Source organism: Carboxylicivirga agarovorans (assembly GCF_050589845.1).
GTDB lineage: Bacteria > Bacteroidota > Bacteroidia > Bacteroidales > Marinilabiliaceae > Carboxylicivirga > Carboxylicivirga agarovorans.
Genome location: NZ_JBNGPA010000012.1, coordinates 1 through 57,671, shown reverse-complemented (window position 1 = coordinate 57,671; position 57,671 = coordinate 1). Strand labels below are relative to the sequence as shown.

Annotated in this window: 47 protein-coding genes and 1 pseudogene (1 of these 48 running past the window's edge); 20 read left to right on the top strand and 28 right to left on the bottom strand. The window is 38.6% G+C overall.

The annotated features are described in order from the left end of the window. Window positions 1-337 carry the 3' portion of a hypothetical protein gene (locus ACRD69_RS13630; RefSeq protein ID WP_430815651.1) on the top strand. Its footprint begins 122 nt before the window's first position, so 337 of the gene's 459 nt are visible here — the last part of the coding sequence; its start codon lies beyond the left edge, outside the window; it ends in the stop codon at window positions 335-337. 282 nt (window positions 338-619) lie between these two features. On the opposite strand, the gene ACRD69_RS13625 is transcribed toward ACRD69_RS13630, so the two are convergent. Both ACRD69_RS13625 and ACRD69_RS13620 read right to left on the bottom strand, forming a co-directional pair. Further along, complete coding sequence (locus ACRD69_RS13625) at window positions 620-1,051, bottom strand: hypothetical protein (protein WP_430815650.1); 432 nt, start codon at window positions 1,049-1,051, stop codon at window positions 620-622. A gap of 566 nt (window positions 1,052-1,617) precedes the next feature. Continuing rightward, window positions 1,618-2,322, bottom strand: a complete 705-nt coding sequence (locus tag ACRD69_RS13620) for a Crp/Fnr family transcriptional regulator (RefSeq protein ID WP_430815649.1) — start codon at window positions 2,320-2,322, stop codon at window positions 1,618-1,620. A 631-nt stretch (window positions 2,323-2,953) separates the two neighbouring features. On the opposite strand from ACRD69_RS13620, the gene ACRD69_RS13615 reads away from it, so the two are divergent. Beyond that, entirely contained in the window at window positions 2,954-4,126 is a 1,173-nt protein-coding gene (locus tag ACRD69_RS13615; RefSeq protein ID WP_430815648.1) for a carbohydrate porin, read from the top strand. A gap of 18 nt (window positions 4,127-4,144) precedes the next feature. Further along, window positions 4,145-5,812: a methyl-accepting chemotaxis protein gene (locus tag ACRD69_RS13610; protein ID WP_430815647.1), complete on the top strand. Its 1,668-nt coding sequence runs from the start codon at window positions 4,145-4,147 to the stop codon at window positions 5,810-5,812. A gap of 192 nt (window positions 5,813-6,004) precedes the next feature. Here ACRD69_RS13610 and ACRD69_RS13605 read toward each other — a convergent pair. Both ACRD69_RS13605 and ACRD69_RS13600 read right to left on the bottom strand, forming a co-directional pair. After that, a pseudogene (locus ACRD69_RS13605) lies at window positions 6,005-6,613 on the bottom strand (DUF6371 domain-containing protein). Beyond that, entirely contained in the window at window positions 6,568-6,873 is a 306-nt protein-coding gene (locus tag ACRD69_RS13600) for a PG0870-related protein (RefSeq protein ID WP_430815720.1), read from the bottom strand. Before ACRD69_RS13600 ends, ACRD69_RS13605 begins: the two are co-directional and overlap by 46 nt. Between ACRD69_RS13600 and ACRD69_RS13595 the strand changes: the two genes are divergently transcribed. Beyond that, on the top strand, window positions 6,820-7,743 hold the full coding sequence (locus ACRD69_RS13595) for a sensor histidine kinase (protein WP_430815646.1): 924 nt from the start codon (window positions 6,820-6,822) through the stop codon (window positions 7,741-7,743). The two genes, ACRD69_RS13600 and ACRD69_RS13595, sit on opposite strands and share 54 nt — an antisense overlap. 145 nt (window positions 7,744-7,888) lie before the next feature. Here the strand turns inward: ACRD69_RS13595 and ACRD69_RS13590 are convergent, their stop codons facing one another. The 9 genes from ACRD69_RS13590 to ACRD69_RS13550 all read right to left on the bottom strand — a co-directional run bounded on the left by ACRD69_RS13590 (window position 7,889) and on the right by ACRD69_RS13550 (window position 20,052). Continuing rightward, window positions 7,889-8,596: a DUF4397 domain-containing protein gene (locus ACRD69_RS13590; protein WP_430815645.1), complete on the bottom strand. Its 708-nt coding sequence runs from the start codon at window positions 8,594-8,596 to the stop codon at window positions 7,889-7,891. Between the two features lie 191 nt (window positions 8,597-8,787). Continuing rightward, on the bottom strand, window positions 8,788-10,179 hold the full coding sequence (locus ACRD69_RS13585) for a TlpA family protein disulfide reductase (RefSeq protein WP_430815644.1): 1,392 nt from the start codon (window positions 10,177-10,179) through the stop codon (window positions 8,788-8,790). A gap of 12 nt (window positions 10,180-10,191) precedes the next feature. Next, window positions 10,192-11,349: a TlpA family protein disulfide reductase gene (locus ACRD69_RS13580; protein ID WP_430815643.1), complete on the bottom strand. Its 1,158-nt coding sequence runs from the start codon at window positions 11,347-11,349 to the stop codon at window positions 10,192-10,194. Between the two features lie 141 nt (window positions 11,350-11,490). After that, a complete protein-coding gene (locus ACRD69_RS13575; RefSeq protein WP_430815642.1) occupies window positions 11,491-12,447 on the bottom strand; it encodes a hypothetical protein in 957 nt (318 codons plus the stop codon). Window positions 12,448-12,560: 113 nt separating this feature from the next. After that, window positions 12,561-14,012, bottom strand: coding sequence for a RagB/SusD family nutrient uptake outer membrane protein (locus tag ACRD69_RS13570; protein ID WP_430815641.1), 1,452 nt, complete (start codon window positions 14,010-14,012; stop codon window positions 12,561-12,563). A gap of 12 nt (window positions 14,013-14,024) precedes the next feature. Next, window positions 14,025-17,612 carry a SusC/RagA family TonB-linked outer membrane protein gene (locus ACRD69_RS13565; RefSeq protein WP_430815640.1) on the bottom strand — a complete coding sequence of 1,196 codons (3,588 nt, stop codon included), beginning with the start codon at window positions 17,610-17,612 and terminating at the stop codon, window positions 14,025-14,027. A gap of 97 nt (window positions 17,613-17,709) precedes the next feature. Next, a complete protein-coding gene (locus ACRD69_RS13560; protein ID WP_430815639.1) occupies window positions 17,710-18,858 on the bottom strand; it encodes a FecR domain-containing protein in 1,149 nt (382 codons plus the stop codon). A 71-nt stretch (window positions 18,859-18,929) separates the two neighbouring features. Further along, window positions 18,930-19,460 (bottom strand): RNA polymerase sigma-70 factor, encoded by a 531-nt coding sequence (locus ACRD69_RS13555; RefSeq protein ID WP_430815638.1) that lies wholly within the window; start codon window positions 19,458-19,460, stop codon window positions 18,930-18,932. Between the two features lie 298 nt (window positions 19,461-19,758). Continuing rightward, a complete protein-coding gene (locus ACRD69_RS13550) occupies window positions 19,759-20,052 on the bottom strand; it encodes a hypothetical protein (protein ID WP_430815637.1) in 294 nt (97 codons plus the stop codon). Between the two features lie 2,556 nt (window positions 20,053-22,608). Here ACRD69_RS13550 and ACRD69_RS13545 point away from each other — a divergent pair. After that, entirely contained in the window at window positions 22,609-23,415 is an 807-nt protein-coding gene (locus ACRD69_RS13545) for a hypothetical protein (protein WP_430815636.1), read from the top strand. Between the two features lie 186 nt (window positions 23,416-23,601). Here ACRD69_RS13545 and ACRD69_RS13540 read toward each other — a convergent pair whose 3' ends face one another. Continuing rightward, a complete protein-coding gene (locus tag ACRD69_RS13540) occupies window positions 23,602-24,177 on the bottom strand; it encodes a DUF4136 domain-containing protein (RefSeq protein ID WP_430815635.1) in 576 nt (191 codons plus the stop codon). A 299-nt stretch (window positions 24,178-24,476) separates the two neighbouring features. On the opposite strand from ACRD69_RS13540, the gene asnA reads away from it, so the two are divergent. Continuing rightward, entirely contained in the window at window positions 24,477-25,514 is a 1,038-nt protein-coding gene (asnA, locus tag ACRD69_RS13535; RefSeq protein ID WP_430815634.1) for an aspartate--ammonia ligase, read from the top strand. Between the two features lie 276 nt (window positions 25,515-25,790). After that, window positions 25,791-26,600, top strand: a complete 810-nt coding sequence (locus ACRD69_RS13530; RefSeq protein WP_430815633.1) for a YybH family protein — start codon at window positions 25,791-25,793, stop codon at window positions 26,598-26,600. Between the two features lie 61 nt (window positions 26,601-26,661). Here the strand turns inward: ACRD69_RS13530 and ACRD69_RS13525 are convergent, their stop codons facing one another. The 9 genes from ACRD69_RS13525 to ACRD69_RS13485 all read right to left on the bottom strand — a co-directional run bounded on the left by ACRD69_RS13525 (window position 26,662) and on the right by ACRD69_RS13485 (window position 39,751). Continuing rightward, window positions 26,662-27,876 carry a thioredoxin fold domain-containing protein gene (locus tag ACRD69_RS13525; RefSeq protein ID WP_430815632.1) on the bottom strand — a complete coding sequence of 405 codons (1,215 nt, stop codon included), beginning with the start codon at window positions 27,874-27,876 and terminating at the stop codon, window positions 26,662-26,664. Window positions 27,877-28,017: 141 nt separating this feature from the next. Next, the gene (locus tag ACRD69_RS13520; protein WP_430815631.1) at window positions 28,018-29,214 is read right to left on the bottom strand and encodes a redoxin domain-containing protein; all 1,197 of its coding nucleotides are present in this window, start codon (window positions 29,212-29,214) and stop codon (window positions 28,018-28,020) included. 98 nt (window positions 29,215-29,312) lie between these two features. Then, window positions 29,313-30,458, bottom strand: coding sequence for a redoxin domain-containing protein (locus tag ACRD69_RS13515; protein ID WP_430815630.1), 1,146 nt, complete (start codon window positions 30,456-30,458; stop codon window positions 29,313-29,315). A gap of 67 nt (window positions 30,459-30,525) precedes the next feature. Then, window positions 30,526-31,920, bottom strand: a complete 1,395-nt coding sequence (locus ACRD69_RS13510; protein WP_430815629.1) for a RagB/SusD family nutrient uptake outer membrane protein — start codon at window positions 31,918-31,920, stop codon at window positions 30,526-30,528. Window positions 31,921-31,953: 33 nt separating this feature from the next. Further along, window positions 31,954-35,481: a SusC/RagA family TonB-linked outer membrane protein gene (locus ACRD69_RS13505; protein WP_430815628.1), complete on the bottom strand. Its 3,528-nt coding sequence runs from the start codon at window positions 35,479-35,481 to the stop codon at window positions 31,954-31,956. Window positions 35,482-35,632: 151 nt separating this feature from the next. Continuing rightward, on the bottom strand, window positions 35,633-36,787 hold the full coding sequence (locus ACRD69_RS13500; protein WP_430815627.1) for a FecR family protein: 1,155 nt from the start codon (window positions 36,785-36,787) through the stop codon (window positions 35,633-35,635). 159 nt (window positions 36,788-36,946) lie between these two features. After that, window positions 36,947-37,498, bottom strand: coding sequence for an RNA polymerase sigma-70 factor (locus tag ACRD69_RS13495; RefSeq protein ID WP_430815626.1), 552 nt, complete (start codon window positions 37,496-37,498; stop codon window positions 36,947-36,949). A gap of 240 nt (window positions 37,499-37,738) precedes the next feature. Then, window positions 37,739-38,593, bottom strand: coding sequence for a hypothetical protein (locus ACRD69_RS13490; protein WP_430815625.1), 855 nt, complete (start codon window positions 38,591-38,593; stop codon window positions 37,739-37,741). A 96-nt stretch (window positions 38,594-38,689) separates the two neighbouring features. After that, the gene (locus ACRD69_RS13485; protein WP_430815624.1) at window positions 38,690-39,751 is read right to left on the bottom strand and encodes a helix-turn-helix domain-containing protein; all 1,062 of its coding nucleotides are present in this window, start codon (window positions 39,749-39,751) and stop codon (window positions 38,690-38,692) included. 463 nt (window positions 39,752-40,214) lie between these two features. Here ACRD69_RS13485 and ACRD69_RS13480 point away from each other — a divergent pair, with 463 nt between their 5' ends. Next, window positions 40,215-40,925 (top strand): coiled-coil domain-containing protein, encoded by a 711-nt coding sequence (locus ACRD69_RS13480; protein ID WP_430815623.1) that lies wholly within the window; start codon window positions 40,215-40,217, stop codon window positions 40,923-40,925. 168 nt (window positions 40,926-41,093) lie between these two features. Continuing rightward, a complete protein-coding gene (locus ACRD69_RS13475; RefSeq protein WP_430815622.1) occupies window positions 41,094-41,930 on the top strand; it encodes a hypothetical protein in 837 nt (278 codons plus the stop codon). A 9-nt stretch (window positions 41,931-41,939) separates the two neighbouring features. On the opposite strand, the gene ACRD69_RS13470 is transcribed toward ACRD69_RS13475, so the two are convergent. Further along, window positions 41,940-43,892, bottom strand: a complete 1,953-nt coding sequence (locus ACRD69_RS13470) for a hypothetical protein (RefSeq protein WP_430815621.1) — start codon at window positions 43,890-43,892, stop codon at window positions 41,940-41,942. A 246-nt stretch (window positions 43,893-44,138) separates the two neighbouring features. Here ACRD69_RS13470 and ACRD69_RS13465 point away from each other — a divergent pair, with 246 nt between their 5' ends. The 4 genes from ACRD69_RS13465 (at window position 44,139) to ACRD69_RS13450 (ending at window position 47,141) form a co-directional block, all read left to right on the top strand. Then, window positions 44,139-44,528, top strand: coding sequence for a DUF4890 domain-containing protein (locus ACRD69_RS13465; RefSeq protein ID WP_430815620.1), 390 nt, complete (start codon window positions 44,139-44,141; stop codon window positions 44,526-44,528). A 196-nt stretch (window positions 44,529-44,724) separates the two neighbouring features. Then, the gene (rbfA, locus tag ACRD69_RS13460) at window positions 44,725-45,063 is read left to right on the top strand and encodes a 30S ribosome-binding factor RbfA (protein ID WP_430815619.1); all 339 of its coding nucleotides are present in this window, start codon (window positions 44,725-44,727) and stop codon (window positions 45,061-45,063) included. A 2-nt stretch (window positions 45,064-45,065) separates the two neighbouring features. Then, on the top strand, window positions 45,066-45,887 hold the full coding sequence (locus ACRD69_RS13455; RefSeq protein ID WP_430815618.1) for a class I SAM-dependent methyltransferase: 822 nt from the start codon (window positions 45,066-45,068) through the stop codon (window positions 45,885-45,887). Between the two features lie 15 nt (window positions 45,888-45,902). Next, on the top strand, window positions 45,903-47,141 hold the full coding sequence (locus ACRD69_RS13450; protein ID WP_430815617.1) for an FtsX-like permease family protein: 1,239 nt from the start codon (window positions 45,903-45,905) through the stop codon (window positions 47,139-47,141). Here ACRD69_RS13450 and dusB read toward each other — a convergent pair. Beyond that, window positions 47,117-48,115 carry a tRNA dihydrouridine synthase DusB gene (gene dusB / locus ACRD69_RS13445; protein ID WP_430815616.1) on the bottom strand — a complete coding sequence of 333 codons (999 nt, stop codon included), beginning with the start codon at window positions 48,113-48,115 and terminating at the stop codon, window positions 47,117-47,119. The genes ACRD69_RS13450 and dusB overlap by 25 nt on opposite strands. Before the next feature lie 181 nt (window positions 48,116-48,296). Here dusB and ACRD69_RS13440 point away from each other — a divergent pair, with 181 nt between their 5' ends. The 3 genes from ACRD69_RS13440 (at window position 48,297) to ACRD69_RS13430 (ending at window position 52,245) form a co-directional block, all read left to right on the top strand. Beyond that, window positions 48,297-50,240 (top strand): tetratricopeptide repeat-containing sensor histidine kinase, encoded by a 1,944-nt coding sequence (locus ACRD69_RS13440; protein ID WP_430815615.1) that lies wholly within the window; start codon window positions 48,297-48,299, stop codon window positions 50,238-50,240. Beyond that, complete coding sequence (locus ACRD69_RS13435) at window positions 50,237-50,992, top strand: LytR/AlgR family response regulator transcription factor (RefSeq protein ID WP_430815614.1); 756 nt, start codon at window positions 50,237-50,239, stop codon at window positions 50,990-50,992. The genes ACRD69_RS13440 and ACRD69_RS13435 overlap by 4 nt, the downstream gene beginning before the upstream one ends. A 122-nt stretch (window positions 50,993-51,114) precedes the next feature. Beyond that, window positions 51,115-52,245 (top strand): hypothetical protein, encoded by a 1,131-nt coding sequence (locus ACRD69_RS13430; RefSeq protein WP_430815613.1) that lies wholly within the window; start codon window positions 51,115-51,117, stop codon window positions 52,243-52,245. 354 nt (window positions 52,246-52,599) lie between these two features. Here ACRD69_RS13430 and ACRD69_RS13425 read toward each other — a convergent pair whose 3' ends face one another. Both ACRD69_RS13425 and ACRD69_RS13420 read right to left on the bottom strand, forming a co-directional pair. Further along, window positions 52,600-53,133 (bottom strand): DNA-3-methyladenine glycosylase, encoded by a 534-nt coding sequence (locus ACRD69_RS13425; RefSeq protein ID WP_430815612.1) that lies wholly within the window; start codon window positions 53,131-53,133, stop codon window positions 52,600-52,602. Then, on the bottom strand, window positions 53,111-53,590 hold the full coding sequence (locus tag ACRD69_RS13420) for a nucleoside deaminase (RefSeq protein ID WP_430815611.1): 480 nt from the start codon (window positions 53,588-53,590) through the stop codon (window positions 53,111-53,113). Before ACRD69_RS13420 ends, ACRD69_RS13425 begins: the two co-directional genes overlap by 23 nt. Before the next feature lie 244 nt (window positions 53,591-53,834). Between ACRD69_RS13420 and rplM the strand changes: the two genes are divergently transcribed. The 4 genes from rplM to tsf all read left to right on the top strand — a co-directional run bounded on the left by rplM (window position 53,835) and on the right by tsf (window position 56,571). Continuing rightward, complete coding sequence (rplM, locus tag ACRD69_RS13415; RefSeq protein ID WP_262327341.1) at window positions 53,835-54,290, top strand: 50S ribosomal protein L13; 456 nt, start codon at window positions 53,835-53,837, stop codon at window positions 54,288-54,290. Between the two features lie 5 nt (window positions 54,291-54,295). Continuing rightward, on the top strand, window positions 54,296-54,682 hold the full coding sequence (gene rpsI, locus ACRD69_RS13410; RefSeq protein WP_430815610.1) for a 30S ribosomal protein S9: 387 nt from the start codon (window positions 54,296-54,298) through the stop codon (window positions 54,680-54,682). 191 nt (window positions 54,683-54,873) lie between these two features. Continuing rightward, window positions 54,874-55,707 (top strand): 30S ribosomal protein S2, encoded by an 834-nt coding sequence (gene rpsB, locus ACRD69_RS13405; RefSeq protein ID WP_430815609.1) that lies wholly within the window; start codon window positions 54,874-54,876, stop codon window positions 55,705-55,707. A gap of 39 nt (window positions 55,708-55,746) precedes the next feature. Further along, a complete protein-coding gene (gene tsf, locus ACRD69_RS13400) occupies window positions 55,747-56,571 on the top strand; it encodes a translation elongation factor Ts (RefSeq protein WP_430815608.1) in 825 nt (274 codons plus the stop codon). A 920-nt stretch (window positions 56,572-57,491) separates the two neighbouring features. Here tsf and ACRD69_RS13395 read toward each other — a convergent pair. Next, window positions 57,492-57,671 (bottom strand): DUF559 domain-containing protein (locus ACRD69_RS13395; protein WP_430815607.1); only part of this gene is annotated, 180 nt, incomplete at its 5' end.

The window sequence follows — 57,671 nt, the reverse complement described above, 5'->3', positions numbered from 1 at the left end:
CCAGTTTAACGCACAAATCTATAAAGCTTTTCAGATTATGAATTCCGAACCGGAAGCTATCGCGATTAAGAAAGTTTCCGAAATAAAAGCTGAACTGATTAAAACATCCGAAAAACTTTTTCCGAAACTCAATGCATTGCCTGAGCTAACAGAAAAGCAGGAAAATGATTTTATGCAAAAGACAATGAGCAAGCCCTTGTATCAGGATATGATGAAGCTGATGGCCGATCCTGTTTTTATTAAGAAGATTTCAAATAGCCCTAAATTAATGGCAGAATTTTCAGAATTGGAATCTCTTCTTGATATGGGTGATAACGAAGAAGAGGAAGAGGAATAATAAGCTGATTTCAATAGATTCTTCAAATCGATGCAAACTCTGGTTGATACCATTACAAATATAGCTTTTACCTATAGCTTCCAATTCTGCAATGAGACACATTAACAAACTGTGAAGTAACAGACTTTTTTAATCGTTTGACGAAGTTACGAACTTTGCGTTTTGGGAGACTTCATCAAAGACTTTAGTTTTCAGACTATTTTATAATAACAATATTGCAAGCAATTGACCTGACACCCAGCGATGATTAACGTGGTGAGACCAATCTATGATCAATGTAACTTACAATAAAACCTCAGGGCTGATACTAAACGAACCATCTCCATTAAAGTTTGTCAAAGTAATTGTAACGGTCCATTCACCTCTTGACCCTAATCTGGATAACCCTGATTTAGAGTCATCACCCCGCCCTGCTTCCAGCGTTTGGTTCATTACTACTTTTCCTTCAGAATCTTCAATTAAAAGGTTAAAACTGCCGCCTTCTGATGCAGTCATATCCATATTCCAATCTACTGTTTTAAAGGGATTGAATAATGTATAGCTCTTTTGTGTACCTCCCCCATTACCAACAACATCACCGTCTAAATCAGAACCCACAGCTGTTATTATGACATTAGCGAATTTATCATCATCATCATCACAAGAAGTAAAGAGCAAAAGTGATACAAGTAATAAAGTTCCAATATTTAACAACCTAAATTTCAACTTATTCATACCTTTTATTTTTAATTACGGCCATAGACAAAACAAAAGGTATACCAAAAAATAATCAGAAGCATAACTAAGCATCAGCAATAGGTAAGAATGTTGATTTGCAAGGCGTTAGTCATGATTTACGTTTTGAATTCAACTCAGGAGAAACCTTTGAGACTGAAAGGGGATTATTACTTTTGCAACGGATGTAAGTGCTCTTGCACAAATCACATACGACCCAACATTATGGTTTGCTGATGTTGAAAATGGGCAGTCAGCAGCAGCTAAAAAGACAGATGTTGTAATTGTGATTATTGCGACTCGATCTAGTAAATAGGTACGATGGGTTTTGTGAGACTATTTTCGATTTATATAAAGGTTTGGTAAGACTATTATCTCCCTAACACTTATACCTACAAATTATATTCGTAATTATACAAATCCTTTCTTCTCCAATTAACTAAACACCCTAAAAGCCTGTGGTCAAGGAAGATCTAAAAACTAAAGAATCATACATTATCAACAAATGTTTATATCCTAAGTAATACTTAGCCATGCCAAAAATAAATAGCTATTAAGGCATTTCATTACCCATAATTACTAATGTTACGCAATTTATCTGACGATACTATTTCAATATGATTACCATTGATTTTAATGATACCATCTTGTTTAAAATCCTTTAAAATACGAAGTAAACTCTCCTTTGAAACACTTGATAAATCGGCAAGTTCTTGCCTGCTTAAATGAATTTTGAAAAAATGAGATTCATATATTGAATTGGAAAGATACAGTAATGCATTAGCAACTCGCCCGCTCATTTTTTTATGAGACAAGTCTATCACCTGGTTGAATAAATTTGTAATTAAATTATTATTCAGATTTAAGACGTAAGTTGCAAATGCTTTGTTGTTATAAAATACCTCGTGAAAGGCATCTAAATCCATTAAGCAAGCACTAATGTTGCTTAGAGCACTAACAGTAAACTGAGAAATATTATTGGTGCTGGTAAAAACTCCTGGATTGATGATAAAATCCCCTTTCTTGAGGATTTTTATTATTATATTTTTATTGTCAAGTCCTTGTATATGCAACTTAGCATAGCCTTCTTTAATACAAATAACATTGTTACATTGTGTACCTTCTTTAACAATTGTTTCTCCATTCGTATAATTTACCTGACAATGTCCTTCTTTAAATATCTGTATTTCTGATTTGTTTAACGACTCAAAACCGGTAATATCCGCATAACAGTCATTACAAGTATTTGGGGGAGTAAGAATATAAGACATATAGGTAACTTAAATTGATGTGTTAAGATAGAATAATCCGTCATCTTAAGAAAACCCTCAATTGTTTTTAACAACAACATAACGAGTCTTTGGTAATTTTTAATTATGTAAGAAGTTGGGCTGCAGTTCTTTTACTATTAAAAGAAAAATAGGATTAAGTATATACTTCGCTTAATAGTTAATCAATTTACTTTTCTTCCATGATTTTAATTTAAAATTGCTTATTGACAAAAGTTTGATACTTAAAGATCAACAATTGATACCTGGATTAAACGTTCAGCAGATATCTATGAAATGCTGCAATTTTCTATTGATCTGGCAGCACAGAAGAAGCAGTTTTACTCATCCTAATCAAAGGAATACATAGTTTGGATTAAGAACCTGAGGTGTTACAAAATAGTAATATCCAAGTGCATCTAATGGGGGTATCACTGATTATTCGGTACTAAATACCTATTTGTAAACCACACTTTAGGGGGGGGGGGGAGATGGATGGTAATTTGTTTGCTTATTGCGGTTATTAAGATGGCTATAACAGTCATTTAGGGTCTGTTTCTTTAGGAATCAGTGCTTTATGTTTGTATCGTGATTTTTAGTGTAGCGATTACTTAATTAGCGTAAACCATAAATTATGAAGCAATTAGCCAGATGCCTAACAAAACACCTGCTTGCAGCTGTCTTTTTATTCTTTCTTGTACATAAAGTGCGCAGCCAGCAGGAAAATCCCCTAACACTTGAAGCTTCTTATGTATTCGATGCCCTTAACAGCCCCAATGCTGCTTTGGCAACCGGTAATGCCTACATGGGTATGATTGATTTAATTGCCGGGTTCAATACCGCCGATGCGGGCTGGTGGCAGGGTGGCGAAATGGCCATGCAGGTAGGAACCACTCATGGCGCTACATCGTCGGCCGATATGGTGGGCGATTTACAGGTATTTTCTAACATCGATAATGGCAATTATACTTACCTACTGGAACTTTGGTACAAACAAAGCTTTAATAAATTTTCATTGACTTTTGGGGTGCACGATATGAACTCTGAGTTTTTAGTGAGTGAATATGCTATTGATTACATCAACAGTTCTTTTGGTTTTATGCCAACTGTTTCTATGAATGTGGGTGTTTCCTCTTTTCCCAAAACATGTATGGCTGTTGTTATGGCCTATGATGTGGATGATAACACTAGCTTGAGAGCCGGTGTTTATCAAGGCGATCCGCTCGATTTGGATGTGGAGCCCTATAATACGCAGTTTGACCTTAGTAAAGCGGGAGGCTACCTTACCATTGCAGAAGTGAGCCGCAATATGAGCCTGTTGAATGGTTTAGAGGGCAGTTACCGGGCAGGCGGCTATTACCACAGTGGCGTATTTGACGATTTATCGGGAGGGGAGGCTTCCATAAAAGGTAATTATGGTGCCTATGCCATTGCCGAGCAGTTCTTGTATAGCAGCCATGCAGGGCGTCAGTTGGCATCCTTTTTTCATATTGGTTATGCACCCGAAGACCGCAACGCTGTTCCGTTTTTTTTGGCAGCAGGACTCAATATACATGCGCCGTTTGCAAAGCGGCAGGATGATATGCTGGGCCTGGCATTAGCCTCTATGACGATTAATAAAAACCTGCTGGGAGAAACAGGTATATTCAATTTGGAGAATGAGCAAATAATCGAGTGCTTTTACAAGGCTCAAATCTCAGAGAAAGTAGCCTTGCAGCCCGAACTTCAATACATTATTAACCCTGGTGCAGTTAGTGGCAATAATAACACCCTACTGGGGCTAATCAGAACCTCTATTATATTTTAACACCCAAACAAGATGAATATGAATTTTAAAAATTTAAAATTAGTACAGCAGCTATTATTAAGCTTTGGGCTTGTGTTAGCTGTATTTATTATTTCAAATGTTATTCAAATTAACCGTTTAAATACGCTTGGAGAATTACAGCACCAAGGAGCAGGTCGAGCCGATGATGCCATAACCATAACAGAAGCTTCGGCATTACCATTCCAATACTATCAGGTAATTGGTGATGCGATAATTAACCTTGATTTAAATGCATCAAAAAATGAATGGCACAAAATAGTTTCCGAAGCAGATGATGATTATAACGTTATTAAAGGAATCTTAGACACCGATATTGAAAGGCGTCAATATGAGCAATCGAAGCAAGCAAAAAATCAATTTGAAGAGATTGTTGATAAACAATTGTTTCCGTTGTTGGATGCTAAATTATTGAATAGTGATGAAGCAAAGCTCCAGCAGATGGAAGCACAACTTAAACAAATAGATGAGGAAATTGATCGTTTGATAACTCAAATGGGAGAACCTCTGTTGCAGTTACGACAAGAGTTGATTGATGAAAATGAGGAAGCCGATGAAGTGTACGATGCCAGTCAGAATAACCTATTTGTATTGTCTATAGCATTTTTAGTCGGAGCAATCGTATTAGCCATTATTATTAGCCTGGCTATTACCCGTTTTATTACAAGTACCCTAGGGGGTGAGCCAAAAGAGCTGGAAGAAATAGCCAATCGCATGGGTAACGGTGATTTAACCATTGATACCAGCAATGCAGGTAACAGGCAGGGTGTAATTAAAATTATGCTAGAGATGGTGGAGCGTCTAAAAGGTGTAATGGTCAGCATATCAACAGGTGCCGATAATATTAACAGTGCCAGTCAGCAGCTGAGTGGTGGGGCACAGCAAATATCATCGGGTGTCAGCGAGCAGGCGGCATCGGCCGAAGAGGTGAGTTCGTCGATGGAAGAAATGGCGGCTAATATTCAGCAAAACACAAGCAATGCCTTAAAAACAAGAGATTTGTCAGCTAAAGCATCTAGCGATGTGGAAGAGGTAGCCGCGGCGTCAGAAGAAAGTATGCAAGCTGTGAACGACATTAACGATAAGATAAATGTGGTTGTTCAAATAGCCGAAAAAACAGATTTGTTGGCAATTAATGCGGCGGTAGAGGCTGCTCGGGCAGGTGATCAGGGACGAGGGTTTGCAGTGGTAGCTGCCGAAGTACGTAAATTGGCTGAGCGCAGCCAGGCTGCCGCCAGTTCAATCGTTGAATTGGCTGAACGTGGTGCACAGTTAAGCGAAAAAAGTACAGCTATGTTAAAAGCATTGGTGCCTAATATTGTTGAAACATCACAATTGGTTGACGAAATTGCAACGGGTAGCCAGGAGCAGGAAACGGGTGTTAACCAGGTGAATAGTGCAGTTCAGCAATTGAGTCATGTAACGCAGCAAAACGCTTCTAACTCAGAGGAAATGGCCAGTAGTTCCGAGGAATTATCATCCCAGGCTAATGAATTGGAAGAGATAACCAGTTTCTTTAATTTAGGGCAGAGGAGTATTAAGCGGAGCAAGAATATGCCAAAACGCTCGATCTTTCAACAGTCTGAAATGAATCAATCTGCTCAGCAAGGTCTTGTGTTTGATATGGGAAAATTTGACAGCTCTTTGAAAGAATATCAGGATATGTAAGGTATCCACCCCTTTAATATATACAGTAATAGGCTCATAATCACATGGTGGTTATGAGCCTTATTTTTATGCTTATTTGCTATTTGAATCACTATTATGGAACTCTTATTTGAATGAGCTACAAATTTAGTATTATATCTGTATAGAAAAGCAGAAACCGTAATGACACAACTTACGAAAAGCCAAAAAATATTACAGTCCAAATTTATCTTTACTTACGCTGCTAATAGCAACATCTGTCAGGTCATATCCTTTGGGATAGCTTTCCAGGCCATCTGAAACAATAATGTTAATTAATTCCTTCACCTTCTCTTTCCACTTTTCAGCGCATCCACTATCAGGAAATAATACAATTTTCCTAAAACCTAAGCCGGTAACTTTATCCTTTGATAAATTTGACAATCCCCCGGTAGCAAACCAAATGTAATCAGGTTGTATAATCGCCATTATCAAAGCAGTTTTCTCACTCTCAACTATACCAATAGGTTTATCTTCTGATAGCTTAACTAAATGCTCACCAAATAAGCATTATTTCACATGGAAGTTACTTGCATTGCTATGAACCCATGCAATACGGTTATAGGGTGATTTAACACGCTTTCCTGTATTAGCATCATATTGCATTATTTTACCTGTACGACACCGGTTATACTTATCAAATTGATAAAATACGGTTGACTTATACCATTTGTTAGAACTTCCAATTTTATACATTTCCATAACATTATTGACAGTATTCTTATCAAAATATTTAATTAGAAATGTATAAAGATGGGTATTTTGGTAGTCAGTGTTATAAATTCCAAAGGAAGGAATGACGGCTGAAGTTCGGGTTTTCTATCCACTACAAGGGTTTGTTTGATGACCGGCAATCCCTGATCTTCAAAATATTGTTTTGGCGTATAATGGTAACCACATTTATCCTCCCTGTTACACCTTCCCACATTATCATGCAGGTAATTCCCTGTTTCAACATCAATGTATTTTGAAAATGTTCTTGACTGTTCATGACCACAATTAGGGCAATTATAACGACTATTACTACCATTATATTTTTCTATACCACTAAAAACAAGCTTTTACTGGAGCAGGAACATAATCAAAAAGTAAATGTCTTAATTCAACTAAGGACAGAATTCTTCATCAATATTTCGCACGACCTCCGAACACCTCTAACATTGATAAAAGGACCACTTGAAAGCATACTTCAAAAAAAAAATCTTAGTAGTGAAATAAAGGAACCTTTATTGTTAATAAAACGCAATGTCAAACGATTAAATTATCTTATTGAACAGCTTTTAGATGTTAGAAAAGCAGAAAGTGGAAAGTTAGTGGCTCGGCTGCAAAATCTGAATATTGTCACATTTACAAAAGAAGAAATTGCACATTTTACCTATGCTATCAGAAACAAAGGTTTGAAATATAATGTTACCAGTTCTTCTTCGGAAATACTGCTCAATTTTGACCCTTCCATGATAGCAAAGGTTTTCTTTAACCTTATTTCCAACTCATTGAAATACACTAAACATGGCGAGATAAACGTTACTATTGAAAAAGTGCAACAGCAGGAATACAAAATACTAAATAGTTCATCCAATGAGTCGTTTGTGAAAATTGAGGTAAGCGATACAGGCAAGGGCATATCGTCCAATAAATTAAATAAAGTATTCGAACGTTTCTATCAGGACAATACGATGAATGAAAAAGGGTATGGTATTGGTCTTTCACATACACGGGAACTCGTAGAGGCACATCGTGGTTACATTGAAGCTGAGAGCGAAGAGAACAATGGTACTACAATACGCTTCTTCTTGCCTGACAATAGCTATTCATCAGCAGAAGAGACCAACACGAAATCAAATGAAGATGATCTCTTCAGAGGTACGTTTTGTGAGATTATTCTAACATGCCACTTCACTAATATGGGCTGAATTTTCATTAGAAACGGTTTTATAGAGGGTCAAAACATAAAAAAGGAGTAAATAATACAAACCTACTCCTTTAGATATTATGTTCTTTCAACAGCTTATTTAAAGTACTCCCATGTTGGTAAGCCAGTCAATTTTATTCAAACATCTAATGATTAACAATAAACACCCCAGCTTTACTAAAGTCATCAATTTTAGGTGCCAAAATATGGGTATATATTTTATTCGGCTCACTACTTTGACTATCTGAATAACGCAGAATATCAGTTTGTTCATTAGGCAATACACCTGTTGGAGTATAAACGACTTGCCCGGATACTTTATCTGAATCAACATCCATATAATCACTGTCATCTTCATACTCCAAATTACTCACTAATTTAAAATCAGCTGTTTCACCCCCCATGTATATATCTACAGCACCAACATCATCTAAGGCATGAAAAAAACGTAGGCGAACTTTACCAGAAGCAGCAGGTGTTAAATCTTTTTCAAGAACTTCTAAATCGGGTTCTGCCAATGAACCAAAAGCTATAGCAATGTATTCCTCATTATTATCAAATGATTCAAGATCTGCTACAACTAGTGTTTTGTCAATAGCATTTAGAACTTCTAATTTTATATTATTGTTCCCCTTTTCCCACATAACTGTTGAACCACTCCCAAAAGCATAAGCCTGATTTGTCTGATATTCTTCACCATTAGCATGCCAATCGATTGAGAAATTTACTGGCAGGTAATTAAAGGTCGTTAGTTTTGCTTGTTCCATTTCTGGCTCTGGAGCTGGCTCGGAGTTATCAGTACTACAAGACATCATAAAAACCCCAATCAATAATAAAAACACCCATCTATTCATGATTTTTACATTTAAAGAATTAATATAATTATTTCAATGCCAATTGCTCTCAATCCCTCTTAATCAAACAAATGAATTCTTTAAATGTTCCAAAATAACGATCCTGAATACTCCAATTGACTAGAAGTAAAACACCTCTCTTGCTTTTTACTAATTACTGAGAGGTGCTTACTAAACTAATCCCGGTTTAATTATTTTTCAGCTACTAAGGCCTTTAAGGTTGCCAATAGATTAGGATTTGAAGGACGTGCCGCTTGCACATCAACAATATTACCATCTGCATCGATTAATACAAATTGTGGAATACCACTAATGTTGTATTGCTTAGCCAAGGCTGAGTTAAACGCGTCCTTAACAATAAACTGTTTCCATTCTGGTTGATCATCTTCAATCATCTCTACCCATGCTTTATGACTGGAGTCAACTGATATACTAATTATTTCTAGTCGTTCTTCATTTTTAAACTCTTCAACTAGTTTAGCTAGATAAGGTATTTCAGCTTTACATGGCCCACACCATGTTGCCCACACATCAAAATACACAAACTTACCTTTAAAGTCGCTCAACATTACCTTTTCACCATCCTTTGTGTACATTTCAAAATCAGGAGCCGGCTGACCGGGCATAAGTTTGACCGCATTAGTATACAAGCCTTCTACTCGCTCTTTCATAGCCATATCGGTACACGATTGCATGTAATACGAAAAGGTTGGTTCCAACAAATTATTTATCCCCCATGATAGATATGCACTGATAGCATTTGACAATAACCTGTTTTTAAGCGTACTGCTTTTGATATTATCATTAATCAATTCCATGTGGACTAAATATGTGGAATCACCCAAATTTCTTTTAGCTTTCTCCAGCGCCAGTTTCCAACTAATCTTCTGGTCAAATATTTGATAATACATCTCTACAGATTCGTCAGCCTCATGTTCGCTTAAACTTGACACAAAAGCATTATATTCTATATCAGAATCAAGAGCATTACCTGTTTGACGACTCATATACCAGGGGTATACAGCTTTTATATATTTAAAATAATAATCAAGGTAATTCTCCTCACTTACAACAAACAGTTTATCTTCTTTACTTAGTTTATCTAATTTTGTTGTCCAGATCTTATGTAGTTCATCGATTTCCTGAGAAAGCTCTAAAAATGGTTTTTTAGCATGTTGATCGCCATATAACTGACGTGCTAAGCCATAATTTAATTCTTTTTCGCGCTGAAATTTATATTTATTAACTATGGCTTTATCACCACTAAAGCTTACACTAAGCTTTTCAGTGCCATTTTCCAGTGATATTCTAACTTGATCACCTTTTTTAAGGTAAGGTCGAATGGTTGTTTTGTCATACCTAAAACTTAGCTTTTCCAATTGATTCTCATTTAATTCGATCATAACTTGATCTTTTTCATCAAACCGAAGCGTATCAATCAGGTATCTTTCTTCAACAAATGTTGTCATAAATAATGGTATTTCTGCTCCATTTTTTACTTCAAAATTTATTGTTGTTTTGCTGTTTTTGCATTGTGTAAATAGCAACAATGCAAAAATGGATATTATTAATGTAACTCTCATCGTTAAATTATTTTATTGTAACAGTTCGTCAATTTTATGATATAATCCTTCTCCTTCTTCACCTTCACCTACCCATCGGCCAATTATTTTACCATTCGGATCAATTAATAGTTTTGTTGGGAATCCACTCACATTGTATTTTAGAACCCAATCATTATTATTTTTATCATTATTGATAATATTATGCCAATCCATTTTTTCTTTTTCAATGGCGGCCTTCCACTTTTCAATATCCCTATCCTGCGCAATACCTAATACTGCAAGTTTATCTTTATATTTAAGATAGTATTCTCTTAGATGCGGCATACCATCCATGCATGGACCACACCAAGTACCCCAAAAATCAATCACCACATATTTCCCCCGCAACTGTTCCAAATTAAACTCACTTCCATCAGGTGTTTGCTTACTGATGATATTAGTGGCTATTTCACCGGTTTTAGTAGCTTTAAAACCTACTAATCGTTCAGCAATTTCTTTGAAATAAATGGTTTCCTTGTATTTTGAAGTAAAGGCAGTAAATAATTCATCAATGCGTGACATCGGCAATTGGTTGCGAAGTGCCATATCTGATAACATCCATACTGATGCCAGTTCATCTGGGTTATCCGCAATAAACTGCGCCTTCATATCAATTGATTTTCCGGAAATTTTATTCCCTTTTTTCTGTACAAGTGTTTTCGCTTCACCATTTAAACTATCTGCTTCAACGGAGTAATTAACAGCTTCGTTCATCACTGGGTAAATAGCTCTATTTAATTGAGCAAGTCCATTATTCATGGCATCCCCTTCTGGGTAAGCATTGATAAAATCAGTAATCTCACCACTCACTTTAATGTCAGCTCCCGGATATACGAAACAAGCCAATAAAGAAGACTTTGCGGGGAAATAACCTCGCTTTGTTTTTTTTACAACGCGGTCAACTCCTGTAGAAATAGTGATGTGCGTAATTTCATTTATTTCTGATGTAAATTCAAAAGATTCATTTTCAACAACAATCTCTTCACGTCGATAACCATTAGGTTCGTTGACATCGTTTATAATAGCCCACATTTTCTCTGAGTCTAGTCCTTTAATGCTACCATGTATCTTAAAGGTATTTGATTGGGCTGTAATGGTAGGTGTAATTATTGCAAACACCCCCAAGAAGGCAATTATTAATTTAGTCATGATATTATTTTAAAATTATGGTTCTCAATAATAATGTCTGTCGTATAGGAAGATGGAGAACCGAATGTAAAATATGCAGTGTACACTGCGCTGCAGAAGAAAAAAATTCGATGCCGGGTAAACCGGCATCGAAAACAATTATTAATATGGACCTTCTCCTCGAAGGTCTTCCGGCCAATCTTTTCCATCAGCACGGGTTACCCTTACTGTCGCCCATTCGTCGTAACCAGCTGTATAATAATACGTCCAAGTAATATCACATGTAGGACCATTGATATTAGTTATCTCCCACTCAGTTCCATCAGGTTCATCCAAAATAATTAAGTTAGAACAGTCCTGATCAAATAATTTAGCTGCATATTTATTTCCATTCCACGAAGTACCAAACTGGCAATCGTCTATGGTATATTCACCACTTAATGATACACGTGTTATTTGAACTGTACCTGTTTTGCCAACAAACCCTGTTGCACCAGCTCCCTTATCCAGGACTTCATAATTTAAAACACCAGATAAGTCGTTAGGACAGGCAAAGCCCTCATCCACACCAAATAGGTACTGACACTGAGAACCTGAACAGTTTGTACGCGTATCTGTAACATTACCATTGATATCGGTTATTACCCATTTAAGTTCAATAAGGTCGGTTGATATCAATTTATTAGGTCTGTCTTTAATTATTAATTCATTAGCAAATAGTTCATAAACTTCATCAATAGTAATACTCATCTGAAATAAATTGAAATCTTCAACATCATCAAATGTTTTGAATAGTTTGCCATTTTCTCCACCATGCATTACTTGCTCATCTCCAGTTGTTTCCTGGAAATAAGCATAAACCTCAAGTTTTTCAATAGTATTAGCATCATCATCTGAAGCCGCTAATACCGAAACAGAAAAATCTAGTTCTGTTACGATAAAAGCTTCCGCATTACTGGCATAAAAGAAGTTTTTATACTCTCCAGGCATCACGATAGTCATTGCTTCCGTTTTCCACTCAAAGTCATCCTTTGAAAAGGATTCTTCATCACAGGAAGCCATTCCCGAAAGAAGAAGAATGAGAGCCACCAATAAGTTTATATATCTTGTATATTTCATTTTATTAATTTTTTGTTGGTAAAGTAAAGGAGCTCCCTCAGCCTTAAAGTTTACATTTTAAGCACAATGCATCAGCTAAGGAAGACTCTTTTATCATATTAAATCACATACAATTAATATTCGTTTTGCTTAGTTTGTCCACTGCTTAGGTTAATAACAGCCTCATTTAACGGACGAGCATATAGTCGTGAGTCAGGCTCTATTATGTAGTCAATAGGTTCTGCCTCCATATTGACTTGGTTCCCATCAAGTGGATAAAATTTACGACGGATGGTGATATTATCCACTTCAGGATCTACATTAATGCGTCGAATATCATACCAGCGAATAGTAAATGGCATTTCACGACGGCGCTCATCGATAACTGTCTGAATTGCTTCTTTTTTGTTGGCCGGCAATGCCATTGGAACATAATCAGCAGCTGCAAAACGATTAATACGTACCGCTTCAATATCATTCATTGCACCAGCGATATCTCCATTACGAGCCTTTGTCTCAGCACTAATTAGATACATTTCAGATGTTGATGCTCCAGCAATGCATTCGCCAAAGTTACCTCCCTGAATATAACCAACATGTGGATTATCAACAAATCCGAATCGCTTTAGATAATCTTCAACCATAAACATTTCGTAGCGTTTGTCCATTGGATCGTAAAGATCCATTAACTCCTGACTTGGTAAAGATTTCCAATGTGGATTAGACAAGGAACGATTCATGTACTGTCCTTTCCAGAAGTTTAACCACTCGGGGCGAAAAGTATTATACGTATTGGTCATTGGATAGGCTATCCCACTAGCATCTTCTACTGTGTAGAACTCCGCATCGTAATCAATCATATCAGAATGCACGCCTAAAGCACCTGCAGCATACTGCGCTGCTTTATCAAATTGCCCAATATAAAGATAATAGCGGGCAGCAAATGCTTCTACAGCAGCTTTGCTTGCACGCCAATTGCGTTCAAAGTCAACATCAAGTTTTAAAGCTTCCTGCAAATCGGCTTCAATAAAACTATAGGTATCGGCAACTGAGCTCCGTGCCAGACTCTCTTCAAAATCAGTACCCGTGCGTAATGGTAAGCCTGGCTCACCCGCATTAGCTTCGCTTGGGTGTAAGCAGTAATTTAAGGCCAAAGCAAAATACTCCGTTGCTCTAATAAAATGTGCTTCTGCTTTTAGTTGCTGCTTCTGCTCATCAGAACCACTAATGCTATTTTCATCAATAACCTGTATACCATAATTACATAACCAAATTGTCCGATACCTTTGATTCCAACATTGATCATTTGCATTTTCAATCTTTGTATTAAAAAGGTATTGCTCAATTATATTGAATGAGAATGTATTAGGTAATTCATCATACACTTCCAATGGTATCTCAAAATTATCAGTACAAAAGAAGTCAGGATCTGAGTAATATGAATATGACATACCATTAAATAATATATCTAACTCCTCAGTTGTTTCAAGTGTTTTAGCACTCGATTTTTTAGGTTCCTCATCAAGGAAACTATCGCAGGCAACAAATGCCACACCGATCAATAATAAAAATAATATCTTTTTCATATTTAAGTCCTTTTAAAATCCTAGATTAAAGCCGATGGTATATGAAGCACCTGGATTAAAACGGCTTCCCTTGATAAACTCAGGATCGATTCCTTTATCATTAGCAGTCCAGATGGTTCCCAAATCACGTGCATGTGCAAATACTGTTAACTTATCTAAACCAATTGAACTGGCAATACGTTCAGGTAACTTATACCCCAGATACAATTCACGTAACCTTATATGACTGGCATCTTCCACTAATGTATTTAGGTTTGGTGCATACCAGCCCCAGCGATAACTGTAAAACTCATAGCCATTGGGTAAAGCAGGGATGCCCATTTCATCAGCCTTTCCTTCCATCAATCCATTTAAATCTTCATGGTAAAATGATTTAGTTCGAGATATCATTCCGTAACTAAATGTTGGGCGACGGAAAACATGACCAAATTTACCTGTAATTAAAGCTCTAAACGTGAAATTCTTATAATCGAATGTATTACTAAAGCCAATAACAGTAGGGGCGATAAAGGTTCCCATATTCCTTAATACATCTTCACCCTTTTCACCATTTGAACCAATATTTTCGTTCATGGTATAGGTTATGCCATTCTCCCCCTCAATTGTTGGTATATTATCCTCATTCATACCACCGTATACCCATGAATAAGCTGGGGCTACAGGTTGCCCTTCAACAAATCGATTATAGCTAATACTTCTTGGGTAAATATGAGCAATTTGTAAAGAAAGTACCTCACTTGTATTGTAAGAATAGTTTAATCCTGAGTTCCACCTTAGTTCTCCAAATTTAAGGTTGGCGTTTAAGCTTAGTTCCACTCCTTTGTTTGACACTTCAGCTACATTAAATGTCTGTCCTGTTGAACCATAGGTTGGAGCAATTGAAACATACGCCAATAAGTCTTCGCTGTGTTTATCATATACTTCAAAGGAGCCTGATAATAAGCGATTAAATAAAGAGAAGTCAACAGCCACATTTAGTTGATTAATTCGTTCCCAGCGTAAGGTCGGATTTCCATAATCACTAACATAACCTGAACGCTCACCTGTACGATTACTTGGGGATGACGATAAACTAATAACAGGCACTGTTGATGCTGTTGTAATGGTGTTACCCGAAATACCATAGGTTGTTCGTAAAGTTAGCTGGTCCAAAATTTCTACATCACTTAAGAATGATTCCTTCTTGGCATTCCAACTACCTCCAATCGACCAAAATGGTGAATACCTGAACTTTGGATCTTCTACAATCATATTAGACGCATCGGTTCGGTAACTTCCAGTTAGTGTATACTTCTGACGGAAAGTATAAGCACCATTTGCAAAAAACGAGAACAAACGTGTATTATCGTACCCGAGAGAGTGACCTGTTGACAGACCACCTCCATAATAACTCGGAATCATTGTATTCCAGTTAAAAGCACTTGATCCATAGCCGTAAACAGGATTCGCATGTGTATTACTTTCAGGATCATAACCATATAAGGTGTTGCCTGTTGACTCATTTATTTTCCAGATGTGTTCAGTGGCCACTACTACGTTTACCTCATGATCCTCGCCAAATTTTCTGTCAAAATTTATTTGATTCCTTAAATCATACGAAAGCGTTTCACTAAACTGTTGATTAAACATTCCACCCATAGGCATGTATGTTTCTGTAACAGTATTAGTTGTCTCATCATACTTGACATTATCATTGGCCATATTACGTACAACATATGTATCTTCTCCATCGTACCTTTCACTCTGTGTTGAGAATCGTTCAAACTGAAAACTTGGTGAAAAGTGTAGACCATCAAGAATTTTAAAGTCCAATGCAGTTTGAATTCGTGAGTTGTTAGATTTAGAAATATAATCACGGTTTAACATTTCTTCTACCGGGTTGTATCCCCAATTTTCATATGGTAATCCGTCAGCTGTTCTTGCTATTGGATTCATATAGGCGTAGTTTAGACCATAATCTACCTGTGCATAAGTACCATCGTCATTGATCAACCTTTCGTACGGTGATATGTTCCTGATTGTACCAAGGTCACTTCCACTATTATCATTTTTTGTTATCTCAGATGTAATACCAAAGCGAAAGCCTAACCAGTCTTTTAACTGGTAAGTGTTTCTGAAATTAATCAATACCTTTTGGTCCCCTGATTCCTGAAAGTGGCCTTTTACATTATTATATAATACAGACAAATAATATGAGGCTTTGTCTGTACTACCGCTAATGGAAACATTGTGCTGATGCGTTACCGGCTTGCGTAGCAAATACTTTTTAACATCATCTTCATAGCTGGTTGCTTTAAGACGTGCAATGGTCGCATTTAGATCAGCCGTACTGATGGCTCCGCGTTTATGATCAAAATAAGCTTGTACACCCTTTGAGTATACGTCGCGTGCATCATTTAAATTATCAGGTACACCCCAATAGATACCATAATCATTGTCTACAAGATACTTTTCATAGTTTAGCTGATTATCAACTGAGGCACGTGCTACATTGTAGTCCATATCGAGCTCTTCTCCCATTTTAAGGTAGGAGCCTAATTCTACATTAAATTTACCAGAGTTTTTACCTTTACGCGTGGTGATCACAATTACACCGTTACCAGCACGAGCACCCCAGATAGATGCAGCAGCAGCATCTTTCAGAACTGTTACGTTATCAATGTCATTGGGGTTAATAGTTGAGAAGTCTCCTTCAACCGGGAAACCATCGACAACAATTAATGGAGCCTTTTCACTATTAATGGTTCCTACACCCCGGATTGTAATCTCTGTTTCTCCAGTCGCAGGGTTGTAATTTTCTTGTAATCCAGTTACATTACCTTCCAATGAGCGAGCTATCTCCTCGTTAGGGCTCGATTCAATATCTGCACGTGTCATCACACTATAAGAACCTGTTGCACGTTCTTTGGATATCTTGGTTAAACCGGTAGCATATACAATTACTTCATCAACCGAACTGACTGCCGGCACCATCTTTATTACATACGATTCTGAATCAGAAAAAGGGCGCTCTTGATCTTCATAACCTATATAGGAAAAGGCAATTGTTCCTGTTTCATCCTCTACTTCCAAAGTAAAAGCACCTTTTTCATCCGTTATCGTACCATTGGCTGTACCTTTAATTGCAACGTTGACTCCAATAAGCGGCTCATTGGTTTCCACATCAACAATGAGGCCTTGTAGTATGTTTTTTACAGCTTGTTGTTGAACTTGCTTAATCGCTAGTACTTCTTCAGGCTTTAAAGGTCGAACAACTATGTAGTTATCAATTAATTCATAGGTAAGGCCTGTTCCTTCGGTTACTTCAAGTAATAAATGCTCAAGTTCAATTATTTGATTGGTTATTTCAACCTTTTCGCTTAAGTCGATTTCATCATTACTTAAAAGAGTAACAATTCCTGTTTGCTCTTTAATTTCTTTAAATACTTGACGATAGGTCGTTGATTTTTTGCTTAATGTCACTTTTTGAGCAAGACCTGCAGCGGAAACTTGCAAAAGCAAGACAAACATAAAAACAAAACTAATTCTCATGATTAGTAACAGTTTTCGTGGCATAGCAAACATAGTCAGAAGTGCATACCACTTTCGATTTTTTTTCATATTTTTGTAGTTTACATTGTACATAGGGTAATGATTTAGAACTGATTACCCCTATTGTTATTTATTAGACCAGAATGTGCTGGTAACACATTCTGGTTTATTTTAATTCCTTCACTAAAACGGTTCTTCCTTCAACAATTATTTTAACGTTGGTTGTTTTTTCCAATAGCGCCATAAAATGCTCAAAATCAATATTTTTATTTATTGAGCCTGCAAATCTTTTTTGAGCTACTCTCTGATTGGCAAAAAAGAAATCTACATCATACCACCTTGCTATTTTCTTTGCAAATTCATCCATTGGCATGTTATCAAATATGAGCTCTCCTTTTGTCCACGCAGTGTATATTTCTGTATCCACCTCTCGTATAGCTACATTTGATGAGGCTTTATTGAATACCGCTTGTTGACCTGGCTCCAATAATGATAGTTTATTATTAACAGCAAGTCCCACTTTTCCTTCTACCAAAGTAACCTCTTGGCGTTTATCTTCTTCGTAACTCATAACATTAAATGCCGTTCCGAAAACTTTCACAGCAGAAAGGGGAGTATTGACTAAAAATGGTTTGGCATCATTGTGTGCGACATCAAAATAACCTTCACCTTTAAGAAAAACTTCTCGTCTATCTCCAACAAAGTTAACTGGATATCGTAGTTCGGATCCTGCATTAAGCCAAATATTAGTGCCATCACTTAGTTTAAGGCTGTACTCACCCCCAATTGGCACTTTAATGGTATTATAAATTAATACATTGGATTTTACATCAATATACTCCAATACATTCGCAGAATCTTTACCAATGACTAACTCGTTTTCTCTGAAAACAATGCTTGTGCTATTATCCTCTAGAGACAAAGAACTACCGTCACTAAGAAAAAGGGTTGCTTTTTTAACCCCAGGTAAAATCTCTTCCCTTTCTGTCATTTGTGTTTGAGAGTTTTCTGAAAAGTATAAGATTCCTAAACCCAACATTAGAGGGATAGTAATTGCTGCTGCGTATTTGAAAACGGAATAGAATCTTTTTTTAACAGCGATTGAATAATAAACTTGCTTCCAGGAATTTTCTATCTCCACTTCGGTTAATTGCGTTCTTTCAGCTTCAATTTTATTACAGAACTGCTCAAAGAATGCTTTGTTTTTGGAGCTTGCATACCTCCACGTATTAAATAACGCTTGTTCTTCAGGACTAGCTATTTCTTTATGAACTCTCCAAAGTATTTTTGATTCTATTTTGTGTTTTTCAGGCATATTTCATCTCGTTATGCCTTTTTGACCTTTAAGTATTTAGATGGGGTGACAAAAAAATGAGTTTTTTTCAATTATTGATTAAATAATCGATTCCTTAAAGCTGCCCTAGCTCTTTTTAATTGTGTTTTTACAGTATTGACAGATACATCTAAATCTTCTGCTATTTCTGGAATAGTCAAATCATAAATATACTTAGCTCTAAACACCTTTTTCATTTCCTTCGGTAGAGAATCTAATGCAATTTTAACTTGCTTTATTACATCAGGATCATATTCGATACTGTCATCATTTAATTCCAGATAGTTGTTGATTAGAAAAACCTTGTGCTTATCTCTTACATTTAGATGATTAATATGGTGCAGGCATTTATTCTTAACCGCGGTGTATAGATAGGTTTTGAAATACTTGACCTTAACTGTTTCACGATTTTCCCATAGATAAATAAATACCTCTTGAACAACATCCTTAGCTACTTCAATATCGAAAACATACCCCTCTGCATACTGGACTAAGTCATTGAAATACTCCTTGAATAACGATTTATAAACCTTTAAATCACCTTCTTGAATTTTTGTTAATATTTCGATATTGGTATAGTTCACGTACACCTGATGTTAATGTAGCTTAATAAAAAAATAAAACCAAAAGTAAAGATTATACAAAGACTACAAAAACTATGTGACAGCGTTGATATTATAATTGGTTCTTTTACTGTTAGATTTTGTAGACAAAAAATGTGAATAATTGAAAATACTAGTTTTGGGTTCGTTACCTTCACACAAAACGTCAAACTGTGAAACACATTAATAAAACCACTTTATGAGACTCTCAATGATAGCGTAGATTATTTATCGATGGAGAAAACATTTCATCAAAAGGTAGTTTTATAATATTATTAAATCACAAACATGGGTTAAAAAAGATGAGTATGGGAATAGTGCATTTATATACTTGCTCCAAGTTTGTAACTCCAATATTTGTATTTATTCTGATACAACACTCATGATAAGCTTTTAGTGAATTCAATTCATCAACACTAAACTGATTGATTAATTCAACTTTCTTGTCGATTAACTTTTCACCCCAAAACCTTTTAAACGGACAGTTGGTGTTTGGAACTCCAATTGCACAAAATGACATTGGAACAATAAGAGATGCATATTTTTTTACTCTTCCTGCGTTATATTTACTCATGGCTAGTGTTTTTGATTGAGTCTTTGAATAATTACAAAAAGAACGTGGGAGCATTATTCGAAATCGAGGTACCGCTAAATACCCACACTCACAAACAAATACATCCCACGCCATAGCATGAGCGTATCTGCCATTAATTCTGTGAGTGTTATTTTGAAAATTAGCGGTTTTCGATTTTCACAAATAATAGCTAACGCAATTTTATCTAATAAGTCTTGATACCCCTTTGGATACTAATATTTATCTCAAAGATAGTCCAAATTTACATTTACACTAGATTGAAATCTGTAATTATGCAATAATTAATTGATAGTTTCGTGTGCCTTAAAGTAAATTCAGACTTTTACCTCGTAGAGCAACTCATCGTTTTTTAGGTACACAAAAACACATCTTGCATCCACTTCGTAAGAGATATTTCTAACATTGTTTTCTCTATCCGATTTTTACATACAATGGGTCTTTTTTACATGCGTAAGCCACCCTTTTTTTAGGGGCATGGTTTGACAAAAGGAAGCGGAATAAAAAGCCCGAACGATGGAAAGAATAATCAGTTCAAACAGATTTTGAGCAGACAGAGCAAAGGGCTTGTATTTTGCACCAAGCAATGATAACAAGCTTTTTGCTGTCGGGACAGTGCGATGGGAAAGAAAATGTGTTGGAATGATTCTGGCGCGTTTATGCCGAACACTTTTGCATCAAGCCATGGCCGTTCACACCTTTGCTGAAGCATGTATAAAAAAGCATAGCTTTCAAAAATTTCTTTGATTTTCATGTTAGTGGTTTTAAAGTGTATTTCTTCCTCATTAAATTACCAACACCCTTATTACCAATCAATAAGTAAAACAATGCAAATCAATCCTAATTATACGATTTTCTGATTTGGGACGTCATTTTTTACAAAGTAGACGAAAAGAAATAAATATTATTTTTCAGAAAATGAAAGGGAAAACATCAAACTTCTACCGTATCTTTTCTCCCTCCTCCTTCAAAAAATAATAGCCCTTTCTTCTCCTGCAAGGGTAGATAAACGACAACCAAACATGTCGCCCTTGCCTTGAGCGAAAGTTCTATTTCTCATTCTTACGGAGGAGCGATACACTATACGGCAGAAAGATTTAGAGAGGCGAACCAAACATGGTATACGCCATGTATTTTCTCTTTTGGGAGGGAGCTCTGACTATTGGCAGAAGAATGAAAATAATTAGGCATCTTAAATCGCATTTCTTTAATGTCACTCGAACTAATAAATACAATTACCAAATACCCATAATATTATTTACCTTTGTTTGTAGTCAATTATATCAAAAGTGACCAACGGGTGACCACTAACTTTTGACAGTTATAACTAATTGAAAATATAAGCGTTGTGGAGACGACATAAGTCCCGCCTCGGGTACCACGTCAAAGCCTGATAGTTTAACTATCAGGCTTTTTTTGTGATTAATTTTCCCATTAATCTACCCTATTGGAATGAAGCGATTAATTGGACTAACTCTTATATTTCTTCTTAATTACATAATTATTCAATCGTATTATTGTCAATATTTCTTCGATATATATCGAAGGAACATCGAACGAACATCGAACAAACATCGAACAAACATCGAAGGAAGATTGTCCAATCCTGTCCAATCCTAGAATTACGGATCAGAACCAAATTCTGGGTCCAGGCATAAATTTTACAAAGTCTGTAAAGAAAAAACTTCACATCTGACACACCTCTAAATTGGCTTCTGTTTTTATTATTTTAGGTTTAGGGTGATTAACTGAAATTTCAGTTTCTCCGTTAATGAAAAATCTAATAATATTATAGCTGCGTGTCAGGCTGAAAGCCTGATACATCAAAACTTGGGGCAACGCCCCAAGCACATATATACAATGACAATCCAGGCTGTAGGTCTGGAACATTTATAATACGCTTATCCATAAACTATGGGATAATCATTATCATAATCAACCCAAAAGAACATCATAAGCATTTATCCTATCAAGAGGAGCTTGAGATGTTTTTTAAGGAGTATAACTTGGAATATAAGCCTGAATATTATTGGCGATAGTTTCAGACTTACAGCCTGACAGTTAATCGATTAATCTTGCAAGGGGCGTTGCCCCTTGTTGTGATGTTTTAGGCTTTCAGCCTAAGAAATATCTTAGATACAAGCTGGTGTATTATGCTTATAGAAAAAAGCTGATAACTTCCTTAATAAGCTCTTTAGTTTAATTCTAATTTACCACAAAATTAAACATTTTCAGATTAGACCCAACTTTTGCATATGATCCAGAATTACTATACAGATTATTAATAGTGTACTGGAATAACTTTACACCATACAAATTTCGTCCTTAATTAATTAAACGTTTATGCTTGATACGTATCGGAGTTAACGGATTACTCAAGTAAAACTTCCTCTAAAACTTTCATTAGTAATAAACTGTTAATAAAAAATGAAACCTACCTAAAAACAGAAAAAGTTATATCTGTCAATTAGTCTCTCCTACTTCCCTATTATTAAAGGCTATTGGCAGATAGCTTAACCATAAAAATCTGAAAACGTGATGAAAAACCGTATTCTGTTTGTCATACTTCTAATAGGCCTGGCGCCTATCCTGCTTGTTGCACAGAACACTGATTCGAATTTCCAGGAAGTGAGCAAAAGTAAAGACTGGCAATTTGTTATTTCGCCTTATGCATGGTTAGCAGGAAATGCCACTGATGTTGGTGGTGAATCCTTGCGTCAATCGTTTAATGACCTTTCTTCATTGACCAACTTTGGTTTTCAAATGACATCATCGGTACGATACAAGCGTTACATCATCAGCCTTGACTGGACCTACGCGCACCTGGCAACCGGTATGGGAGGTGACCTGCTGACAGTTGATGCCAACGTACACCAATGGATCGTAGATCCCAAGATCGGTTATTTCATTTATAACAAAGTGGATTACAAAGAGGAGGCAGTGATCGCAGGCTGGAGTCTAGAAGCCAATATCGGTGCCAAATACTGGTCTAATAACATTGAGGTTGATTATGCACTCCATTCTGATATCCTGCCCATTGAAGGCTCCATTAACGAAAAACAAGACTGGTGGGACATAATGTTGGGGGCGAAAGCCCGCTTCATCCTGAGTAAATCGGTACTCTTGTCTGTTGCCGGTGATATAGGCGGCTTTGGTTTGGGTAACTCCTCAGATCTCTCATATGACTTTACCTACGCCAACTCGTTTAAGGTTTCAAGGCTTATACTGGTTACAGCCGGTTACAGATCATTTAAATACAAACGCACCGATGGTAGTGGAGAAAACAAACTGAAAACCAAGGTAAATGCTTACGGACCTTTTCTTGGGGTATCGTTTGTGCTTTAAGTTCATCTCGGTTTATAATACTGATACAGGTTGCCTGTTATGATACACCCTGATATTGAACGACTGCAACCTCTATTCAAAATCAGAACCAGTACGAAGATACCTAAGGTTTATTCTCGTAACATCAGGAAAAAGTTAATCAAAAAAGGCAGCTCATTTGAGCTGCCTCTTTTTTATAAGAAGATCTTACTTTGTCTTTTTAATAGGGAACTTACTCATCAATGCCCCAATGTTTCGTGGTATGTTTTTCTCACGCTTTTGCGGATTTTCGGTGATTGTTGATTTGACAACCCCTTGCCAGACCTGATCTTTCTCCCCCGCGTCAAACACATCCATTATTAGGGTTCCTTCGAGGTAATCGGTTTCCGAATAGGTTGTTTCTGCGTAGCCATAGCCCCAGCCACCTCTGTAACGACGGTATCCACGATAGCCTGTTGAATAGTAATCGGTATAGGCAGTGGTACTTGTCTTTTGGTCAACAACAATAAATAAACTAATGTCCATATCGCCACCTTCCTCTACGAATTTAAGTCCCCTGGCTTTAAATTCATTGGCAAAGGCATCTTTAATGCGTTGCTTATCAAACTCTGATAAAATCTGATCACTATTTTTTTCCCAACCCAAAAAACTATAGGTTTTATACTGGCTAAAATCAACATTTTTATCCATGTCCGTCACAACTTTAACAGAAGAACAGGATGACAGAAGGAAAACGGATGCAACAAATGAAATTACAAGACATATTCTTTTAAAGTAGTCCATTTTAAAGTTTTTTAGGTTAATCGTTAAAAGTTATTTCCTTAAAAATACGAAATCCTTTATAAACAAATGAATATAAACGCTAAATAGTGTCTGTAAAAACCAATTAAGCAAATAGGTAAGAATTTAATCTGATTCACCTCATCGGTGTCTTACAGTTGTGAGGCAACATCCATACCACACTTTCACTTTGACACCATGCATGATCAATGTATGATACTTTTCATCTTTTAGGTGCTTTTTAATTTTAATTTGTTACTTTGCATAACAATAAAACAATAGATCATCACAACAACGCAATTATGGCAAAACTATTTATTCCTAAAAACTATGATCCTCTTTTGGATCTAAAGCAAACAGAACATGCGATAAAAACCGTGAAAGACCATTTTCAGACGGCTCTTTCTGCCGAGCTACGTTTGCGCCGGGTTACCGCACCATTATTTGTTATGAAAGGCACAGGTATTAACGACGACCTTAATGGTACCGAAAGACCGGTTTCATTTCCTATCAAAGAGTTTAAGGACCAGGAGGCTGAGGTAGTTCATTCTCTGGCAAAATGGAAGCGTATGATGTTGGCCGACTATGACATTGATAAAGGATTTGGTTTATATACCGACATGAATGCCATTCGTCCCGACGAAGAATTAAGTAACATTCACTCTTTGTATGTTGACCAGTGGGACTGGGAACGCCATATTGGAGAGGAAAACTACAACCTGGATTATTTAAAGTACATCGTTTCTAAAATATACGAGGTAATGAAGCGCACCGAATTTGTCGTTTATGAGCGTTACCCTCAAATTAAACCCATATTACCTGAAACAATGACATTTATTCATGCCCAGGACCTGCTCACACAATATCCTGACCTAACACCTAAAGAACGTGAAGACGCCATAGCAAAAAAACACAAAGCAGTATTTGTAATTGGTATTGGCAGTAAGCTTTCCAATGGTGAAAAGCATGATGGCAGGGCTCCTGACTATGACGACTGGAGTACTGAAACTGCTAAAGGTTATCAGGGTTTAAATGGTGATATACTGGTTTGGAATCCGGTCCTGGAGCGCTCATTTGAAATATCATCAATGGGTATCCGTGTTAGTCCTGCCGCACTGGAAAAACAACTGGAAATTGAAGATTGCTCTGAACGTAAAGAGCTACTGTTTCATAAACGTTTAATAGATGGCGAACTTCCTTTATCAATAGGTGGAGGAATAGGTCAGTCGCGCTTGTGCATGTTTTTCTTAAGGAAAGCCCATATTGGCGAAATCCAGTCAAGCATATGGCCCGATGAGATGCGTCAGGAATGTAAGACCAATAATATTGTATTAGTATAAAGCCTCAACATTTAAGTTTCTCGCTAAGGACGCTAAGAATTGCTCAAAGGTCGCAAAGCATATGGGGCCATCATTCCCACTCTTGTGTACTTTACATATCGCTTCTTTTGCGGACTTTGCGAGAAATTCACTTCATTTAGGGCACCTTTTCTTCTCCTCCCCTAATCTTAGTTTTTATATATTTCAATCCCTTCGTTGACAATTAGTTGATAGAACTTTACCTTGCATTATCTCCTTCCTGTTTCAATTCGCCAGTAATCATTAAACAACGTTGTCATGAAAACAAAATTATCCTACAGCAAACTGTCAGGTATCATTCTGCTGGTAATCTTTTTTGGAGCATCATGTACGCAGCCTCATGTGCAGCAGGATGTAAAAGCTGACATTCAGATGGCAAACCAGGCCATTATGGATGCGATCAAGAGCCAGGATGTAGATAAAATAACGGCGCATTACACAGCTGACGTGGTTATTCTACCATCTAACAACGAGGCACTAACGGGCATTGAGTCTGCCAGACAGATGTGGGTAGATGGTTTTAACTATGGAATGGGCCATCTGGATTTTATCACTGAAGAAGCTATCGCCTATGGTGATATAGCGCAGGAGCATGGTATTTATAAGTATTACACGCCGGATAACGAGATGGTTGATCACGGTAAATATGTTGTTATCTGGAAAAAAGAAGGTGAGCAATGGAAAATTGCCAAAGACATCTGGAACAGCTCCTTACCAATGCCACCAAAAGCCTCAGTGAAAGACACCATTGCCCTGGTTGTTACAAAGGTAAAACCTGATAAAATAGACGCTTTATCTGAAATGGCTACAGATGTATTCCTACCGGCTTTTAACAAACATTTCCCGGACTCTAAAGCTACTTCCCGTCTTTTTAAGGTAGTGAACAACAAAAAGGGTGATGCTGAGTTGATATACTTAATTGACCCACTGGTAAAAGGGCACGTTCACGATGTTCAAACGGTTTTGTCAAGCCACTATAGTGAAGAGGAAGTATCTCAGCAATTAAAAGATTTTAAATCTTACGTTATCAAACAGGAAGTTATATATGCAGTGCCGATGAAGTGGTGAATAAGAGGGTGTAAAAAAGCCACTCTCATTTGAAAGTGGCTTTTAACATTCATCATAACTATTACATCAACTCAATATCTTTTTTCAGTTGCTCCACACGGGCATCGTTTTGTCCGCCTTTTTCAACATTCTTTGTCATAAATGCATTGACATTACTTAAGGCTTTTTCCTTATTACCCACACACTTGTACAGACAAGCCAAACAGTAATAAGCAGCTAAATTTTCAGCATCTTCTTTTAATAATCCTTCAACCATATCAATAGCTTTGGGATACAAACCTGATTCAGCAAACTGGGGGTCCATACTTACCTGGTAAGCTGTTTGGATCAGTATACTCTCACCCATACGGGCATCTTGCTTTCCAGCTTCTTCAGCCTGCCTCACACTTGCATCAAACCAATTATCATACTGCTTGTGCGACAGGTAGAAGGTATTGATGATCCGTCCTTCCATCATGGACGACTGCGGAGAATCAAACTCTTCTTTCACCTTTTCAATCTCCTTCATTAACTCATCCAGAGAGTTTGTACTTTCCGCTTTTTTCATCAGATGTGCATTGACACACTGCCCCATTACACCATCGTAATTTTCCTGACCAATACCTTCAGCAGCAATAAACTTCTCCTTATTGGCAATGATGTATTGATAGGTATCGCTGCCATATTCCAATGCACTGGAGTATCCGATAACCGTAAAGGCATTTACGTTGGCCAACTGGTCCTTTGGTGTATTGGCGATGAATTCCTGACCGACAGGTAACATCTTTTCCCTTTCGTAGGCGCCATACAAAGCCTGAATGTATTCTGACAAAAACACTACATCGCGTTCACCATCGGCGTAACGCTTGTGCATAGTACCAATCTGCTTTGATGGGTCCTTGGCCACGCCAGCGTGTTCTATCAATCCTGCCACATCGGTACCTCCTACGACTTTATGCAATACGTTCCCTTCTGAGTCCATAAACAAAAGGGTAGGAAAAGCTTTTACCCCATACTTTTCAGCCAGTTCAGGACCTTCGCCCTTTTCCATATCAACCTTAAGATTGACAAATTGCTTATTAAAAAGGTCTCCCACTTCCTTTTGTGGAAAAATATCCCTGGCTAATTGTTTACATGGACCACACCAGGTGGTATAGCAATCCATAAACACCAGTTTGTTTTCTGCTTTAGCCCTGGCTAATGCTTCAACAAAGGTACCATGCTCAAATTCTATTCCCTGAGCCATAAGGTTGACTGAGATAATCACTGCCGTTAGGGCTAATAGTAGTTTTTTCATTGTTGTATATTTTAGTTTCAAGATACATGACAAAGTATCAAGACAGATTATTTACATGATGATATTCTTTTCCAATCAGTTCACTATATCTGTGGATAATTAGTACTTATCCACCAATTCTATCTCCGATTTACCCGGCTTTCATTCTCCAAACAGCTCCTCAAACAGCTTATCCATTGCCTCATCATTATCGCCATCGGCGGCAAAACGACCAATGATTTGGCCTTCCGGGTTAAGCAATATTTTTGTTGGCAAAGTATGCACTGCATAGTCATTACCAATACTTTCTCCTTTGCGCCTGTCACCATTTAGTACGTGACGCCATATACCAATGTCATCTTCTTTGACGGCCTTGCGCCATGCAGCTTCATTACCATCATCACTGGCAATGCCGATAAACTCTATGCCTTTATCGTGGTATTTCCTATAAAGGCTTATCAGGTGAGGGTTCCCTGCCCGGCATGGTTTACACCATGATGCCCAGAAATCAAGCAAAACATATTGCCCTTTGAAGTCTTCCAGACTTAATTGCTCACCATTGATGTCTTCTTTTACGAATGATGCCGCTATGCTGCCGGCTGCACCTTTCATACTTTTTTCTATTTCAGCTTTGATAATTTGTCCGATTACGCTCTCTTTAATTTCCTCTGAAAATGCTTCAAACCTTTGCTTCACCTCATCCAACTTCATGTAGCTCTTTTGCCTGCTAAGTATACTTGCCGTGATATATGAAGATGGGTTATCATCCATGTATTTGATTGAAACTTCATTCATTCGTGCAGTAAATGGTTTAATGGCATCGTAAGCCGCTTGTGCCTTTTCTTTTAATACTTTCAGTTCCTCCTCAGGAATTTTATTCCTTGAACCTTTCATATAAGCCATGTTGGCTTTGGTATAAGCTTCACCATATGGCTCCAATTCGTCCTCAATTGGTTTAAGCATTGCATTGTAACGGCTTTGTTCATCCTGAATAACAGAACCAGATATCTCCACAGGTAATTCTGCACCTCCCCAATCATCTTTTTTAGCTTTAGCAAGATCTGCTTTAATGCTTATTTCACTATTCTCAAGCCACATGGAGAAATAGTAGTTACCCGGAGTTATCATTGCCCTTACTTCAAGCGGAGAATCAAGCCTGCCAGTTAATTCAAAATAACCGTTCACCAGCTTTATCGAATCAATATTAATGGCTTTTTGATTGGCATGATCATAATAGCCAATTGTAATGGCGCCGTCTTTTAAACCTGCTATTTCTCCTTTTATAGTATAGCCGTCTGCTTTACCCGCCTGGCAGCCTAACATCAGTGCGAGACCTATTATGATGGATAGTATCTTCATTTTGTATTTTTTATTTTTAGAACTGAGACAGAGGCTTATTCTCTCGTCAAAAAGTTATCAGAGATCATTAACCATGCTACTATGCAATCGGTGATCAATTAAAATCCAAAGATCTCTTCCAGTTTCTTATCCAATTCATCACCATGCAATAATTTGGCAATAATGACTCCATTGGGATCAATGAAGACAGTGGAAGGCAAAAAGTCCATCCCATATTCAGAGATAACGCGCGCTGGTCCATGCCCTTCAAAATCGTCAGCAACATGTATCCATGGTGTTTGATCTTCCCTGATGGCATTTTTCCACATATCATGATTTGTATCGTTGGTCACTCCTACCACCTCAAAGCCTTTATCGTGATACCTGGCATATAACTCTTTCAAATGAGGAAAAGAAGCGCGACAAGGCTTGCACCAACTGGCCCAGAAATCGATCAATACATATTGTCCCTTCAGGCTTGACAAGCTAAATTCCTCTCCATTCTGATTGAGCAAGGTAAAATCTGGTGCCACTTTACCAGGCTGAATCGCCATTTTGGCATCAATATCTTCCTTAACACTAATAATATTTGGTGTTTGCTTCGATGATTCAGGTAAAGCATCGTAAAGTGACAGCATCTCCTCAAGTGTAGCTTCTCCCTTTATAAATGGAAATATCTGAGTTACGAAATACTTGTCAATATTTTCTTCCATAAGGGACTTTTGCGCTTTCCATACTTCCTTTTTCAGGTCCTCGCTTATATGGCCATACTCTTCTTTAAGCTCCTCATAAGCCTCATAATTCTTCTCTTCATAGGCGGCCATCATTTTAGCGTATACGGCTTTACACTCTGTAAACTCTTCACGCTCCATCACGGTTGTATTCATGGCATGAAAGCGTTGTACAAGGTCGTGATTTGGAGAACCGGATAATTCAATTTCAGGAATATACCCCCTCTGAGCATTGGCAATATCTGCTCTTAATGTAAGCTCACCATTTTCAAGAATACAGCCAAAACTCAGCTCAGTATCCAGCAACTGAAAGGCATAAGAAGATGTTTCAATAGCAGGCAAAGCATATTCAAACTGACCATTGATTACAGGCACCGTATCCATGCCCTGGAAACTCATTGTCTGACGGGAAAAGGTTCCGATAACTAATTGGTCATTATCAACACCCTCAATGGTTCCGTTAAGTGTAAACTGGTTGGGCTGACTGCACGCAAAGAGAGCTGCAATCGACAGAAAGCATAGTAATTTCTTCATTTTAAAAAGTTTTTAGAGTTGTAGTGTGATACCTGACAGGTATCAATAACCTGTCAGGTACAAAAGTCTATAAACCACGTGGGTTTTGTTCCAGTGGGTTGATGGCAATTACATTCAATGGAATTGCCCACATGTAATTATCCGATGAAGCTGAAATGGTAAATGTTTCACCATTAACCGTCCGTGAATGTGACAAACCCAGGCGCTTCATATCAAACCAGCGCCAAGCTGTTAATCGCAGTTCTTTTCTGCGCTCTATCATTATTTCTGCTAAGGTTGTTGCATCATCAACATGTACATATGGAGAATAGCTGGCTGCATAATAGCGCTTTTCGCGCAGCATGTTAAGGTACGACACAGCCTCGTTACTGTTTGGTGTTGCCTGCTTCATCAATGCCTCACAATAGTTTAGCAAGACCTCTGGTGTTTTAATACCAGACCAGGGCTGCTGACCATCATTGGTAGCTATGTAATAACCATCTGGCACAGGTGCACCATAAGGATCTTCATCTGACATAAAATACCAGTAACGCATATCTGTTGCCGGATCAAATAAAGCTACCAGCTCGCTTGATAAATACAGCTCTGTGCGGTACCACCCCTGCTCATTCACATATATATTTTCAGGGTTGCTAAGTTTGTTATTATCGAAATTAATAATCCCCATGGCTGAATTGCCTGTTGCCGGGTCTCCATCACCATTGTCAACGGCATACATAATTTCATTGTAATCTTTTAAGGTACTATAAAAGTCAAGCGACTTCTTAGAATGCTCAGCTGACAATTCATAGTTCTCCTGATAAAGATAAAGTCGTCCCAATAAGCCATGAACAGCAGCCTTGCCGGCGAAAGTTCTATGCTTAGGATTATCAGGCAAGGCATCCAATGCTACATCCAGATCACTTAAAATCAGATCATAAACTTCCTGCACTGTACTGCGGGGTGTCAACACGTTGATATCCATGGCAAGTGGTACAGGTACACCTAAATCTGAGGACGCAGTGCCCGCATTGTAGTGTTTGGCATAGCCGTTGACCAAATAAAAGAATGCATTGGCCCTGATAAAATGAGCTCTACCACGAGTATCTTCAATATCGTACATCGTGCCTTCCTCGTATGAATCAAGATTATCTATTACAAAGTTTGCTCGTGAAATGGTTTTGTAATAGTCAACCCAATCCGCATCCTGTTCATTTTCCTGGTACATATAATCCTGCCAGGTATAAGCATTCATGGTTGATACCGATGAGCGGGGTATCAAAAATTCAGGTATCACAACATCATCTGATTGATTTCCAAAGTTACCCCCACCAGAGTTAATATCATTGGTTACATTTAGCATCTGCGCCAAATCATCTGTATTCTCAGGTATTGTTTTTCCATACGGCAACAGTGTCACGTAATCATCGCCACAACCGGCTAAAAAGGCCGTCATTAAAAACGCATATATAATATTTTTCATTGTCTTCATTTTTATTGTTTTAATCAGGCTTTATTAAAATTGCATCGATAATCCGAACGTATAGTTTTTGAAACGCGGAAAGTCGAAATCACGCACATAATAAAGGTCGCCTCCTGTTTCCCATGAAACTTTTGTGTCATAGATGCGATCATTATCAGCAGCAGTCCAGTGCCACAGGTTTTCAATACCAACCTTAAGCTTCAGGCTTTTAATGGCCGGCACATTGATCAGTGATGTAAAGTCATAGGTAAGGTTGATGCTTTTTAACTGGATCACATCAGCATTATCAATATTGTAATCACTGTCCCATACAGCACCATATCTGTCCGGTGCACTATAGGCCGTATAGTCCAGTTTCGGTATGCTTGTATGCGCCTCATCTCCGGCTTCTCGCCAACGCTTGTCATAAACATTGATCATGTTTTTTGATCCTGCTGTTCGTACCGGGCTTGGGTAGTTATACTGCTTGGCAAAATGACCAAAGTCGTATAAAATAAAGATGTCAGCCGATAAGTTTTTGTAGGTAAAATGATTGTTCAATGATCCGAAAACCGGCGGTGTCATACGACCAATAAACTTACCATCATCAATATCAAAGGTTCCCATTTCCTGCCATGATACAATGTTTCCCTCTTGATCATACACCTGTGGCTCACCTGTAGCGTCAAGACCAGCATTGCGATAACCATAGATAAAATCAATCGCCTGCCCTTCGACCGGGTTACCCATTACCACATCTGTACGGTTATTAGCCGGTTTGCTCACTTTTAGTAATTCATTGTAATTATAGGAGAAATTAAAGTTCACATCATAACTAAAGGCCGGCTGACGAATAATACTGGCACCAATATTCAGGTCGAAACCACGGTTAAGTATCTCTCCGTTATTCATCTTCACCTGTTCCCATGGGAAAGATGAACCACCGAAACCTGTTGTCGGATCAAGGTTTACATAAGCCAGTACATCTTCACTTCGCTTGTTGTAAAATTCAATGCTACCAAACATGCGCCTGTTAAACAATGAGTAGTCCATACCTATGTTTGTTGTATAGGTCTTTTCCCAACCAAGCAGAGGATTTTCAGGGTTGGCTACTGATAGTGCCTGCTCACCGGTAAAATAGTCTGTACTGGCATTGGCAATCAGGAATGGCGAGGTATTTTTATCAATATTACCAGCCAATCCATAAGAACCTTTTAGACTCAGTTCATCAATCCATGCAGCATCAAAGAAGTCCTCACGACTAAGGTGCCACTTAGCCCCGACAGACCATGCCGGCTGATCCTGGTATTCACTGGACTGGCCAAACAGGTTAGTTTTGTCTAAACGCCAGCTGGCTGAAAGATCGTATTTCTCTTTATAACTCACATTACCCAGAAAGAATACCGACTGGAAACGATCCTCACTTTGATACCTTGCTGGCACCTGCCACATTGAAGCCCAGCCATAAAAAGCATTGAGATACCCCTGGGTCAGATCCTGCCAGTTAACCACGTTTTCAGTCAGGCGTTGTGAATTATAATTAAAACGGGCGTTACCCATATTGTTCTCAGTCTTGAACGCATTACGTTCCCAACCTGCGTTAAAGCCCACATTAAAATCCTTCAACTGCTTATTGATACTCATTTGTAAGCGGGTTGTCAGGTTCTCTGTTTTCGTATCATCGTACCAAAGGATATTTCCGTAAGGAATGACCTGGTTCATATCGGCTGCAGTATAGCGATTGACATAACTACGAACGCGATAAGACTCCTTATCGGCCAAATCTTCAGTTCGCCCGTTACCAATACTATAGCCTATTGATGCTGTAAATTTCAACCACTCGGCCGGTGTAATGTCCAAAGAAGCATTTGTAGCAATATTACTGCTCTTGCTTTCCTTATCTTTCAGTTCCTGTTCTTGTACCTGGTTATAGAAGAACGGTAACAAACCACGGCTTTCGTGATACTCAACAGTAGCCGCATCATAACTGCCATTTGCCTCATGAGCGTAGTTACCATCTTCATCGAAGAAACGAACGTAAGGTCGGGTCATTGACGCAAACTGGCCATTGCTCTTATTGCTTCTGAAGTTACCCAGCACACTCATGTTCAACTGCAACAAGTCGTTATACTTAAAGCGGTCGTTCAGGTTAAAAGATATATTATCTCCTTTGGTCCCCTGCCACATGGCCTTGTTTTCATCAAATGAAATGGATGCGTAAAACTGGTTTTTGGCTGTACCATAGTTAAATGATAAGGTATGTTTCTGCACCATTTCACGTTGGAAAAACAATTCCTCTATATCACGGCGATTATCATATGATGCCAGTTCATCGCGCATTGCCAGTGCTTCTTGCTCACTGATAGAGCCAGCCTGCATTGCGGCATATATTTCACCCAGTTCCGATTTATAATTATACCAAGGGAATGCGGTGATACCAGCTTTTTCATATGACTCCCATTCCAAATCAACATATTGCCCGGTATTCATGATATTTAAATCATCAAGCTTAGGTTGTTCAGTCATCTGGAAAGTACCGTTATAGTTAACGCGCAATTTACCGTCTGACTTACCGCGTTTAGTAGTGATAACAATAACACCGTTGGCACCGCGTACACCATAAATAGAAGCAGAAGCAGCATCTTTCAAAACGGTTAACTGCTCAACATCATCGGGATTAATTTCCAACAGGTTGCCTTCCCATGGATGCCCGTTCAGAACAATTAATGGATTTGACTCAGCTGATAAGGTAGATGCTCCTCGTATTACAATGGTTCCGTCTTTATTCACTTTAACACCAGCAGCCACACCTTCAAGGCGATCAACAAGGTCAACCGAAGCTACATTGGTAATATCATCAGCATTAACAATTTGAAATGAACCGGTCGCCCTCTCCTTGGAAATGGTCTGATACCCGGTTACCACCACTTCATTTAAGCCCATGGTTTCCTCTTCCAGTACCACATCGATCTGGGTGCGACCTTCAACTGCGATTTCAACTGTTTTATATCCTAAACTCGACACCTCAAGTACCAGGCCTTCTTCATCCGGTGCCTCCAGCACATATGTACCATCAACCGCCGACACGCAACCAACTGTGGTTCCTTTGAAACACACAGCAGCAAAGGGCAATGGTTCGCCGTTCTGGTCCTTGACCGTTCCTCGTATGGTAACTTTCTTTTCCTCCTGCTGAGTTAGCTCCATTTGTACCAGTGGTTTTTCCGAGGGCTTGATCACTATATAATCATCCACCAGACGAAATTCCATATTGGCATCTTCCAATACCTGCTGATACAATTCTTTCAGATCGAATGTTCCTTCTTCCACTTCGATCATACCATTGATATCCATCTCATCGTTACTTAAGATGGTTATCAGGCCGGTTTGGCGTTCCACTTCCTTAAACAGCTCCTTGTAGGTTGTCTGAGTTTCTTTCACACTTACTTTCTGAGCCCAGCCCGAAGCAGATACCTGTAAAAAAATCCCGAATAATAGAATAAAGCTAATCCGCATAGCTAACAGCATTTTACGAGGTACTTGTATAAAGGTACGACAAGCCCCCCTTTTTTGTAAACTTTTCATAGATTTGTAGATCTAATGTTAATAATTGCCGGAATTGACTTTGGCGAGACCTTTCCGGGGATTGAATTTAGAGATGGGGAGTGTTAGCGCACTCTCCATTTTATTTTAACGTTTTAACCTGAATTTTGAAATTTAAATCAAACTCAGGTTATTAGTACAGTGCTTTCACCAGTACCGTCTTATCTTTTACATCAATTTTAACCTGTGTTGTTTCTTCAATCAGGTTGATAAAAAACTCAAAGTTAGTTTCACGACGAACAGCTCCTGTAAAGCGCTTACCTTTCACATCTTCATTGGCAAAAAAGAAATCAACATCATACCAGCGCCCAAGTTTATCAGCCATCTGTTGTAAAGTCATTTCCTCAAAACGGAAAACCCCATCTTTCCAGGCTGTGTAAAGGTCTACATTTACCTCATTGACAAACATAGCTTTGGTGGCTTTATTTACCTGAGCCTGTTGTCCGGGTTCGATCAGGGTTTCGGTGCCATCAACCAGCACAGCAACACTACCTTCTACCAGCGTGGTTTCTGTCCTGTTGTCGCTTTCGTAGGCCATCACATTAAACTGTGTTCCGTATACCTTAACATCTGAGGTAGCGGTTTTAACCAGAAATGGCACGTCTTTATTGCTTGTAACATCAAAGTAGGCCTCTCCTGTCAGGTATACTTCCCTTTGTTCGTCATTAAAACTAACGGGGTAGGTTAATGATGATTCAGAGTTAAGCCACACTTTTGTGCCATCGGCCAGCACCAGTTGATACTCGCCACCCCTTGGAATTGTAATGGTGTTATACTTTTGCTCAATGGAGGGCTTTGCACTATAACTCAATATATCCATAGAGTCAACACCAATCACCTGTCCGTCTTTATCACGGATGAGCGTTTCACTTTCAGCATCCAGTTCAAGGTACTCTCCATTGGCCAGTTTCAGCATAGCTTTTGATGAACCAGGTTGAATCTGGTGAGCTGTTTCAATGGTCTGCACTTCTTTTTCTGATAACTGAAACACGGCCAGTGCAACAGCCAGTGGCACAATAATAGCCGCAGCATATTGTAACCATCGCTTATAACCTTGTTTTTCTTTCGTCAGCATCGCTTTATTAATTTTCTTCCACGATTGCTCAAGATCATCAGGTGTAATATCGATCTTTCCATTATCGTAATTTGCCCGCAACTTCTGATAATACACCTGGTTACTCCTGCTATCGCTCAGCCAGAGCTCAAATTGCTTTTGCTCTTCCGGATTGGCTAAACCCTGTAGGTTTTTCCAGATAATTAAATACTCTATGTCTATTTTAATGCGCATTGTTTTGTGTTCATTTAGTAAGTAGACTCATTGGCTTTGAATATGGTCGACAAGAATTGTGTTTTTTTTGAAAAAAATATCCAAACCCGGCATAAACCAGATTCATTAGAGGCTGTTTGAATATACCTGTCAGGGTGCAGACCAGATCCTTTGAGGCACTTAAAGTATGAACACCAACAAGGTGCGGTCAAATAACAGGCTTCGCAGTTTAAGCTTTGCGCGTCCCAGCTGTGTTTTTACTGTACTGACCGATATATCCAGATCTTCTGCTATTTCACTCATGGTGAGTCCATGTACATATTTGAGACGAAAGATGCGCTTCATTTCCCTGGGCAATTGCTCCAAAGCTTCATTCACCTCTTTTACTAATTGCGGGTCAAGTATATCATCATCCGATTGCTCCATCAGGTAGGAATCAATCAGGTACACCTGGTGTTTATCTTTAATACCAATATTTCGTAGATAAACGAGGCATTTGTTTTTAACGGCCGTATGCAAGTACCACTTTAAGGATTTAATATCTTGTGTATCGCGTTTTTCCCATAAAGTAACAAACACGTCCTGCACAATGTCTTTACAGGCATCTTTATCATATACAAAACGAAAGGCAAACTGCATAAGGGTAGGATAATAATTATCAAACAGTGAACGGTATACCTGTTCATTGCTATTGCGTAATTCTTCGATAATTATTTTATCACTTAATTCCATCGGTAGTTCCTGACTTTGGCTTATTGGGGTGATACAAAGAAAGGAATTTTTTAAGTGATTGCAAGAATGCCGTTTAATGGGTGTCGTAAATCATAAACTTATAGTTGCCCCATACAGGAATGATATACACAAGCTCATCCTTCCGACGAGAGGCAGAGCACATCTACGATGGTAACGGTAAAGGCACTACCCCGCCGGCGTGCTTGAACGTCAGCTGAGTAATGCGCAGGTTCAAGCCTGTCAATGTCTATAAGAACCATCTGGTAATACGCTTGGTAATTGATAAGTTGCATTCGTCAGTAATTCATACACTGCCTTATCTGTATCCTTCACTTTTTGAGGCGTATTAAGTTTCCACTCATGTCCAATCTCTTCCAGTCGCGTGGCTTGAGCTCCTAAAATGGATGACATGGCCCAGTAGAAATATTCTGTTACCTGACAGTCGTATTCGCATGTTGCATCGTCATAGCTATACCAGGCATTCTCAGGATACGTATTCGGAATACTTGTAAAACGGCCTCCACGCGCAATATCCATCGCATTTGAAATATCAGTTCCTGCACCTTCTCCAAATACCTCCGGGTAGGCATATGCATATCCGGCATGTGTGATAATATGCCATATTTCTTCTATGCTGGCATCAAAGCGCCCTTTCAAACCACCTGAAACATAAGATGGATTTGTCTCGTCATTACCCAGATCCTGCCCGAGTCTGCCCGAGGGGAAACTAGCATTCAGATCACTTTCCTTCCCCCACATCACAACAAAAGCTTTGTTCTCCTGCATTTTATCAAGCACCAACTGGTTATCAACGACACCATCTTCATCATTATCGAGGTATTGGGCCATTACATTGGCTGCATGTAATAAGTTAGCGTCACTAACACCCGCGACGGCATATATATCAATGCCAAAAACCTGTACTTTGCGATTAAAACCTTTTAATATACCATCGGCATTGGCCACAATGGTAAAATTTGGATCATCGCCGGGTTCAACAAGAACAGATGGTTTATCATCATCCCTGGAGCAGGATGCACTCACCATAATTACCATTAATACTACCAACAGCATTTTCTCCGTTACTTTCTTCATAACTAATAATTTTTCGTTATACGTTAAGTTGTCTTCACTAAACGCAAATGAATAACTATCATTACGAATTTCCATGTCCAATAAGTCTGCCTGCTTCTATCCGGACTTACTCATACTGGCTTTGTACTGACTGGGAGTTTGTCCTTCAAGACTTTTAAAGACGGTGTAAAATGTTGATTTGGAGTTAAAACCCGCCTCCTCCGCCAGCCCCAACATGGATAATTGTCCGGCGCGTTCTGAATTTAACAGCCTTTTAAACTCATCAACCCTGAACCGATTAATGTAAGAGTAAAAGTTACATTGTTCCTGTTGATTAATTAGTCGCGACACCTCTTTTTCTCCAATCTCACTTATATCTGATAACATGCGAAGATTGAGTTTTGGATTGGTATACAAGCGCTGCTCCTGTACCAACATATTCAGTTTAGTCCACCGTTCACTATCCTCATCTTGCTTAGCATATGCTTTACTCCCCTCTGCCTCTTCATCGATAATAGGCTGTATAAACAGTTTTTGCTTAAAGATCTCAGGCTGCGAAAAACCGTTATGCCCTATCCATAAGATGGTGAAAAAAGTTAACAGACTTGAAAGCCCGGCCCATTGGTATTCAAAGCTCTCATTTTGCAACACCGCAAAATCTTCAATGATCCACAAAACATGAAACCCGAGGAAAATAATGATGATCACGCGGATCCATTTAAGTGTTAAACGCTCAAGGTTGGAATAATACGATTTCAATCCCCTTTGGTGCCGCCTGATATAATAAAGCAGATACGCCAGGATAGAGCTATTAAATACGTATTCAATGACAACAACGCTAATGTCAAACATATTGAACACACACCCGGGAATCAACAATAAAAGTATATAAAAGCTATTGGAACGATTGATGGTTCGCCTGACGTATAAAAGTAACAATGGCATAGTAAACAGTGAAGATTGGAATATCCGCTGATCCTCATGGACAAACTGCTCACCTAACACAGAAAAAACCTCGCCGCCAAGACTAAACAGGAAAAGGCTCAGAAAAACATTGGCCCTTCTGTTATCTGATTTAACTGTCAGAAACAAAACTCCCAACACCAGGGCCGTAGTAAATGAAAAGATATCAGCCAATGAGAAAAGACTCAATTCCAGTTGTATTAAATAATCGTTCATGCAGATGTGAGATTTAGCTTAAGATTTGAGCTGCCATTTAAATACAAAACTAAGAAACTGATCATATATTATTATCCCACTCAACAAATCGGATCGGCATAATCTTTCAATTCACACATCAACGCCCGCTTGACTTTTGCCAATGTAAGGTCGTCCTGTTCTGAATAGATAAGTGAGTATTCGCCTGTTCAACTCAATATTATAAGGATGTTTTAAATAATAATTTTCACAAAGCATACAAACATTAATCAATAACAACATATACTTTATGAGCTTTGTGTAAATCATAGTGACCTTTGCGTGAAACTTAAATTTTGAACAGCTATTTTTCACCTCCTATGCTACTCTTAACCAAACACTTTAAAACAAAGTGTTATTTTTTTTCTCATTTCCAGGTAGGGTATCATCCACTAACAGCGGTAAGTGAATAAACAAACAGTTTATCAACCTAAAAGCATACATCATGAAAAGTTATTTAAAAACACTTATTGCTGCATTAGTATTTGTATCATTTGGATTTATAGCAACTGCCCAAACTGCCGGTGAAGGTCCTATATTAACCGAGGAACAAAAAGAAATGGTAGCTCAGCACAAGGCAGAGAAAGAGGCCAATCATGAAGCCTTTAAGGCAACTTTAAGTGAAGAGCAGCTGGCTATATTGGAAAACAAGGAAATGAGCAGGCAGGAGAAAATGAAGGCTTTTGCCGAATCACTGACTGAAGAACAAAAAGCCATGCGCAAAGCTAACAAGGAAAGCATTACAGCCAACCGCGAAGCATTGCGTGCAACATTGACCGACGAACAAAAAGAAGCTATTAAAGCACATCGTGAGACAAAACGCGAAGAATTCAGAGCATCGTTAAGCGATGAGCAAAAGGAACTGATCGCAGCGGCTAAATCAGAGAAACAAGCTAATCGTGATGCCTTTAAAGCATCATTAAGCGAAGAACAACTGGCAATACTTGAAAACAAAGAACTGAGCAAGCAAGAAAAGCAGGAAGCACTGCGTGCAACTCTTACAGACGAGCAGCGCGAGCTAAGAAAAGCAAACATGCAGTCGATGAAAGAAAACCGTGAAGCCATTAAAGAAACCTTAACAGACGAACAAAAACAAGCTCTGAAGAAGCAGGCAAAGCAACGTGCCCGCAAAAAAAGAAATGCCAATAATGGATAATTCCCCAATAGTTTGAATGTAAAAGTACAGGTTCCCCGCCTGTACTTTTTTTACAACTAAATTCTTCTGTCATCCCTGAAAATAGCACCTTCAGTTCCCTAAAACCACATCGTTTAGTTGATCATCCAATTATCATTACAAATGAAAAGCCTCACTATACTATCTCTAATGCTACTCTGTTCGCTCACCGCGTGGTCACAGGATACATACCTCGACTCTGTGTTAAACGAGGCCATGTATTACGATGAAAGCGAACTACTGTATATGGAACTCAACAGTGATAAAACCTATCATTTCATATATACCAACAGCACTTATAACAGCCAATCGTTTTATGCAGGTCGTGAGGTGGCAGATCCACAGTATTATCTCTCGGGACAGGTTTCTTACTTTAACACCAGGGGATTCTTTATGGGTTTTGGCACCAGCTCGGGCACATGGTTCAGTACCAACAATGATGCAAACTACAACAACAGTCTGATGATCGGCTTTGGTCGTTCACTGAAAAAACACCGTTGGCTACGGTACAACATCAATTACAGTCGCTACTTTGGAATAAATGACGGCTTTGATTTCTCAGGCAGTTACAGTAATAACCTCCATATTGGAATAAGCGCCAGGAATAAATGGATAGGTACCAGGACCGGCCTTAACTATTTGTTTGGAAAAAATACAAAAGCCACATTTAGCTGGGATATATATTCGGCAATTACCCTTGTCAACATGAGTGCCTTTAACCATATTAAGCTTGAGCCTGAACTTTCATTCTTTTACGATTCGGAAGAAGTGGAAGAAACACCATCGGGCATTAACGGAACTGTAGTTTACAATACCGAATTTGGCTGGATGAACACTGAGATCAGCCTTCCCTTAATTATGACCATTAATAATTTTGATATTGAACTGGGTTATACCATTAACCTGCCGCGTTCGCTTGATCCTGCGTATTCATATGACAACACAAGCTTTTTTACTGTGTCATTAGGATATATTTTTGAGTTGTAAATATAGTCTTTACTCCGTCCTTAACTCCTCCACTTCGGTTAAGAGGCGAACAAATGAGTCTTCAAATTTACCCAGCTTCATAATCTGGTTTCTTCTCCGCTTGGCAGCCTGGTAGCCTATGTAGGCTCCATATATATAGCGTGTATAGCCGTCTTGACACTTGATGGTTTGAATATCGTCAACATCAAGTCCTCGCAGGTAAAGCGAAGCAAACAAAGGCCGACGTTTCAGCGCTAACACCTGAATGGTGTAAAAAGGCTCACGTTCAATGGTTTTTATTTCTTCTTCAATGGCAGCAACGGCCGCTTCATTTTGTTCTGCAAGGGAGCGATGAACAATAAGCTGCTTAAGGGGAGGTGTCATTTTTATTTCTTCAAATGTCAGAACGTTCTCACGTTTGTGGTATACCATTTCAGGCTTTACAGCCAGCACGGCCTCGTCTACCTTTTCCTCATTCACCATCTCTTCAATGGCATATTCATGCCCTGTCTCCAGGAACAGGGTGTACCTGCCGCTTTTCTCATCCGGACGATAATCACCAACCAATCGTTTATCAGTCATACGGGTTACCATAATCCTAACCGAACCTTTGTTCAGGTCAGATGGATTGACCTGCCCCTCAATAACAGCCAGTTCACCTTCAAAAGCCGAATCAAATTCAACCTTATAGATATCTGATCCCCCGTAATTATCATTAAAGCGCGCTGAAGCGTAATAGGCATGGCTTTTATCTAATGTTGGTAAAAAGAAAAAGTCGTCATCAGGCGTATTGATCGGGTAACCCAGGTTGACAGGAAGGGTCCAAGTACTATCGGCTTTCATTTGAGTGTAAAACACATCCATACGCCCCATTGAATTGTGTCCTTCGGAGGCAAAATACAAGGTCAGTCCATCGGGATGGATCATCGATGTTTCTTCATCAAAGGATGTATTAACAGATGGTCCCAGGTTACGGGCTTCTCCCCATTGGCCATAAGCATCTTTTTTACACATATAAATATCTATACCTCCATATCCCCCTTCACGATCGCTGGTGAAGAATAGTGTACTCCGGTCACTGGATATAGAAGCATGGGTTTCATTGGCCGATGTATTGATGGGGTAAGGCAATTTCACAGGGTTGGACCATGTATCATTCTCAAGATAACTGACATATATGCTTTTGCCCTCTGCATCACTACGGTAAATAAACAGACTTTTACCATCGGCAGACAAAGATAAACCTGACTCATGTTCCTGGTTTCTGAAAAAAACATCAAGCAAGCTGGCCGATTCCCAATCACCACCATCATGTGCTGAATAATATACCTTTTCAGGATACTGACCATCTGTCAATACGGGCAACTTGCCCTCCTTTCGACGCGACGTAAATAATAACATATCTCCATACACGTTTATCAGGGGGCTATGGTCATCAAAACGACTGTTAACTTCCTCTCCCAGGTTTGTAATGGTAAGTTGTATGGGGTTAGCCAGAAACACTTTGGCATTTTCACAATTATGAATCTCCTGCTCTATCTCAGCCCTGAACTCCTCGTCATCGTAGTCAACGCGAGACATCAGCTCCTCATATACCATCAACGCCGAATCGGGTTGAAGCGATACCTGGTAGGCTTTTCCCAAAGCCATAAAAAAGTCCTGTCCCAGGGTTTCTGACTGCCCATCGGCACTTAAGCGCAACATGCCTTTCTGCAATACGCTAATGGCCGAGTCGGCACCGGTATTAGTATTTAAATAACAAAGTCCAAGTTGCAAATAGGCCTCCACAAACGAAGGCGAATTATGAACGATCTCTTTAAAGGCAATAATTGCCTTATCGTAATCATCCGATTCAGCATAATTTAATGCTTTAAAAAATGCTTTATTCTCCTGCCTGCTTGTTCTTTTTTGCTGCGATTCACCTATAAAAACAACAAAAAAGACAAGCACTAAAAGAAATGTTCTCCTATAAAAACTTATCATATAGATATCCCAATTATCTATTCCTCACACAAAATAAGTCAAATTTTACTAAATCACTCTATATCAAACGAAATAATGTTAATTTTTGTTTAAAGCATTTTTCCCACATAAACATCGAACAAACTTAATCGCTCACTATATGAGACTTAGGCACATCATACTTCAAGAATATATTTTCGACCGAAGCGAAGGAAGATAAAACAGGCATCGTCTAAAATAAAGTGTTAAACAAATAAAGATGAACAAATGAGTAATAAGTTAGTTATAGTATCGTTATTAATACTGAGTTTGACTGCATGTAATTTAAATGGTCAGCAACGACGCATGCCATCAGCAAAAGAGATGTCGGAACGCCAGACTGAAATGATGGTTAAGAATTTAGATCTAACGGATCAGCAACAAAAAACAGTTAGTGAAATCAATTTTAAGTACGCTGAAAAATTTCAAAATTTAAGAGAAGAAGCGAAGGGAGATAGAGAAAAAATGCGTACATTGAGAAATGATTTAGTAAACAATAAAGACGAAGAGCTTAAAGACGTATTAAGCTCAGTGCAGTTTGAAAAATATAAAAAGCTCGAAGAAGAGCGAGCAAAAGAAATGAGAAATGGGCGAAGAGGAGGAAGAGGCGAGCGATAAGCCCATGTTTTTTCATAATTGGTAAAAGTTTTGGTTTGAGAGACCTGCAATTCAAAGGAATTGCAGGTTTTTTTATGTGATTGTTGATCAGCTCTAAAAATCACAATAGCAATAACGAAATAATCCACTGAAAAAGCGTAATTTCGCCTGTTCATTGAATATTGAATTGAAGATTAAAGATTGAGGAAAGAATAACATGGATTCTACACGACAAAAAAAGATATCGCGCCTGCTTCAAAAGGAAATAAGTGAAATATTCCAGCGCGAAATGCGACAGGTAAGCCTTGGAACAATGGTGTCGGTTACCGTTGTTCGCATCTCACCCGATCTGGGTCAGGCTAAAGCTTACCTGAGTATTTTTCCTACCGGCAACATCGAAGAAGTAATGAAAGAAATCAATGAGCAAACTTCTCAAATACGATTTGCCCTTGGTAAAAGAGTAGGTAAACAAATGCGTATCATCCCTGAATTAAAGTTTTATGTGGATGACAGCCTTGACTACCTTGATAATATTGATCGCCTGTTAAAAGATTAAGCATGCAATACGATCCTATAAAACGCTCTTTGGGTAAAGTTTTTAACCAGACACCGGCACTGCGCATTTTCTTTTATCGTTTGCTCGATTTACTGTTATTGCGTGCCTGGTACATAAGGCGCGAACTGCGAATAATAGCCCGTCAGAAAAAAGAAGCACTGCAGGTATTAGATGCCGGTAGCGGTTTTGGTCAGTACGACTATTATATGTCGTCGCTGGGTAAAAACTGGAACATCACAGGTGTTGATGTTAAAGAAGAACAGATTGCGGACTGCAACCAGTTCTTTGATAAAATTGGCCGGGGCCAGCGTGTTAAGTTTGAGTATGCCGATTTAACGAAGTATGTTAATGAAAACACCTATGACCTTATTCTTTCGGTTGATGTGATGGAACACATACTTGAAGATGAACTGGTGTTTTCCAACTTTTTTCGTTCAATGAAGGACGGAGCTCACCTGCTTATTTCCACACCCTCTGATCAGGGAGGTTCTGATGCACATCACCACCATGAAGAAGATGGAGTACATGGTTTTATTGACGAGCATGTCAGAGATGGATACAATGCTGAAGATATTCGTAAAAAGCTTACTGCTGCAGGGTTTAAGAACATCAAAACTTCATATACATACGGAAAAGCAGGAAATATCTCATGGCGCTTATCCATGAAATTCCCCATTAAGGCATTAAATACAACCAAACTGTTCTTTGTTGTTCTGCCATTTTACTATGTATTGACATATCCTCTTGCTTACTTATTGAACTGGATAGACTTAAGCAAAAAGCATGAAAAAGGAACAGGCTTAATGGTGGTTGCTCAAAAATAAAGAAAACACATACACATGAAACTAGCCTTTGAAATAGCGCGCCGGTACTTATACGCTAAAAAATCGCAAAACATCATCAATATTATTTCGATGATCTCGGTTTTTGGTGTCCTCACCGGCAGCATGGCTTTGGTTATCGTTTTATCTGTATTCAATGGCGTCCATAACTTCATGGGCGATCTGTATACTGCTTTCGATCCTGACTTTAAACTGGTACCAACATCGGGTAAAGTTATTTCAACTGACTCAATCAATTATAAACAGCTTAAACAAGCAGATGATGTTTTGTTTGTTTCCGAGATACTGGAACATCAGGCTTTGTTAAAGTTCAGAACCAGAAAGATGCCTGGCGTCGTGTATGGTGTTGACGACAACTTCAATAAGGTTAGCAGCATCGATTCCATCATAATTGATGGTAAGTATGAATTGAAATACAAATCAGAGTACAGAGGTGTGATAGGTAAACGGCTGGCAGACCAGCTAGCCATCCGCCTCAATTTCGTCACCCCCTTATCAATGTATGTTCCTAAACGCAAAGGCAATATCAATATGATGGCACCTCAAAATGCGTTTAAACAGGAATACCTGAGTCCATCGGGTTTTTTTGCTGTTTACCAGGAAGAGTATGACGGGCAATATTTAATTGTTGACATTGAGCAGGCCCGGCGCTTACTTCAATATGACAATAAAACCATTTCATCGCTGGCCATAAAAGCGAAAGAAGGGGTCGACCTTGAAAGTGCCGAGAAGAACATACAGGCCATTGTTGGTTCAAACATGAACGTGCTGAATCAACAGGAGCAGCACGCCGAGTTTTATAAAGTGATGAAAGTGGAAAAACTGTTCTCCTACCTGATACTCAGTTTTATTATTGCAATCGCCGCCTTTAATATCGTGGCGAACCTTGCCATGCTCATCTTTGAGAAAAAGGACAGCATATTTACCCTAAAAAGTATGGGCGCCGATCAAAAACTCATCACGCGTATTTTTATGACGGAAGGCTGGTTAATATCGCTTGTAGGCATACTGGCCGGGACCTTTCTTGGTATTATAGTCGTTCTTATCCAGGAGCATTTCGGCATCATTAAGTTTATGGGCAGTGGTCATTACATTACCGACGCCTACCCCATCGCATTAGAGTGGCTCGACGTGCTTGTTGTGATCATAACCGTTTCTACCATCAGTGCATTAGCCGCATGGTATCCGGTAAGAGTAATTGTTAACAAGTACTATTCTGCTTCCGACATCGGGTAATCGGCATACTTCTGACCTATTAAATGCAGGGCTTCAGAAATACCATCTACTGTTTTTTCGCGCAAAAGCTGTATTCGTAAAGGACGAATTCCAGGCAGGTTCTTAAACGGAATAGCCAGATGACGTCTTGCATGAAGAATACCTCTTCGCTCCCCTATCATTTCACATGACTTCTTTACAATATCATCCATCAGTTCGGCCTGCTGTTTCACAGTTAATGGTGGCAACAGCTCACCCGTATTCAGGTAGTGCCTTATTTCTTTAAATATCCACGGTTTACCAATAGAAGCTCTCCCTATCATCAATGCATCCACACCATACTCATCAAAAAAGAACTTCGCTTTTTCAGCACTATCAACATCACCATTGCCAATGATAGGAATGGTCATACGTGGATTTGCCTTTACTTTCCCTATCAAACTCCAATCTGCTGTTCCATTGTACATTTGCTCGCGTGTGCGTCCATGGATACAAAGCGCCTGAACTCCTGTATCCTGCAATTGCTCGGCTACCGATTCGATAACCAGTGATTCACTATCCCATCCCAAACGCGTTTTGGCTGTAACCGGAACATCAACAGCCTTTACTACGGATCGTGTAATTTCCAGCATCTTTGGAATATCGAGTAACAAGCCGGCTCCACTGCCCTTACCAGCTATTTTCTTGACAGGACATCCAAAATTCAGGTCAATAACATCGGGGTTTGATGCCGCCGCCATCTCTGCCGCAACAACCATTTTATCCACATCTTTCCCATATATCTGAATACCAACAGGTCGTTCTTCATCAACCAACTCCAGCTTACGCAAAGAGCGGTTAACATTCCTGACCAATGCATCGGCCGAAACAAACTCAGTATACATCATATCTGCCCCCTGCTCCTTGCAAAATACCCTGAATGAAGGATCCGTAACATCTTCCATTGGGGCTAACAACAAAGGCTTCTCTCCTAGATCTAGTTGTCCAATCTTCACAAAAAATATCCTTTTGGTTTTTCTGCAAAGATAGATTTTTGGATAATATCATCACACAAGCTGTTAATAACTCAGTTAATAACTTTCTAAAGCAAAATTATTTATGCCACAGTAAAATTTCATAATTTGTATCTGAAAGCACCCAAAAAGCATTATATTATCGTTATACCAAAGAATTTGCGTGAATAAAATAGTTGTCATATTAGTTGCCTGTGCAACACTATTAAGCTGTAAAGAACAAGCACAACAAGCGAAAGTTGTTGCAAGTGTGTCTGCTGCAAGCGAAGATTCTTTAATGATCGACCAGCTCATTGCTCAATCATTAGAGACCTACGACAACAATGCACAACCCTTTGACAACTACCTGAAAGAAGCTGAAGACATGGCCAGAAAGAGCAACAATTCGGGTCATTTATTTCAGATATACACATTGGTTGGTCAGCGCCTCAGAAATAAATCCTATTATTCTGAAGCCATGATGATGCTTCAAAAAGCGCTGCAGATTGCCGAAGAATCAAAAAACAAGCAATTCAGGACCAATGCCTATAACCAGATCGGCGTCATCTATCGACGTATTGATGAAAATCCTCAGGCTCTTGATATGCACATGAAAGCTCTTCAACTGGCCGAGGAGATCAATGATTCATTAAGCCTTAGTAAGGCCATCAACGGCATGGGTAATGTAAGTATAGCTATGGAACGCTATCATTCTGCCATCGAATACTTCAGGCGCGGCCTGCTGATATCAAAGCAAATGAACAATGTTTTAGGTATGGCCATCAACACCAATAATATCGGTGAAGCATTCATGAAGCTCAACCAGCTTGATTCGGCCATGCACTATTACTTTCGATCACTTGATTACAATACTCAGATCAACAGCCGTGTTGGTCAATCTATTTGTTACAATAGCATAGGTAGCGCCTACATCGAAAAACAACAAAACCGCCTGGCATTGGATTACCTGCTTAAAGCTCTTGAAATCAACCTGGAGATTGAAGATCGCATGCTAATAGCGGTAAGCTACACCCAGATTGGCAAAACCTACCTGAATGACAAACTGCCCAATCAGGCTATCATATACCTCGACAAAGGCTTACAAATGGCCATGGAAATTGGCTCTAAATACACAGCAGAGGAAGCGGCAGCTCTTTTGTCAGAAGCATACGAACAAAAACAGTTTTACAGCCGATCGCTGGAATATTATAAGTTAGCAACAACATTTAAGGACAGTATTCTCAATGAAAAGAATATTTTCCACATGGCATCAATTGAAGCCAAATACAATAATACCCTTCAAAAACTTCAGATTGATGAACTGAATAAAGAAGCGTTACTGCAGAAAACACTATTATCTAAGCAACGTTCATTTCTTGCAACCCTGATCATACTGGCCATTGTGCTTATTATAAGTGTTGTATTAATTGTTATTCAGGGACGATTAAGAAGCAGGTTTAAAAACCTGCGTTTTCAGCAACGCCTTCTTCGCTCACAAATGAATCCGCATTTCATCTTTAATGCCTTAAGTGCCATCCAGGTGTTCATTCTTGAAAACGACATGGATAAGTCGAGTCGCTTTTTAGCCAATTTCTCTAAACTGATGCGTCACGTCTTAAGGAGCAGTAACTATGAGTTCATTCCAATTCATGAAGAGGTAGAAATGCTGCAGTATTATCTGAAAATACAGCAGTTGCGCTTTTCACCGCCTTTTTCATATGAGATCATTCAAAGCGATGAAATTAAAAATAACAAGGTGGTTATCCCTCCAATGTTAATTCAGCCATTTGTGGAAAATGCTATTGAGCATGGCCTTAAAGCCTTGGGAGAAGGGGGCAATCTCATCATCAGAATATTAAAAAATAGCAACGATATGATTCTTGAAGTTGAAGATAATGGTCTTGGCATTGACTACCATGACCAACTTAGTCAGCGCGAAAAGAAGCATGAATCAATGGCTATTAAAATAACACAGGAACGACTTAGTATACTTAGCAAGGATACCAACAAACGCACCCACCTTGAAGTCTTCGACAAGAAACGAAAGGATCCTTTTGAAAGGGGAACAATAGCCCGACTAACTTTACCTTTAACCATTCAAGAAACACCAAAATCTACCCTGCGATGAAAAAAATAAACACCATCATTATTGAAGATGACAAATTCAATGTTCTGGCACTAACCAGAATCATTGAAAAGCATTTTCCGGAAATTACGATTGTTGACACAGCATCGCGGGTTAATGAATCCATTCAAAAAATCAAATTCCATCAGCCGGAATTGCTCCTAATGGACATTCACCTGATTGATGGCACCTCATTTGACGTCATCAGACAATGCCGTGATCAGCAATTTAAGATTGTTTTTATGTCGGCTTACCACGAATACGTTATAAAAGCGGTGCAGCATGCTGCAGTTGATTTTGTTTTTAAGCCCTTTGACATTAACGATATGGTGGTAGCGATCGATAAAGCTATTGATCAGTTACAGGATGAAAACTATAAGCTCAAAATTGAAACACTGTTCAATAATGTAGAGCAAAATCAAAATCGAATCATCCTGCAAGGAAGGGGAAAGCTTAGAGCATGTAAAGTGGAAGAAATAGTATGGGGCAAAGCCATTCAGGGAGGTGCCAACTTTTACATGCTTGATAACAGCTATTTTTTCGTAACCAAACCATTGCGTCGTTACGAAGCCATGCTCACCGATTTTTCTTTTTTCAGGTGCCATCCGCATTACCTGATCAACCTGAATCATGTCACGGAAATAAAGCCTGACTCACAAAGGATAAGGATGAGAACGGGCGATGAAGTAATTTATGAAAACCGGCGCTATCAGCAGCTCAGCGAACGTTTAGACCACCACAAAGAATTCGCATAAACAATCTTAATAACATCCTTTACAGAAAAAAAACAGCAATAACTATAACTTTTTTCAGTTTTGAAAGTAATAGTTTATTGAGTGTTTAAAAATTTGGGAAATCAACAATTAAGGATGTTAAAATGCTGCGTTGGGTCGTAATGCTTTGCTGTATAGCAATGTGGTGGAATAGTAGTCTGGCCCAGGTTGATCAAACCTGGCGATATTATTATCCGGAATTCAAAGAGAATGCCGATAATAACCTGTACTTCAGGCTGGAAAACAACAACTTTGTTAAAAACAACGAGTACTTTGGTGATTACATCGAAGGCTTCACAATGATGGGTTATACAGCACAACCCTCGTTAGTATATTATGCAGGATCACGCCTGCGGGTTAAAGCAGGAGTTCATGTTATTCAGTTTAGTGGCATGAATGAATTCACAGAAGTACTTCCAACCTTTTCCATTCATACAAAATTAACCGACAAGCTTGACCTCATTATGGGTGGACTGCAAGGAGATGTCCACCACAAGTTAATAGAACCGGTTTTTAATCCTGAAAATCAATATACCAGACCAATTGAGAATGGTTTTCAATTCATATATACCGCTGATAGGTTATGGCTGGATACATGGGTTGACTGGGAACAGTTCATCTTTTTAGGCGACGATAAACCCGAAAAGTTCACCGCCGGACTAAGCACCGAATACACCATCACAAAAAAAGAAAGTGACTTTCAGGTTTCTGTTCCCGGACAAATGGTGGCTACACATTTGGGCGGACAAATAAGTAACTACTCTGAAAGAATGCAATCGCTGGCGAACCTGGTGACAGGTCTTAAACTAAAATATAAGATTGGTGATGGTTTTATTAAAGATGTAGGCTTTTCTACTTACTTTGCCACTTACCATGACCTGACCGGAAATTCAGGCTGGAACTTTACATACGGAGATGCAATTTACCCGGTGGCCGAGGTTAATTATAAGTATGGTACCTTAATGGCAGGCTACTGGAAAGCACACAATTTCCTTTCGCCTAAAGGAAGCTCTTTGTTTCAATCGACATCTAATTATAAGCCGGGGTACTATTCGGCAGACCGTAACCTGGTGACTGCTAAATTTAGTTTTGCCCGTACGTTTATGAAACAGATCACATTCAGTGCAATGGTTGAAACATACTACGATATCCCAGCCAGTCAGTTTGATTATTCATATGGTCTCAACCTGGTGTTTACTCCAAACTTTTTTATCTCAAAAGTAAAATTTGACTAGCCAAAGTTAATGACTTGTAATTCGAACAACGGGGTATATATTAAATAGTGAATGCATACATATCTCATCTGAATCCTATACCCGGTTGCAAGGATAGTGAAGCGACTCAACTATTAATTCTACACAGCATTCCCTTAAGGAAACAAAGTTAAGACCATAGGAGACTATTATTTACAGCTTACAAAAAAATACTAATGGCGCAGCGACTATAATCTGCGCACTTCGATAATTTTCGGGGTGTGGTTGAAAAGTAATCCATTCCACAGCAATTTAATACGATGAGTTGGTGACTTGTGCTGAAATCATTCGGAATACTCATTTTTTATGATTCAATGTGAAAAAAAGCCCACAAGATCAGGATAATACAAAGCGCCATTTTTGATACCTCCATTTTTCGGGGGCGTAATCAATTCCAATGCGCGGAGTTGTATCATACACCACTTTCCCATACAATGGATCATCTTCTACCCATATACGTTCTGAATCGGATAATAATTCTCCGTAAAAGCTTTTATCAAGCTCTAAAGCCCGCCCCAGTCTGCCGGGACCTTCAACCTCTTTTACGCCACGTATAAGGACAGCTTGCGGATCATTTTTTTCACCTGTAACAAAGTTCAACAGCCAATACATACCATATATAAGGTATACATATACATGTCCACCTTCATGGTACATCACTTCGGTACGTTCAGTTCGCCCTTTATGCGCATGACAGGCAGCATCTTCTTCACCCCGGTAGGCTTCCACCTCTGAAATGACGTAACGCACCAGCGATTTGTCGTCAAATTGTCTGACAAGCACTTTCCCCAATAAATCGGGAGCCACAACCAGAACATCACGACTAAAAAACGATTGACCGAGACGATTAATAAGCTGTTTTGCCATCATAAGCCATCCATAAATCAAAAGCCTTTCCTGCTTCATCAGATAAAAGCTGTGATGTCTCAACCATTCTTTGATCCGGCAAACGCATCAACTCATCGTAGAAAAATGCGTCATCAAAGTTTATTCTAGCTGCATCTTGCTTGGAGTTACCATAACAGATCCGGGGAATCCTTGCCCAATAAATCGCCGCTAAACACATGGGACATGGCTCACAAGATGAGAAAATTACGCAATCTGAGAGATTAAAATCCCCCAATAACGAAGAAGCTTTCCTAATGGCATTAATTTCTGCATGTGCCGTTGGATCATTATCACGTGTAACGCTATTAACACCTGTGGCTATTATTTTGTCGTCTTTTACAATTACAGCACCAAAGGGACCACCTCCGTTTTCGACATTCTCACATGAAAGTCTGATAGCTTCGCGCATAAATTTCTTATTTTTGCAATCCTCTTCCATATTTCAGAATTAGAGGGTATAATTTCAATGAAATAATTGATTCTGACAAACTTCAGTGCTTTTTTAATCAAATAATTAGCACAATAAAAATAAAAGCAGTACTTTTGCGCCCGATTATTATCCGAGCCGAAAGGTATAAGTGTCTGTTTCAAGATGATTGGGGTGGGACCTGATTATTAAGAAGTGGATGTTTTTAGCCTTTGCAAACTGTTAATTAATAAGTCGAATTTTAAAAAGGAAGACTGTGGATACGTTAAGTTACAAAACGATTTCAGCCAACAAAGCGACTGCCAACAAAGAGTGGGTTGTGGTAGATGCTGCTGATATGGTATTAGGTCGTTTGGCTACAAAAGTTGCTAAACTACTTAGAGGTAAGTATAAGCCAAATTATACTCCTCACGTGGATTGCGGAGATAACGTGATTATCTTAAACGCAGACAAAATTAAAATGACCGGAAACAAGTGGGACCAGCGTTTATTTTTCTACCATAGTGGTTACCCAGGAGGACGTCGTGACGTTACTCCAGCGGAAATGTTCGCTAAAAAGCCGGAGAGATTAGTTGAAAGAGCTATCAAAGGTATGTTACCTAAAAACCGTCTTGGACGTCAGCTTTTCAGAAACTTATATGTTTATACTGGAACTGAACACCAGCACGAAGCTCAACAACCTAAAGTAATTGATATTAACGCCATTAAATAATTATTATGGAAGTAATTAATGCTATTGGTAGAAGAAAAGAAGCAGTTGCTCGTATTTACCTGAGCGAAGGAAGTGGTAACATTACCATTAACAAGCGTGAATTAGCGCAGTATTTCCCAGCTGCTACATTACAATACATTGTAAAACAACCTTTAAACACCATTGGTGTTGCTGACAACTACGACATTAAAGTAAATCTTTACGGTGGTGGTTTCAAGGGTCAGGCTGAAGCAGTTCGCTTAGCTATTGCCCGTGCACTTGTAAAAATTGATGCTGAAAACAAGCCGGCTCTTAAGGCTGAAGGTTTCATGACTCGTGATTCACGTGTTGTTGAACGTAAGAAGCCAGGTCGTCCTAAAGCACGTAAGAGATTCCAGTTCTCTAAACGTTAATATTTATCAGGTGTGTTTAGTATCTAAATCTTTAAGACTCCTTTTAGAAATTAGACCATTAGACATAAGACTAACAGACCGGAATTGAAAATTAATTCCAAAAATCTAAAAGTCTATTATCTATAAATCTAATTGAAGAACTACTTAAAGATTGGTTTAAACAGAAAGTAAACAACTTTAAAAAAATTAAAATGCCAAGAGTTAATTTCGAGGAATTATTGGAAGCAGGTGTACACTTTGGACACCTTAAGAGAAAGTGGAACCCAGCCATGGCGCCATACATTTTCATGGAACGCAATGGAATCCACATTTTAGACCTTCACAAAACTGCTGTGAAGATCGACGAAGCTGCTGCTGCACTTAAACAGGTTGCAAAATCGGGTCGGAAAGTGCTGTTTGTAGCTACTAAGAAGCAAGCTAAAGAAATCATCGCTGACAAAGTTGGTGGTGTAAACATGCCTTATGTAACTGAGCGTTGGCCAGGTGGTATGTTAACCAACTTCCCCACTATTCGTAAAGCGGTGAAGAAGATGACTTCTATTGATAAGATGATGGCTGACCCAAGCCAGTGGAAAAACTTATCAAAGCGTGAGCGTCTTCAAATTACTCGTCAGCGCGCTAAGCTTGACAAGACTTTAGGTTCTATTGCTGACTTAACTCGTCTTCCTGCTGCAATGTTCGTTATTGACGTAATGAAAGAACACATTGCTGTTAAAGAAGCTATCCGTTTGAATATTCCTGTGTTTGGTATCGTTGATACAAACTCTGATCCATCAAACATCGACTACGTAATTCCAGCTAACGATGACGCCACTAAGTCTATCGAGTTGATTACTGAGGTGATGACTAAAGCGATTCAGGAAGGATTAAACGAGCGCAAAGTAGAGAAAGACAACGAAGGATCGAAAGAAAAGAAAGCTCGCGCTAAGAAAGCTGAGCCTGCAAAGGAAGCAGCTAAAAAAGAAGAAGCACCTGCTGAAAAACCAGCAGAAGGAACTTCATCTGAAGAAGCTTCAAAAGAGTAATTCGATTATTTTTGTCTAACAACTTTAAAAAATTATATCATGGCTATTACTGCTGCTGACGTAAGCAAACTGAGAAAAAGTACCGGTGCCGGTATGATGGATTGTAAAAAAGCTCTAACAGAAGCTGAAGGCGATTTCGATAAAGCGGTTGATATCATCCGTAAAAAAGGTCAGGCTATTGCTAACAAGCGTGCTGATCGCGAAGCGACTGAAGGTGTTGTTTTAGCTAAAGTTACTGCTGATAAGAAAAGAGGTGCGTTAATCGTATTGAACTGTGAAACTGACTTCGTTGCTAAAAACGAAAGCTATGTTGATTTCGCAATGTCAATTCTTGACTTAGCAGTGGCTGAAAATCCAGCTGACTTAGAAGCTTTAAAAGCGTTAGAATTAAACGGTCGTCCAGTATCTGAAGTAGTTGCTGAGCAGAGTGGTGTAATTGGTGAAAAGCTTGACTTAGCTGCTTACGAAGCATTAAGCGCTGAATCAGTGATCGCTTACATCCACGCTGGTAACAAATTAGCTACTTTGGTTGGTTTCAACCAGGAAGGTATCGATGAGCAAGTTGCTAAAGACGTAGCTATGCAAACTGCTGCCATGGCTCCTGTAGCTGTTGATGCTGATAGCGTACCAGAAGACATCAAAGCAAAAGAGCTTGAAATTGGTAAAGAAAAAGCTCGTGAAGAAGGTAAGCCTGAAGCAATGTTGGAAAAGATTGCTATGGGTCGCTTAAACAAATTCTTCAAAGAAAGCACTTTGATGGAGCAAGCGTTTGTTAAAGACAACAAAATGACAATCAAGCAGTACCTTGACGGTGCTAGCAAAGGTTTGAAAGCTGTTGATTTCAAGCGTTACACATTAAGCTAGTAGATATTCTACTATATATAAGAAGGGAGCGATACGCTCCCTTTTTTTGTGCCTTAAAGTAACCCTTTTGCACATAACCCGCCTGTTATAGCTATATCACTTACTAGCTGAACAAGGTAACCTTATAATACCTACTCTTCTATTCTGTACCGATGGATACGATATAAAAAAGAATTATGCACAAAATTTGGGTCTACGCAATTATTTATATCACAGTAGGATTTTTTACTAATCTAAACCATTACACCCGATAACGATTCTGTAAATTTCCACGTAATATTTCCATGTATATTTCAGAATTTGATATGAAGTTCGTTCAATGTTCGTTCAATGTTCGTTCAATGTTCGTTCAATGTTCGTTCAATGTTTGTTCAATCAGCATTGAATAAATATTGACTACAATACAATTGTTTAATCATATCATTCTGAAGAAAAATACAAGTTAATCCAATTAATGCTTCCTATAGTATCTTTGATGCATTTTTCCTGTCACACAGACCTCTTCCTCTATCGTTTGTGTAAAATTTATGCCTAGACCCAGAAATTGGTTGTGATCCTTTATTGATCATATACAAAAGTTGGGTCTAATCTGAAAATGTTTAATTTTTGGTAAATTAGAATTAAACTAAAGAGCTTATTAAGGAAGTTACCAACTTTTTTCTATAAGCATAATACGTCCAGCTTGTACATAAGGTATTTCTTAGACTGAATTGAAAATCGACGCAGTCAAAGCCTAAAATATCACAACAAGGGGCAACGCCCTTTAGTGTTTGAAAAGAAGTTTTATAAACGTATAGATCTATGCATCATGTAAATCAGCTCTCCTCCTTACAAAAAGGAGGAGTCCGGTGAGGTACGAACCGGGAGGTGGTTTTAGAAACTTTTGTAACAATTTTCATAAAACTCTTTGATTTCTGCAATTATAACATTTGGGTGTTCAAATACCATAAGATTTTCGTATCGTAATGTTGTAATACCCACATTACTAAGATTCCTATCCCAAGGCTGTCATATTCCTCATTATAAACATGGTATTCCCCATCTAATTCGATAGCTAGCTTTAATTGAGGACAATAAAAATCCAGAATGTATTGCCCAAT

Excerpts from the sequence above, each read along its gene's own strand:
- ACRD69_RS13580 (WP_430815643.1), bottom strand. The coding sequence starts at position 11,349 with ATGACTAAATTAATAATTGCCTTCTTGGGGGTGTTTGCAATAATTACA.
- ACRD69_RS13435 (WP_430815614.1), top strand. The coding sequence starts at position 50,237 with ATGAAAAAAATAAACACCATCATTATTGAAGATGACAAATTCAATGTT.
- ACRD69_RS13610 (WP_430815647.1), top strand. The coding sequence starts at position 4,145 with ATGAATTTTAAAAATTTAAAATTAGTACAGCAGCTATTATTAAGCTTT.
- ACRD69_RS13450 (WP_430815617.1), top strand. The coding sequence starts at position 45,903 with ATGAAACTAGCCTTTGAAATAGCGCGCCGGTACTTATACGCTAAAAAA.
- ACRD69_RS13570 (WP_430815641.1), bottom strand. The coding sequence starts at position 14,012 with ATGAAAAAGATATTATTTTTATTATTGATCGGTGTGGCATTTGTTGCC.
- ACRD69_RS13625 (WP_430815650.1), bottom strand. The coding sequence starts at position 1,051 with ATGAATAAGTTGAAATTTAGGTTGTTAAATATTGGAACTTTATTACTT.
- rpsB (WP_430815609.1), top strand. The coding sequence starts at position 54,874 with ATGCCAAGAGTTAATTTCGAGGAATTATTGGAAGCAGGTGTACACTTT.
- ACRD69_RS13475 (WP_430815622.1), top strand. The coding sequence starts at position 41,094 with ATGCTACTCTGTTCGCTCACCGCGTGGTCACAGGATACATACCTCGAC.
- ACRD69_RS13530 (WP_430815633.1), top strand. The coding sequence starts at position 25,791 with ATGAAAACAAAATTATCCTACAGCAAACTGTCAGGTATCATTCTGCTG.
- ACRD69_RS13575 (WP_430815642.1), bottom strand. The coding sequence starts at position 12,447 with ATGAAATATACAAGATATATAAACTTATTGGTGGCTCTCATTCTTCTT.
- rpsI (WP_430815610.1), top strand. The coding sequence starts at position 54,296 with ATGGAAGTAATTAATGCTATTGGTAGAAGAAAAGAAGCAGTTGCTCGT.
- ACRD69_RS13425 (WP_430815612.1), bottom strand. The coding sequence starts at position 53,133 with ATGATGGCAAAACAGCTTATTAATCGTCTCGGTCAATCGTTTTTTAGT.
- ACRD69_RS13540 (WP_430815635.1), bottom strand. The coding sequence starts at position 24,177 with ATGGACTACTTTAAAAGAATATGTCTTGTAATTTCATTTGTTGCATCC.
- ACRD69_RS13560 (WP_430815639.1), bottom strand. The coding sequence starts at position 18,858 with ATGCCTGAAAAACACAAAATAGAATCAAAAATACTTTGGAGAGTTCAT.
- ACRD69_RS13465 (WP_430815620.1), top strand. The coding sequence starts at position 44,139 with ATGAGTAATAAGTTAGTTATAGTATCGTTATTAATACTGAGTTTGACT.
- asnA (WP_430815634.1), top strand. The coding sequence starts at position 24,477 with ATGGCAAAACTATTTATTCCTAAAAACTATGATCCTCTTTTGGATCTA.
- ACRD69_RS13455 (WP_430815618.1), top strand. The coding sequence starts at position 45,066 with ATGCAATACGATCCTATAAAACGCTCTTTGGGTAAAGTTTTTAACCAG.
- ACRD69_RS13495 (WP_430815626.1), bottom strand. The coding sequence starts at position 37,498 with ATGGAATTAAGTGATAAAATAATTATCGAAGAATTACGCAATAGCAAT.
- ACRD69_RS13515 (WP_430815630.1), bottom strand. The coding sequence starts at position 30,458 with ATGAAGAAATTACTATGCTTTCTGTCGATTGCAGCTCTCTTTGCGTGC.
- ACRD69_RS13565 (WP_430815640.1), bottom strand. The coding sequence starts at position 17,612 with ATGAAAAAAAATCGAAAGTGGTATGCACTTCTGACTATGTTTGCTATG.
- ACRD69_RS13590 (WP_430815645.1), bottom strand. The coding sequence starts at position 8,596 with ATGAATAGATGGGTGTTTTTATTATTGATTGGGGTTTTTATGATGTCT.
- ACRD69_RS13545 (WP_430815636.1), top strand. The coding sequence starts at position 22,609 with ATGAAAAACCGTATTCTGTTTGTCATACTTCTAATAGGCCTGGCGCCT.
- ACRD69_RS13490 (WP_430815625.1), bottom strand. The coding sequence starts at position 38,593 with ATGAAGAAAGTAACGGAGAAAATGCTGTTGGTAGTATTAATGGTAATT.
- ACRD69_RS13620 (WP_430815649.1), bottom strand. The coding sequence starts at position 2,322 with ATGTCTTATATTCTTACTCCCCCAAATACTTGTAATGACTGTTATGCG.
- ACRD69_RS13420 (WP_430815611.1), bottom strand. The coding sequence starts at position 53,590 with ATGGAAGAGGATTGCAAAAATAAGAAATTTATGCGCGAAGCTATCAGA.
- ACRD69_RS13430 (WP_430815613.1), top strand. The coding sequence starts at position 51,115 with ATGCTGCGTTGGGTCGTAATGCTTTGCTGTATAGCAATGTGGTGGAAT.
- ACRD69_RS13500 (WP_430815627.1), bottom strand. The coding sequence starts at position 36,787 with ATGCGCATTAAAATAGACATAGAGTATTTAATTATCTGGAAAAACCTA.
- ACRD69_RS13470 (WP_430815621.1), bottom strand. The coding sequence starts at position 43,892 with ATGATAAGTTTTTATAGGAGAACATTTCTTTTAGTGCTTGTCTTTTTT.
- ACRD69_RS13520 (WP_430815631.1), bottom strand. The coding sequence starts at position 29,214 with ATGAAGATACTATCCATCATAATAGGTCTCGCACTGATGTTAGGCTGC.
- ACRD69_RS13615 (WP_430815648.1), top strand. The coding sequence starts at position 2,954 with ATGAAGCAATTAGCCAGATGCCTAACAAAACACCTGCTTGCAGCTGTC.
- ACRD69_RS13525 (WP_430815632.1), bottom strand. The coding sequence starts at position 27,876 with ATGAAAAAACTACTATTAGCCCTAACGGCAGTGATTATCTCAGTCAAC.
- rbfA (WP_430815619.1), top strand. The coding sequence starts at position 44,725 with ATGGATTCTACACGACAAAAAAAGATATCGCGCCTGCTTCAAAAGGAA.
- ACRD69_RS13550 (WP_430815637.1), bottom strand. The coding sequence starts at position 20,052 with ATGAGTAAATATAACGCAGGAAGAGTAAAAAAATATGCATCTCTTATT.
- ACRD69_RS13480 (WP_430815623.1), top strand. The coding sequence starts at position 40,215 with ATGAAAAGTTATTTAAAAACACTTATTGCTGCATTAGTATTTGTATCA.
- ACRD69_RS13485 (WP_430815624.1), bottom strand. The coding sequence starts at position 39,751 with ATGAACGATTATTTAATACAACTGGAATTGAGTCTTTTCTCATTGGCT.
- ACRD69_RS13585 (WP_430815644.1), bottom strand. The coding sequence starts at position 10,179 with ATGAGAGTTACATTAATAATATCCATTTTTGCATTGTTGCTATTTACA.
- tsf (WP_430815608.1), top strand. The coding sequence starts at position 55,747 with ATGGCTATTACTGCTGCTGACGTAAGCAAACTGAGAAAAAGTACCGGT.
- ACRD69_RS13510 (WP_430815629.1), bottom strand. The coding sequence starts at position 31,920 with ATGAAAAATATTATATATGCGTTTTTAATGACGGCCTTTTTAGCCGGT.
- ACRD69_RS13505 (WP_430815628.1), bottom strand. The coding sequence starts at position 35,481 with ATGAAAAGTTTACAAAAAAGGGGGGCTTGTCGTACCTTTATACAAGTA.
- ACRD69_RS13595 (WP_430815646.1), top strand. The coding sequence starts at position 6,820 with ATGACCACAATTAGGGCAATTATAACGACTATTACTACCATTATATTT.